We start from the raw sequence: 57671 nt of genomic DNA, 5'->3' as shown, positions 1-57671 counted from the left end.
TTCTGCTGTGACGACTCCATCACCTCCATGATCTTGGCGTAGCGTGAATCGACAGCACGCTTGTCCGCCCGGACCGTCAGGGCGGAGTCGCCATTGATTGCACCCGAGAGCACCTGCGAGCCAGGTGTTTTGGACATCATGTACGGTTCGCCGGTCAAGTAGGACTCGTCCATGGTGCCGTGCCCGGTCACCACGGTTGCATCCACCGGGCAAACCTTGTGCGGCAGAACCAAAATGGTGTCGCCAATGGCGATTTCGTCCAGTGGGATTTCTTCGGTCGAATCTCCCACTTGGCGAAGGGCGATCGCTGGCATGCGATTGGCTAAAGCACGCAACACCGAGGACGCACTTCGAACTGCGTAGGCTTCCAGGGCTTCGCCACCAGAAAGCATCAGAACAACAATGGTGGCTGCCAAGTATTCTCCCAGCAGCACGCCGGTCACAATCGAGATGCCGGCCAACAGGTCCGATCCAAATTCGGCCCGAAACAGTTTGACCAACAGGTTCCAGACCAGCGGAATGCCCCCGAGTACGAGTGCCACCACCAGCGGCCAGTCATGCATCGCGATACCAGCTAGGTCGACATCGACCGTCATCCCGAAACGCATCCACAAGTGCACCGCGATCGCGACCACGGCAAGCCCGGCGATTCCCAGTTGCAAACGATTGTTCATGATTTCCGCCTTGCGGTTGTTGTGCGTCGTCCAACGCCGGGGAATTTTCGCGATCGAAGCAGCGATTCTCGCAGCCATACGCTGACCAAGATGACTGATCGTAGGGGCGAACCCAAAGGGGGCTCAATTTGACGCCGCGGCGAGGGGCAGGTCTCTCGGTCAAGCCTCGGGGCCAGCGATTCAGCTCAATCCAGCGTCTGATCCGCATTCTTCATCAACGTTCTTCAACGACACGGCCCAACCGAAACACGGCTTCGACCGACAGCGTAAGTGAAAAGCAGGGAAGCACGGAACAACCTATCGTTCGACAAGAACGCAAATGGACCGAGCGGGAACATTCATGGTGGGGGACGCGACGCATTGGCTGGATGGGGTCTCCGCGAGTTCCGCCAGTGAGGTGCGCGAGGTGTCGATGGCGACACGCCACTTGTCCACCGCCCATTCTTGGATTCCAAATTCGACCGTTTCTGTTCCAGCGTTGATCATGACATAGAGATCCGTGTCCTGTTGTGATTCGCCATGCAGGCCATAGGCGAGTTGCCGCGATTCGGGGGACATGTCGACCACGTGACGGGTCCCGTACCAGCGCACGTCGCCACGCCAGAACCGCGAGCGGCTGATCGAAGGATGTGACTTTCGAAAGGCGATCAATTCACGGACAAAGTCGAAGATGTCCGCATGCTCATCGCGTCGATCCCAGTCCAGCCAGCTTGTTTCGTTGTCTTGGTTGTATGGGTTGTTGTTCCCACGCTGAGTTTGAAGGAATTCGTCACCCATTCGAAACATCGGTGTTCCATTGGACAGCATCAACAAACAGAAGAAGTTGCGGACCTGTTGTTTGCGAAGCTGCAGAATCTCGGGTGGTACCCCCTCGTCACCTTCCCAGCCGCAATCCCAACTGTATTCCGTGGCTCCGTCGGTGTTGTTGTTTCCGTTGGCCCAATTGCGTTTTTCGTTGTACGCCGTCAAGTCGTACAGCGTGCTGCCGTCATGAGATGTCATGTAGTTGACGCTCAGCAAAGGCTGCAAAGCGTGGGCAAGGTCATCCGGAAACAAATCACAGCTGCCATACAGTCGCGTCATCAAATCCGGCACCATGCCACGGTCGCCGCGAACGAAACCCTGCATCGTGTCGCGGTAGTGGGCGTTCCACTGCATCCAACGTTGCCCTGGGAATTTTTGTCCGAGCTGAAACTGCCCGTCAGCATCCCAAGGTTCAGCGATCAACCGATCGTCGCTGAGGTCTGCGTCGGTGCCAATTTCACTGACGATCGGGGGATCGTCCAGGTTGATCGAACCGTCGCTGTTTCGAGTGAAGACGGATGCAAGGTCGAAACGAAATCCGTCCACGTGCATGTGAGTGTCCCAGAACCGCAGGCTGTCGACAATCATTCGACGAACTGCCCGATTTGCCGTGTGCAACGTGTTTCCTGTGCCGCTGTGGTTGGCATACGGAGACTCTGGGTTGCCTGTCATCATGTAGGCGGTGCTGCTGTCGATGCCTTTGAAAGAATAGATGGGCCCGCGGTGATCACCTTCACAAGTGTGGTTGTAGACGACGTCCAAGAGAACCTCGATTCCCACGGCGTGGAGGGCCTTCACCATCGTGCAGAACTCCTCTCTTTGGTTGCACGCGGATGGATCGGTGGCGTAGGCGTGATGCGGCGAGAAAAAGTTCAGGGGCATGTAGCCCCAGTAGTCGCCGTCGTCTGGATCAAATTGGAAGACTGGCATCAATTGCACTGCCGTCACGCCCAATTCGACCAGGTAGGGGATTTTGTCAACAACACCCAGGAACGTTCCTCGGTGCGCCTCGGCCACACCTGAGTTTGGGTTTCGGGTGAAGCCACGCACATGCATCTCGTAAATCACGAGGTCGCTGCCATGGCGAGTCAATCGTTCGCCTTGCCAATCGAATTCGCAAATTTGGTGGGGCAGAATCCCCAGCGGGGCTTGGCCCGCGTTCGATCCGGGACGCCGGGCCGCGTCGCGCGAAAACGTTTCAGGGAAGAAGACGCCTTTGGCAAACGGGTCCAACAGGATCTTTTCAAAGTCGAAGTCGTGAAAGTCGTAGCCTCCTTGCGGCGCCGGCCCGTCGACGCGGTAGGCGTAGTACGACCAATCCTCTGAGGGTTCGCGGTGGACGCGGCAATGCCAAACCGGGCCCGACTTGTTGCACAAGTAGTTGAGCTCCACCTCCCGCGCAGGATGAACCAAATCGTCTCGTCGGTACAGCAACAGATGCACGGCGGTGGCATGTCGCGAATAGAGCGAGAAATTGAACGAGGATTCTTTCGCGATCCAAGTGGCGCCGAGAGGAAAAGGCGAACCTTCAATTTGTTCCCAGGCGTTCATTGAGATGTCGTTCATCGAGGGGGGAAGCGAGGGGGCGTGTTCCTTGGCGGCGTTCACCGAGCCGGTGTGGGGAATCCAATTGGTTCAGTCTTCCACCAACCATTCACGAGCTTCGTCGATTTCGCTTTCGTCATAGTAGCGAACCGACGCGGTGGTGAATGGTTTGCAGAACACTGCCATTGCACGTTCCCATTTGCGTTCACCAACAATCGCGATGCGTTCGAAGTCTTGGAAATGCTTGGCGTCAAACTTGATGTCTTCCCACAACGCGCCCGCGTCCCAACCGTGAAAGTCATGCATGGCAAAGAGCACTCGAATCTTTCCGTATTTCTCGATTTGTTCCTCGGCACCCGGGACAAGGCGTTGATACGTTTCCCGGTCGAGTTGTCCGGAAACGTGGACTTCCAAGAATTTGCCTTGGGCGACTTCGTTGAGTTCGATGGACATGGTTGGGTTCCTGTTCAGTGGATGGTGAAAGCAATGCAATGTTGCAAACGCAAACCTGGGACCAAATTCCCGGACAGATCATTTGCAACGGAATGTCCATCGGCCAGGCTGTCATCTTTGTCACACCCTGTGTGCGATCGCGCAGGCCCTGTCCGCATCTGCTCATGCCCTGGTCCAGTCACGTGGGCAAGTCGATGTCGAAACGACTCTCTGAAGGATGTCGACATTTAGGGTAGGGATTGGCTCGCACTTTGCACGCTCAGCGGTTGTTTGAATTTCACACGCGAGGCATCCAATGAACGATCCATTTGTCCAATCGGAATGGCAGTCCCTGTGCGAACGTGTTCAGGGGTGTGCTCGGACGCTTGCCAATGACAAATCCGAAGAGAAGATCTTCGAATCCCAAGCCCACGCCTTCGCATCCGGCGAGCCACCTCATCGATACTCTGAATTGCTCGCCAAGGTAGCGGACGCGGCTCACTTAGCCGTGAAGTGGCAATCGGATGTGACGCACGATCATGAAGATCATTGGATTGACGAGGCAAGCGACGAAAGTTTTCCCGCCAGTGACCCGCCGGCATTCACTTCCACGCACGCATGAGATTCGGATCGACACGATCTCAGACGTGTTCACCGCAGGACTGTCTGTGCATTGAGTTGAACGGCTGAGAGTCTCGGAATCATGGTGTCCCGATTCGCCGTTGGGGTCACAGTTTGAGAGGCGATGTCTCCTCACCGGAATTTCCCGTGGCAGAGGCCAAGTCCTCTGCTTCGATGTCATGGAATTGTTCTCGCAAAGTCGCGTATTCACGTCGGAAGCCATCGGCGTCGCCAAAGTCACAGAACAGGCACTGACGACTGTGACAACCCTTGCCGAGTTTGGCGTGTTTGATTGGGCACCAGTACTGCTCGGTGCGAGAGGAGATTTCGCTCGCGTAAGCCAGAACACCGTTTCCGTACCCGCAGTAAACGCAGTTGAGTTTTTCAATCACATTCAAATAGTTCAGCAGGTGTCGATCGATCACCACGTATTCTGCACGACGAACGCGGGGGATGTGGTACACCGGAAAACAGATCCACTGGTAAACGCTCACGAAGAGATCCAGCAACGCCAGCGGGATGATCAAGGAATAGATCACAGGCGCGGTTAGAATCATCAGGAACGGTGACTCCCAGACCGTTTGCCAGACTCGGCGAGCCTGAGCGCGATGGCGTTTTTTGACTTCAGCTGAAAAGACAGCGCGGCCTCGATCGAAGTCGAACGTCAGCTTGGACTGTGTTTGTTGGAGTTTCTCGGAGACCAGTTTTTCCAGGTCGCGGATCTCGGCAAGCAGATTGTCCAGGGGAGGTTTCATGATGAGCCAGCGACTTGAGACGGGTGGTGAGTGGAGATCGATCTGAGACTGGGTGGGACGCAGTTGGCGTGCCGTGACGCTCGATCTGGCACGTTGCTTGCTTTGCCCGGCCATCACGCGTTGTCATTGCGCTCGTGTTGACGAGGGATCGATGCGTGTTGCCGGGTACACTTCACTTGAGAGAAACAACATGACACATGCTTTTGTGACCGGGGCCAGCGGTTTCATTGGCGGCCACCTGGTTCGTCAACTTCGTGATGCAGGGGACGAGGTGACTTGCTTGGTTCGTCCAACATCGGACACCAGTCAACTCGACGAGATGAAGCCGCGATATGTGATGGGCGATATCACGGCCCCCGAATCGTTTTCAAGGTATCTGGCCGATGTCGATGTGGTTTACCACTTGGCGGGAGCAACGAAGAGTCTACGAAAACGCGATTTGGACCGGATCAATGTGGAAGGCGCGCGAATGGTCGCGCACGCTTGCGCACATCAGCGCAGTCCGCCCACGTTGGTGCACGTGTCTTCGTTGGCGGCGGTTGGCCCGACAACCTGCAGTTGCCCCCGCATTGAATCCGACGAGCCGCAACCGGTTTCGAACTATGGACGCAGCAAATTGGCTGGCGAAGTCGAGGTGGCGGAGTTTGCGGGCGATGTTCCGATCACCATCATTCGACCGCCGATCGTTTTGGGCGAAGCCGATCGCGACGGTTTGACCATGTTCGACAGCATCGCACGGTGGAACTTGCACCTCGTACCCGGATTTTCAGAGGAGCGGTTTTCGGTTGTCCATGGCGATGATCTGGCTGCCGCATTGATTTTGGCGTCCAGACAAGGTCGTCGCCTTGACCCCAAACATCCCAGTGTCGGTCGGTACTTTGTGGCGGCGGATGAATCGCCCACGTACGCGGAATTGGGGCAAATGGTCGGGCAAGCTTTGGGACGCGATCATGTGCGCGTGCTGCACAATCCCAAGTCTGCGGTGTGGGCAATCGCCGCGATCAATGAGTTTGCCAGCCAGGTGCGTCGACGCGCTCACATCCTGGGGCTGGACAAGGCCCGCGAGGCGACCGCAGGTTCCTGGATTTGCAGTGGTCGCTCTTTTGAACAGGACACGGGGTTTCGTCCTGGATGCGACTTGCAAGCTCGACTGGATCAAACCGCTCGCTGGTACATCGAGCAGGGGTGGTTGCCGGAACCAAGGTTCGCCCCATGCCAGGCTTCTTGACCATATTCGGCTGATAACAAGGTGCGGCTGATAACAAGGTGGCCAGCAATGGGATCGTTCGATTCGATCGCTGGCAAATCCAAAGACAGCCTTGGCGGGATTCACTCGGATGCCTGCTTGTCGGACCGCAGGTGGTCCAACTCATCTTGCTTGGCTTCCGCAAAGAACAGTGGCAAGTACGGCGTGTTGATCAGCACGGCCAGGAAGAACAATCCGGAGGCGATGATGCCCACGTATTGCCATTCAAAGAAGGCTGCTGCGATGATGAATGCGGCGGCGGCGAGCACACCCAGCACCTTCAACATCAGAATCACCCCAGCGGTTTCGACATCCGCATCAATTTCTTCCTTGGTGAGGCGATTTGGCCCGCGTTCCCGCAGTTCAGTCGCTCGGGATCGCACTTCCAAGTAGTTCACGAACGCCAAAACGGCATACAGGAACGGGATTGGAATCGCGGCCAAGTAGGCGACCTCGGAAAAGAAAAATAGGGACACACATGTTCCGATCAAACTCGCCGCCAAGAGAATCCGAACCCCCGTTCGGAAATGGCGAGAAAGAGCGTGGGCGTCAGGTTCTGCGGGCAGTCGGTGGGTGGTTGTTGGAGTGCTCATTGGAATTGCCGAGGGAGTGAATGGCCAAGTCAAAGGTGACGGCCGTCGGATAGCAACCATTCCCAAGCGATTCTTGTGCCCACACGTTCTCTCGATGTTTGGAACCCCGGTGATGGTCCATCCCGCACAGCGACTGTGCGTCGGATGACATCCTGTCACAGGGACGAGGGCAGTCGGGAAATTTTTGGCGAGGGATATGGCGTGGTTCGATTGGCAAGACGTGTTCTCCCGGGCTGTGGTACAGCAATTGCCAATCAATCGATCCGCATTCCATCCAACCGAGAAGGCCGACGCGATGATTGAAACACTTGAATCAACCCAAGTTGCTCCGGAGACCCTGCGAAAGATCGACGCCTATTGGCGGGCTGCGAACTATTTGTCGGTCGGGCAGATCTACCTTTATGACAACCCCTTGCTGAAACGTCCGCTGAAGATTGAGGACGTCAAGCACATGTTATTGGGGCACTGGGGAACCACGCCCGGCCAGAACTTCATCTATGCCCATTTGAACCGGATCATCAAGCAATACGATCTCGACATGATTTACGTGTCGGGGCCAGGTCACGGCGGTCCGGCCGTCGTCGGGAACACGTACCTGGAAGGCACTTACAGCGAAATCTACCCGCACATCAGCCAAGACGAAGAGGGGATGCGAAAGCTGTTCATTCAATTCTCTTTTCCCGGAGGAATTCCCAGCCACGCGTCGCCCGAATGCCCCGGTTCGATCCACGAAGGCGGCGAACTGGGATATTCGCTGAGCCATTCGTTCGGTGCTGTGTTCGACAACCCCGATTTGATGGTCGCTTGCGTGGTGGGCGATGGAGAAGCGGAAACCGGACCATTGGCAACTGCTTGGCATTCGAACAAGTTCTTGAATCCGGCGACCGATGGTGCGGTCCTCCCAATCTTGCATTTGAACGGTTACAAGATCGCCAACCCCACCATCCTCGCTCGCATCGATCACGAGGAACTGGATCAATTGATGCGAGGCTATGGCTGGACTCCCATCTTTGTGGAGGGCGATGACCCGATGCGAATGCATGCAGCGATGGCGGAAGCCCTGGATATCGCGGTGGAACAGATTCAATCGATCCAGCGGAAGGCTCGCGAAAGTGGCGACACGACTCGTCCTCGTTGGCCCATGATTGTGTTGAGGTCGCCCAAGGGATGGACGGGGCCGAAGTTTGTGGACGGCGTTCCAATCGAAGGCACGTTTCACTCCCACCAAGTCCCGCTATCTGATCCCGCCACCCGGCCCGACCACCTGCAACAGCTCGAAGAATGGCTCCGCAGCTATCGCCCAGAAGAACTCTTTGATGAAGGCGGACGCCTAAGATCAGAAATTGCGGATCTGGCGCCCACGGGCGATCGTCGGATGGGCGCGAATCCACACGCCAACGGCGGACGTTTGCTGCGGCAATTGAAGATGCCTGACTTTCGGGAGTACGCCGTTGAAATCACGGAACGTGGCTGCCGAGGCATTGGTGACACGCACGTCACGGGCAAATTCATTCGCGACGTCATTCAACTGAACGACGACCACAAGAATTTTCGTGTCTTTGGTCCCGACGAAACGCTCTCCAATGGATTGGAAGCTGTGTTTGATGTCACTCAGCGGCAGTGGAACGCAGCGACGGTCGACACCGACGAATTGCTCGCGCCCACCGGCCGCGTCCTGGAAATGCTCAGCGAACATCAATGCGAAGGCTGGTTGGAGGGGTACCTGTTGACCGGACGGCACGGACTGTTCAATTGTTACGAAGCATTTGTCCACATCGTTGATTCGATGTTCAACCAACATGCAAAGTGGTTGAAGGTAACGTCGGAGTTGCCGTGGCGTCACAAGATCGCGTCGCTGAATTACTTGCTGGCCTCGCACGTGTGGCGACAGGACCACAACGGGTTCACGCACCAAGACCCCGGTTTCATTGATGTGGTGGTCAACAAGAAAGCGGAAATTGTTCGCGTTTATCTGCCGCCAGACGCCAACTGCTTGCTCTCGGTGATGGATCACTGCTTGCGAAGTCGGCATTACGTCAATGTCGTCGTGGCGGGCAAGCATCCCTCGCCACAGTGGCTGACAATGGATGAAGCCGTGGAACACTGTGCCAAAGGAATTGGGGTTTGGGACTGGGCTGGCAATGAGTCCTCGGACGACCCCGATGTCGTGATGGCTTGTTGTGGCGATGTCCCCACCTTGGAAACGTTGGCCGCGGTTTCCATTCTGCGTGAGCATTTGCCAGAACTGAAAATTCGCGTTGTCAACGTGGTCGATCTGATGCGGTTGCAACCCAAGTCGGAACACCCACACGGTCTCAGCGATCCCGACTTTGATGAATTGTTCACCCAGGATAAACATGTGATCTTTGCCTTTCACGCTTACCCCTGGTTGGTTCACCGGCTGACCTATCGTCGGACCAATCACGCCAACATTCATGTGCGTGGGTACAAGGAAGAAGGCACGATCACGACGCCGTTTGACATGACGGTGCTGAACGATCTCGACCGATTCCATTTGGTGATGGACGTGATTGATCGCTTGCCCGAAACCGGAGGGCAAGGCCAAGCTCTGAAAGCTCGGATGCAAGAGAAATTGGTCGAGCATCGACGCTACATCAACAGGAACGGTCAAGACATGCCTGAAGTGCGGAACTGGCAATGGAGTCCAACGCGATGAACGAGCGACTCCCGCTGGTCTATCTCGCTCGGCATGGTGAGACGCCTTGGACGATCACGGCTCAGCACACCGGATCGACTGATTTGCCACTGACCCCTAAAGGCGAGCGAAACGCCTCGCAGCTTCGCGGGCGGTTGGCAGGGGTGGCGTTCGAAGAGGTTTGGACCAGCCCATTGCAACGAGCGAAGCGAACGTGCGAGTTGGCGGGCTTTGGCTCGGAGGCCACCGTCGTGGAAGATTTGACGGAGTGGAATTGCGGTGACTACGAAGGGCTGACACGGGAGGAGATTGAGGCAATAAATCCCGGTTGGAATCTCTTTCGCGATGGATGTCCCAACGGAGAGACGCTGGCCGATGTGACCTCACGCGTCCAGCGCGTCATCGAGCGGATTCGTCAGCAAAGGGGTGACCGCTTGCTCTTCGCCCACAAACACTTCTTGCAGGTCTTCGCGGCTTGCTGGCTTGGGTTGCCACCGGAAACCGGGCACCAATTCTTTCTCGGCACGGCCGCGTTGAGCATCGTGGGGTATCACCACGGCAAAACGGATTCCGTCATTCGTCTTTGGAATGATCGAAGTCATCTCACGGACTGAACCGAACGGCAGCGACTCGCCATTTCGGCATCCAAGCAATCCCTTCACGATGAACAAGTCCGATGGAAATCAAACTCGACCAGAAAAAGGGTGATTCGACTGACAAGTCAGCCAATGAACCTCCGTACCCTCAGTGGCAGTCGGCGCTGTGGTATTTCTCGGTGCTGCTGTTGGTCCTGTGGCTTTGGCAGGACTTCTCTCGAATCGCGGAAGTGCAGCGAATTCCTTACAGCGAATTCAAGGCCCACGTGGTGGCGGGCGAAGTCACCGAGTGCGAACTTTCCGAGGACACGATCGAGGGCGTGTATGTTCCTGACGCGACACCCGCGACGGAGTCAGAATCCAAAGCTGAACCAACCAGCGACGAAACGGCATCGGATCCCCAACCGATCACGTTCGTCACCAACCGCGTGGAAGATCCTGAATTGGTGGATCAGTTGACCGCGGCCAATGTGAAGTTCACTGGCAGTCGGCCGCCTAGCGTGATGCAAAATCTGTTGTTGTGGTGGGTGTTGCCGTTGGTTGCCTTCCTTTTCCTCAGTCGGTTTCTGGCCAACCGAATTGGCAACACGGGGCAAGCCATGATGGGGTTCGGACGCAGCAAGGCGAAGTTGGTCGCGGACGAGGACACAGGGGTTCGGTTCACCGACGTGGCGGGTTGCGTTGAGGCCAAATTCGAATTGGAAGAAGTCGTTGATTTTCTGAAGAACCCCGAACGGTACGTGGACCTGGGTGCCAAAATCCCCAAAGGAGTGCTGTTGGTCGGCCCTCCCGGGACGGGCAAGACCTTGCTCGCCCGCGCCGTTGCTGGGGAGGCTGGCGTGCCGTTCTTTTCGATCAGCGGCAGTGAGTTTGTCGAGATGTTTGTGGGCGTGGGAGCAGCACGTGTTCGGGATCTTTTCGAACAAGGCAAGAAACACGCGCCGTGCATCATCTTCATTGACGAACTCGATGCGATTGGTCGTGAACGCGGGGTTCATGTGGCCACGGTGAACGATGAACGGGAGCAAACGCTGAATCAATTGTTGGTTGAGCTCGATGGCTTTGCTGCCAACACCGGGGTGATCATCCTCTCGGCAACCAACCGTCCCGAGGTGCTGGACCGCGCGTTGTTGCGTCCCGGGCGATTCGATCGGCAAGTGCTGGTGGATGCGCCCGACTTCGAAGGCCGGTTGGGGATCCTCAGTGTTCATGCTCGCAACAAACCGCTGGATGAAAGCGTTGACCTGCGTGACATTGCACGCTCGACGCCGGGATTGTCGGGGGCTGATCTTGCGAATGTGATGAACGAAGCGGCACTGCTGGCGGCTCGACGTAAATCGAAGTCGATCGCGAGATGTGATTTGGAAGAAGCGGTGGAAAAGGTGGTCGCCGGACCGGAACGAAAGAGCCGCCGCTTGGGCGAAGAAGAACGCCGCCGGGTTGCCTTTCATGAAGTCGGACATGCGTTGGTGGCAACGTTCAGCGAACACGCCGAACCGGTGCGGAAGATCAGCATCATCCCGCGAGGACAGGCGGCGTTGGGGTACACGTTGCAATTGCCGACGGAGGACCAGTATCTGATGACACGCAGCGAGTTGGACGACCGTTTGAGCGGGTTGTTGGGTGGGCGTGCTGCCGAGCAGATTGTGTTTGGCGAAGTCAGCTCTGGGGCCGAGAACGATTTGCAGAAAGCCACCACGATCGCTCGCCAGATGGTTTGCATGTTCGGGATGAGCGATTCGGTGGGGCTGACCCACTGTGCGCAGCAGCCCAATGCATTCACCGCCACTTCTGGCGTTCTGCAACGTGATTGCAGTGAACACACGGCCAGCAGCATCGACGATGAGGTCAAGAGTTTGTTGGCGATCGCCTACGCCCAGGCGCAGTCCATCCTGACGGAACATCGAGAGGCGTTGAACCGCGTCGCCACTGAATTGCTGGAACACGAAACACTCGACGCCTCCGAGTTTCAGGCCTTGCTGCCAGGTCCCGTCCAAGCGGCGTGAAATCTCCCGTGGCACAGCGAATGCATGCCACTCGGTGTGTCGTGAAGGCACAACCATTGAGATGAACAACTGAACGAAACCTTCCTCAACTTCCCCGGGTGTCTTATCCGATGCCGGAATGATACAGATGGAAATCGAAACCTCTTCGCTGAATGATTCCAATCGCGGGCATGTCGTCGCTGTTCGTGGCAGTGTGATCGACGTTTGCTTTCCCGATGAACTTCCGGAAATGAATTGGGAATTGCGGATTGGCGAGCACGGGGAAGTCGTGGCGGAAGTCGCCAGCCAACTCGACCCGCATACCGTTCGTGCCATCGCGATCACATCGCCCCGCGGATTGTCACGGGGGGCTCCCGTGCGAAGTTTCGGGCGACCCATGCAGGTACCGGTCGGCAACCCTCTGCTCGGTAGGGTGCTCGATGTGTTTGGGAACACGCTCGACGATGGCGAAAGTTTGGATTCGGTTGAGCACCGCAGCATTCATCAGACGCCGCCCACGATCAACCGCCGCATCGCGCAGTCGGAAGTGTTCACGACCGGCATCAAGGCCATCGATCTGCTGTCGCCGCTCGAACGAGGCGGCAAAGCAGGGCTGTTTGGTGGTGCTGGTGTTGGCAAAACCGTTTTGATCACCGAGTTGATCCACAACATCGTTGGCGGGCACGATGGCATCAGCCTGTTCTGCGGGATCGGTGAACGATGTCGAGAAGCAGAGGAACTGTACCGTGAAATGGGGACTGCCGGTGTTCGGGACAACACGGTGATGGTCTTTGGGCAAATGAACGAACCGCCAGGAGCCCGATTTCGCGTCGGCCACGCGGCGTTGACGATGGCGGAATCCTTTCGTGACGACGCCAAGCAAGATGTGTTGCTGTTGATTGACAACATCTTTCGGTTTGTGCAGGCCGGGATGGAAGTCTCCGGTTTGCTCGGGCAATTGCCATCCCGCGTGGGCTATCAGCCTTCGCTTGCGAGTGACCTGGCGGAACTCGAGGAGCGCATTTGCACCACGTCGGACGCAGCAATCACATCGGTGCAAGCTGTTTATGTTCCCGCCGACGACTTCACGGATCCGTCCGCCGTGCACACCTTTGCTCACCTGTCGGCAACCGTGGTGCTGTCACGCAAACGAGCCAGCGAGGGATTGTATCCTGCGATCGATCCATTGAAGTCGACCTCGGAAATGATGTTGCCGGGGGTGGTCGGCGAGCGGCACTACAAAACGGCCAGCAATGTCCGTCAAACGTTGGCCGGATACGAAGAACTGAAAGACATCATCGCAATGCTGGGCATGGAAGAACTTTCTCGCCAGGATCGTTTGACGGTGAATCGGGCCAGACGTTTGGAGCGATTCTTGACGCAACCGTTCTTCACGACGCAGCAATTCACCGGCCACGAGGGACACATGGTGAGCATTGAAGACACCTTGGATGGCTGCGAACGGATTCTGAATGACGAGTTTCAAGATCGGCCCGAGCGAGACTTGTACATGGTGGGCAAACTTCCGAGTTCCAAATCATGAACCTGACATTGAACACCCCCAACGAGATCGTGTTGGATCTGACTGTCAACAAGGTGATTGCCGAGGGCACCCACGGGAGTTTTTGTTTGCTGCCGCGACATGTCGACTTCCTGGCCGCTTTGGTGCCTGGTTTGCTGAGCTGGGAAGATGAGACAGGAAAGGAATCGTTCGCGGCCGTCGGGACCGGGATCCTGGTCAAACGAGCCAGTGATGTTTACGTCTCTGCCGAAGCGGCTTCGCACGGGGCGGAACTGGAAGAACTGCAACGCCTGGTTCGCGAGGAGTTTTCGCAGATGGACGAACAGCAGCGTGCTGCTCACACCGCGGTCGCGAAGCTGGAAGCGGATTTCCTCCGCCGAACGATGGCACTCGCCGACGACCATGTGGTTTAAGGGACGAAACAAGCGATGAACAAGCGTCAAACGCTTCAAGACAACGTCGATGCGAAGCAATCTCGCAAGCTCGACGCACGTCAGCAGGGCGAGCATTCCGCGTGGTTTGGTTTGGGAATGTTCGGGTTGGTGGGGTGGTCGATTGCGATTCCAACACTGCTCGGGATCGCAGTGGGAATTTGGATTGATGAACGCTGGCCGAGTCGGTTCTCTTGGACGTTGATGCTGTTGATTGGTGGTGTGGGGATGGGGTGTTTGAATGCGTGGTGGTGGGTCAATCGGGAGAATGAAGATGAATGAATGGATTGGATTGACGGGCGGATTCCTTGCGGGTGCCGCAGCAGCTGCGTTCTTTGTCGCCTCATTGTGGTGGACCACGGTTCGCTTGCCCGCGTCTCGGCAACCGTGGCTGTTGCTCGGCGGCAGTGCGTTGCTGCGGATGGCCGTGGTGTTGGGGGTTTTGGGAGTGCTGGCACGCAGCGGGGATTGGCGAATCCTGGTGGCAGCGGCCATGGGGTTCGCGCTCATTCGCACAGTTGGCGTGTGCACTATCGCTCAGCGTGACTCCAGCTTTCAACTTGCGTCGGCACAAACTTTGCCAGCGGAAAAATTGCGTCCCAGGAGCAAACCATGAGTGGCGTGCAAATCACATCGGACGAATGGATCCTGTGGCAATCGGAGGCTTGGCCGGTCGTGAAGATCAACGCCACGCTTGCGTTCACTTGGTTGGTGATGGCGTTGTTGGTCGTTGGTTCGTGGTGGATCACCCGGCGATTGACCAGCGACACCGAGATCCCGCGTTGGCAAAACCTTTTGGAAGTGCTGGTCACCGGCATTCGAGATCAAATTCGAGATGTCAGTCGTCACGACCCGGGGCCGTACCTGCCGTTTGTGGGAACGTTGTTCCTGTTCATTGCAGTGGCCAACTTGTTGAGCATCGTGCCCGGCTACGTCCCGCCCACCGGTTCACTGTCGACGACAGCGGCCTTGGCGACTTGCGTGTTTGTGGCGGTCCCCGTGTTTGGAATCGCTTCGCATGGGGTTGGCAACTACTTGAAGCGTTACCTGCAACCGACACCGTTGATGCTTCCATTCAACTTGATTGGCGAACTTTCACGGACTTTGGCACTGGCTGTGCGTTTGTACGGGAACATGATGAGCGGTGCAGTGATCGCCGCGATTCTGATCAGCTTCGTCCCGCTCTTCATTCCGATTGTGATGCAAGTGATGGGGCTGCTGACCGGAATGATTCAAGCCTACATCTTTGCCGTCTTGGCGATGGTCTACATCGCGTCGGCAACCAAAGTCGCCAAGTGACCGAGTCGGAAAGCCCAGTTCGTCTTTTGTCTTGTTCGTTCATTGCACACTGAGTCCACCGAACATTGAGTTCATCGTCCAACCAACAAGGAATACATCATGGATAGCACCACGACGATCGCCGTCGCCAGCATCATCATGGCGGGTTTGACCACCGCCATCGGATCGATCGGGCCCGCGTTTGCCGAAGGGCGTGCCGTGGCCCAGGCTCTCAGTTCCATTGCACAGCAACCGGATTCGTCCAACACGATCACCCGCACCCTGTTTGTGGGTTTGGCCATGATCGAGTCCACGGCTATCTACTGCTTTGTTGTGTCGATGATTCTGCTGTTTGCCAATCCCTTCTGGAACCACCTGACGCAATAGCAAGGGATACGAAACGATGAGCATTGATTGGTTCACCTTCACCGCCCAAGTCATCAACTTCCTGGTTCTGGTTGGGTTGTTGCGATATTTCCTTTACGGTCCCATCGTCCGCGCGATGCAGACACGTGAGCAGAAGGTGACGCAGCGTTTAAGCGATGCGGAAACCGCCAAGGCCGAAGCGAACCAGCAACGTGCGGCGTTGGAAAAGCAGACGCAGTTGTTGGAAGAACAGCGAGAAGAAATGCTTGCCAAGGCAAAAGCCGATGCAGACAGCGAACGGCAGAGACTGATTCAAGAGGCGCGGAAAGAGGCGGATACCCGGCGCGAACACTGGACGTCCACCTTTGAACGAGATCAAAAGGACTTGGCTGATCAGACCCGTCGCGACATTCAACGCATGGGGTTTCAGGCCGCGCGGGAAACAATCCAACAACTGGCCGACGAAGATCTGCAGAAGCGGGTTTGTCAAACGTTTGTGAAGCAGTTGCGGATGCTCGACGAAACACAACGTGCCGCCATCGCCACCCAATTAACCGATTCGGGAAACCCCGTCTTGGTTCGATCTGCGGACGACCTGGATGACGACGACCGAACTCAAATCCGTGACGCGATTCATCAGGTGTTCCAAGGTGACGCGGAAGTTCGCTTTGAGTCGGATTCGGCGTTGATCGCGGGAATGGAAATGGACGCGGGTGGTTACAGCCTGCCATGGAATGCGGAACGTGCTCTCAAAAAGATGGAGGCCAACGTGGCGTGAGCAACGGCGTGGAAGCTGGACGAGGTGATTGGTTCTTTGACAGGTGCCTTTCGCTTTCTCCAGGACTCGCCGCTGTGAAAGCACGATCGACCATGACCATCTACTCAGAAACACTGGAAGCTGCCGCACACCAGTTTGATCAGGCAGTGAAAGCCCAACCCGCCCAATTGTCGGTCACCGAAATTGGCACGGTCGAAGAGGTTCAACGCGGGATCGCTCGGGTCCACGGTTTGCCCCACGTGCAAGTCGACGAAGTGCTCCGGTTTGCCGGCGGACACCTTGGATACGCTTTCAACTTGGATCCTGAGCAAGTCGGTTGCGTGTTGCTGGATTCCAGTGAACAGATCACCGCCGGATCGCGGGTGGAGCGAATGCACACGGTGCTGGACACTCCCGTCGGCGATCAGCTTCTTGGACGTGTGGTGGACCCGGTTGGCCGGCCTCTGGATGGTGGGCGGTCCCTCGATGATTTACCGCGTGAACCTTGCGAGCGCGATGCACCCCCGATCATGCAACGTGCTCCGGTGACTGTGCCATTGCAATCCGGGCTGAAAGTTGTTGACGCGATGATTCCGATCGGTCGTGGTCAACGTCAGTTGCTGCTCGGGGATCGTCAAACGGGCAAGACAGCGATCGCGGTTGACACGATCATCAATCAACGCGGCCGCGACGTGATTTGCATCTATTGCAGCATTGGCCAACGCAGCACGGGCGTGGCCCGCGTGATTGAAAACTTGCGTCGTCACGATGCTTTGGATCACACCATTGTGGTGATCGGTGCCGATGATGCCCCGCCGGGATTGCAGTTCTTGGCACCCTACGCGGCAACGACGATGGGAGAGCACTTCATGCGAGAGGGACGCGACGTGTTGATCGTCTACGACGATTTGACGTCGCATGCGAGAGCTTACCGGCACCTGTCATTGTTGTTGCGGCGACCGCCAGGCCGAGAGGCGTTTCCAGGGGACATCTTCTATGTTCACTCGCGTTTGCTGGAACGTTCCACGCACTTGATCCAAAGTGCCGGCGGAGGTTCCTTGACGGCTCTGCCAATCATCGAAACGGAAGCCCAGAACGTGTCGGCGTACATTCCGACGAATTTGATTTCGATCACGGACGGTCAGATCTACCTGTCACCCACCTTGTTTCGAAAGGGCGTGTTGCCGGCGATTGATGTTGGCCGCAGCGTTTCGAGAGTCGGTGGGAAAACCCAACTGCCCGCTTACCGTGTCGTCGCGGGGGATTTGCGATTGACGTATTCGCAATTTGAAGAGCTGGAACGCTTCGCACGCTTCAGCAGTCAGCTCGATGAAGACACCCGTGCAACGCTCAATCGTGGGCGATTGATTCGAGAAATTCTCAAGCAAACTCAATTTCAACCGCTCACGCTGCCGCAACAGATCGCATCGTTGATTGCGGTGACCAATGGCGTGTTGGATGGTCGCCCCGTGGAACAACTTCCCAAGCTGGAGCGTGCTATCCAGGATGCGGTGACGTCGCAAGCGGCTGAGTTGTGTGCCCAGATGCAGGCAGGGGAAAAACTGGACAAGGAACAGGTGGAACAGATCGCCAACATTGCTGCCGGAGCGGTTCATGCCCACGCTTGAACTCTTGCGGCGTAAGATCGAAACCGCGTCGGACTTGCAGTCGGTTGTGACCACGATGAAGACGTTGGCCGCCGTACGGATTCACCAATACCAACGGGCAGCGGACGCGTTGATGGATTACAACCGAACCATTGAACTAGGACTGCAAGTGATCCTGCGGGAACAGAGACTCCGTCATCTGCCGGCCAGCGAATGGGGCGGTGAAAATCCAAAAGTGGGTGGGTCCGAAGAGAATTCACACCATGGCGTGATTGTCATCGGCAGCGACCAAGGCATGTGCGGTCAATTCAATGAACAGATCGCGGCACATGCCTTGGAACATCATGCCAAGCACTGCCAGCGGCCTCCCGAAGCTTTGTGGATTGTGGGGGCTCGCGTCGCGTTTTTGTTGACGGACAGTGGTTGGTCCATTGACGAGGCGTTTCGGATTCCAACCTCCGTGCCCGAAATTGCGGACTGTGTCAGTGACTTGCTGACTGCAGTGGAAGCGGTCCGGGAGCAACGTCATTTGACGACGCTGAGGATCTACGCGAACATGCGATCTTCCGCGGGGGCGTACCAGCCCAACACGACCCAACTGTTGCCGATCGACTTGGCCTGGCTGCAAAGGCTTTCCGTCAAATCATGGGAATCGCCCTGTTTGCCAACCTTTGGTGGTGAGCGTGAAGAATTGTTTTCCCTGCTGGTGCGGCAAAGCCTGTACGTTTCGTTGTACCAAGCTTGTGCGGAATCTTTGGCCAGCGAAAATGCCAGCCGGATCGCAGCGATGCAAGCCGCTGAGAAGAACATCGAGGAAACGCTCGATGAACTGAACACGGCTTTCAAGACTCAACGGCAAACGGCGATCACGGAAGAGTTGCTGGACGTCGTGGTTGGCTTCGAGGCGTTGACGTCAGGCTCGTAAGCTGGTCGGCAGGAAGGATGGGGGTGAATCCCATCAGTTGTTTGGGCGTTCGCCTGGGCGGCAAAATGCTTTGGGGCGTGGTGGCTATTCCGTTGCGAATGGTTTTGTCCCGGTAGCGATGTCAGACGGTCGCCGGATTCGCCAGAATCCGGACCGCACCACTTCACAACCCGAACGCGTCACGGCTAGTGGTTGGTCACGACTGATCTTTAGGGGAGTGGACGAGGCCACGAGTCCTGAACTGGCGTCAAATCCAAGGTCTCGTGGCTTCGTCCACTACGATCACCACTAACCTTTAGCTGTGACGCACCACTCGTCGATTTAGTCATCAACGACGTATCAAGGCATGTCGGATGGGCACTCTTGCCCGTCAGAGTGGTGGATGTCGGCCAAGAGTGGCCAACCTATAGCAAAATCGACAAGCCGGTCAGCGAGGGACCACATCTGAATCGTGGCGAATCCAGCTAAGCAGGTACGCAGGTGTCATCGGGTATGTGAGCCGCTGGCGTTCGCCACGGTTTTCACGCACAACCGGGGCTAACGCCAAACGGCTCACATGGTTGTGCTTGATCACTCCTGCCGACCTGCTTACCACCATTTCACACGACAAGAGATTGCAGATCCAGTCTTCTCAGGACGTTGACTGCACTTCCGTGCGGGAGGTGCTTTCATGAGCTTCGCCCGAAACCATCAATTGCCAGCGTGTCACCACGGGGCCGACCAGTTCAAACACGAACGTCGTGCCGACAATGGTCGTCAGCACTTTCTCGCCCATCTCCGGGTACCGCTGCGACACCATCAACGCCAATCCCAACGCAACGCCAGCTTGCGGTAGCAGGCAGAATCCGACGTGACGGCGGACGACGGGCGGTGCACCCGCTGCTTTTGCCCCCAGGTAGGCGCCAATGAATTTGCCGATCACGCGAGCGACGATGTATCCCAATCCGATCCAACCCACATTCACCAATTGGTGCAGTTGGAATTGGAACCCGGCGAGGACAAAGAACACAATCAAGAAGGGTTGTTCGACCTCTTCGATGGCGTGGAACGGACGGTGGTGATGATGAGCGACGTTGGACACGGTCGCGCCCATTGCCATGCAAGCCATCACGTAAGAAAGCTCAAAGTAGATCGCCAATCCGCTGCACAACAGCACGAACCCGAGCGTTTCAACAATGGTCAGTTCACCTGATTTGATGCGGCCAGTCAGCATCGCCATGGGCAGCCCAACGGCGATTCCCAGAAGCAATCCCCCGACAATTTCCCAGAGCCCATGTCCGAGGACGACCCAGGACGCCACGTTTGCCGATGCCTCTGGTGAGACCATGGAACTGGCAATCACGGTCAGCAGACTGAACAACATCACTCCCCAGGCATCGTCGATTGCCACGACTCCTAGCAACGTGTCTGTGAGCGGGCCTTTCGAGCCTATTCCGCTGGCAACATCCATCGTCGCAGCCGGGTCGGTGGCTGGGGCCACGGCGGCAAGCAACAACGCCAATGGAATGGGGACGCCAAAGGCCCAAAGCAATAGAAACACGCCCGCTGCGGACCCGGCGACCTCGGCCAGCGACACAAACGCGACCGGTTTGCCCGTGGTCCGCAAACGCTTGCCGAGAAATCTCTCACCCAGGTGAAAGCCGATGATGCTGAGCGCGAGCAGCGTCGCAAATGAAAACCACTGAGTGATTTCATCGGGCACCAAGTGCCACCCCGACGGTCCTGCCAAAAATCCCAGCAACAGCAGCAACGTGACTCTCGGGACGTGCATCCGACGGCCCAGCACATCGGCCGCAAAACCAGCCAGCAGGAATCCGCCCAGAATCATCAATGAAACCGCGTCGGCCACGTCGTTCAAATCCACTCTCCTCTTTCATTGTCCGGCAGGGAACCGAACCGTTGGAATGTCCAAACGCCCGTCTAACCGACCACCAAAGCAGTTGCAAATGTTGGACCGACGAAGGTTGGTCGACTCGTTCGTTCCCCCGACGCACTTCCGTCGCTCACTGTGATGTGCTGGTGGGCACAATTCCGAGCGAATGGGCTCAGTGACCGCATCGTTGTGACCGCATCGTTCTGGCGTGTCTTGTTGGGCCGTCCGTCATCCTTGATGATGGATCATCCTTGTTTTCATGGCAGGGAGATTCGTTTGATCCTGTCGTTGCCCCTTTTCTCCACCGTCTATCTTCTCCACCGTCCATCGATTGGCTGTTGCACATGACTTTTCCACGAACGTTCTCCCACATTGGAATCTCAGTCACGGACCTGGACCAAGCCGTGGAGTTCTACACACAGACGCTTGGTTGGTACGTCATCATGCCACCAACCGAAATTGTTGCCGACGAATCGGCAATCGGAGTGATGTGCAACGACGTCTTCGGTGAAGGCTGGGGACGTTTTCGCATCGCTCACCTGGCAACCGGCGACCGCGTCGGTGTGGAGTTGTTCGAGTTTGACAACGCCGAGCGGCGAGAGAACAACTTTGAGTATTGGAAGTCAGGCGTGTTCCATTTCTGCGTGCAAGATCCCGATGTCGAAGGGCTCGCCAAAAAGATTGTCGAGAATGGTGGCAAGCAGCGGATGCCGATCCGCGAATATTATCCTGGCGAGAAGCCTTACCGCATGGTGTACTGCGAAGATCCGTTTGGGAATCTGATTGAAATCTATTCGCACAGCTATGAGCTGACCTATTCCGCAGGTGCCTACCAAGGCGACGCCAAAGAGTGAGCAACGCACGATGAGTCCGGGGCGTGTGTGAGTCGATGTGTGCTCGAAGTCGTGAATTCGATTTTGCGCTCTGCAGATAGGGCTCGCAAACCTCATCCGTCAGGCCACCAATCACGAACGCGTTGCGAAGCCGCCGCCCAGCTCCGTGCCAGCATCCGGGAACGTGTGTCTGCGCAAACGAGAGGAGGTTGTCACTCGACACTCAGAACAAACTGCCGTCGATGCATGCGTGCGTGCCCCAGCCCCGCGACTTTGCAGGCCGTGCAGTTCTTAAGTCTTGTATTGCCAGCCGTTCATCATCACCCTCCCCTTGGGAGGAGGTTGTGCAGTTTTGAAGTGCTGTGCCAGTACCTCCTTGAGACCCCCGCCCGCGCAGGAGGTCGTGCAGTTGTCAAATGCTGTGCGCGTTGCGTCTTGCGAACCCCGCCCGCGCAGCGGGAGGGGTCGGAAAGCGAGCGTTCAGCGAGATTTTCGGGGGAGGGCAACACGCGCCGTTTCCCATGCACGGCCCCCTCCCTCGCGTACGCCTGAACGGCGTCGCTCGACCTCCCCCCCAAACTTCGTTTCGGGAGAGGTGCTCAAATGCTGAAACCCGCTAAAACGCGGCCTCGCTCAACTGCAGGACCTCCCGCGCGGGCGGGGTTCTCAAGACACTGCTGGCACAACATCCAAAAGCTGCACGGCCTCGCGGCGGAAGAAGCACACACTCATGGGAGGGAGATCCCTGCACGTCTTCTTCAGGACTCCAGATCCGCCTCAAAATTATCTTGGCTGCCGCACGGTCCCGAGGCAGCTTGGTTTGCCCCCGCAAATCCTTGGCTTTCCACTCAGCGGCCGTTGGTTGCCCGCTCGATCCATCCTCGATTCACTCGCGTGTTTTTGCGAATTGGGCTGGACCTTGAATATCTGCCGGGGCGAATATAACTAGCGTATTCGCCAAGGCGAATTCAGCGAATGGGGCTCACCCTTCCGCTGCTGCCCCCCATTTTGACCGGGGCATTCCGTTTCGATCACGCGAAGGATTTCCAATGAAACGCATGAACTTGCACGTCCGTGGTATCGCAGCTTTGGCATTGGCTGCAATCTGTTTAGCTCCCGTGACGGCTCGAGCTGAAAGCCCCCTCCCCACGCATTCTGTTTCGGGGCCAGCCGGCGCGGCGATGCAAAAAGCGTCCCAGGAAGGGAAGTACTTGTTCGTCTACTTTTGGAAACAGAACGACGAGCAGACTCAATTGATGCAGGGCGTGTTTCAACAAGCAACGACCAAGATGTCGGATGTGGCTGACGCGATCAGCGTGCAGATCACCGATCCAAACAACGCCGGCGTCGTGAAACAATTTGGTGTCAGCAGGGCGCCAATGCCGCTGGCTTTGGCAATCGCTCCCAACGGTGCCGTGACCGGTGGTCTGCCGGTAACGTTCCAAGAACAACAGTTGCGAGACGCAATCGTCAGCCCAGCGACTGCGACTTGTTTGAAGGCGATGCAGGATCGCAAGTTGGTGCTGCTGTGCGTGAAGCGTGATACCAACGCGGTCGCTTTCCAAGGTGCTCATGCGTTGACCCAAGACGAACGTTTCGCGGCCTCGACCCAGATCGTCAACGTCGATCCCACAGACGCATCCGAGCAGAGCTTCCTGCAATCGTTGAAGGTCGATGTGTCGGCTGGCAAGGGAGTGATGGTCGTTCTAACGCCTCCTGGTCAACCGGTCGCGACGTTCGCAGAGAACGCCACCAAGGATGAGATCGTCGAGCGTTTGACTGCCGCGAGTTCGGCATGTTGCCCCGACGGCCAATGTGCACCGGGCCAGCAATGTTGCCCTGGCGGCAATTGTGCTCCCGCCGCCAAGTGAGCCTGGACTCCAAGATCAACAACATTGGAAGGAGACAACGTTATGAACCTGAACAAACTTGTCTGGCGAGAACTCTTTGAACGAAAAAGCCAGATGATCACGATCTTCGTGGGGATCCTGCTGGGGATCACCACGGTCATCGCGATCAAGAACATCACCTACTATTCCGAGATGGCGGTGGCCAGAGAAATGGACAGCCTGGGCGCCAACGTGTTAGTGTTGCCCAAGTCCGTGACGCTGCAAGACTACTACTCGGCGGACATCCACAACGCAACCATCCCCGAGGAATATGCCTTGCGTTTGACGATGTCCAACCTCGCCGGCGTCGACAACTTGTCACCCAAGTTGTGTGTGCCGGTGGAACTGGACGGCCGCTCATTCACCTTGACCGGCATCCTGCCCAAGAGTGAGTTCCAGGCCAAGGCGGCTTGGGGCGGAGCCGGGATCTTCTCACGCCCTATCGGCTGCGGAGCGATCGACGTCGGCACTCCCGAACCGGAAGACAAGAAAATGCTGGTTCGCAACCGTGTCATCGACGACTTGGCGACCAATGAAACGCTGGTTGGTTCTGACACCGCCGCGTCCTTGGGGATCGAAGAAGGCCAAACATTGGAACTGATGGGCAAGCAGTTTTCGGTCGTTGCCGTGCTGCCAGAAACAGGAACGGTTGACGATTCACGCATCTTCGCTCACCTGCACACCGTGCAAGAGATGTCAGGCAAGGATGCGGTGGTCAGTTGCATTGAGATTGTCGGTTGCTGCAAAGAGATCTCGGCCGGCTTGGTCGACAACGTCAACAACCTGTTGCCCGAAGCCAAAGTCGTGACCGTCACTCAAGTTGTTGCCACGCAGCAAAAGGTCAACGGCATGATGGAAAAGCTGTCGATGATTTTCGTTGCAATCATCGTCGTGATCGGTGGAGCAGGCATTGCGAATTTCATGTTCGCGAATGTTTATGAACGCCGCCGTGAAATCGGCACGTTGATGTCGCTCGGCGCAGAATCGAAATTGATCCTGCGAATCTTCTTGCTCAAAGCGTTGTTGTTAGGAGTCGCCGGTGGAGTCGGAGGCTTTCTGATCGGCACCACACTGGCAGTCACGCTCGGCCCTCGCCTGGCCAACGTGCCTGTGTTGCCGATGCCGATGCTGGCGGTTTGGGCGATTGGAATCTCGGTTGGGACAACACTGCTGGCCAGCTACTTCCCCGCTCGCAATGCCGCCCGTCTCGATCCCGTCACGTCATTCAAGGAGGTTTGAACCATGTTGTCCATGCAGAATGTTACGAAGGTCTATGAAATGCACCGCCAACAGGTTGTGGCTCTCGATGACGCAACCTTGGAGATCCCCGAAGGGGACTTTGTGTCGTTGATCGGGCCCAGCGGCAGCGGCAAGAGTTCGCTGTTGGTGATGTTGGGCGGAATGTTGTCACCAACATCCGGACAAGTGTTGCTCAACGGCCAGTCGATGTACGACTTGGATGCCGACGGGCGGGCTCGGATGCGAAAGGCGAACATTGGTTTCGTATTTCAAACATTCAATTTGATTCCGTACCTGTCGGCGCAAGAGAATGTGCAGATTCCGTTGTACTTGTCTGGAACTGCGGAATCGGATCAACGCGATCGGGCAGCCGAGTTGTTGGAACGTGTTGGCTTGGGGGACCGCTTGGATCACAAGCCCAACGAACTGAGCGTTGGTCAACAGCAACGAGTCGCGTTGGCACGGATGCTGGCCAATGATCCGGCCGTGATCTTGGCCGACGAGCCCACCGGAAACTTGGATCCCGAGACCAGTGACCAAGTGATTGGCTACTTCGAAGAGTTCAATCGGGAAGGGCGCACGATCGTGATGGTGACGCACAACCCAGAGGCGGCCGAGCGAGCGAAACGCGTCTTGAAACTGCGAAGCGGCAAGATCGTCGACGACCGAGCGGCCTTGCACTCCGCCGAAGCCGCCTAGTGGTCCGTCAAAGTTACAAGTGAGGGTTGATCGTAGTGGACGAGGCCACGAGTCCTTGGATTCGACGCCAGTTCAGGACTCGTGGCCTCGTCCACTACCCTAAAAACAAGTCCTGACAGACCACTAGTGAACTCGGCACCGCCCAGGACAACGATTGGCTGAGGCAACGGGTCGTTTCGCGTCGTTGAGCGAAACGACTCGTGACCTCGGCCACCACGTTCCCCCCTGATTCATCGATGGGACTCTCCATTCGAATACGTCGCTTGATGCGTGCGTATCCGCCCAGCTACACTGCTGGGAGAAAAGGCAACCTCGTGATCGGGGATCCTCACCGCCCGATCATTCTTCATAAGGCCCCCGAACATGAGCACGACGACCGACTCAGCTTTGCAAGGCGACCTGTCGAACGTTCCGTTGGCTGAGATTGGCGAGGAGATCAACACGGTCTTTCGGGCGTTTGCGGACAGCACTCGATTGCGAATCTTGCATTTGCTGGCGGTCGACGAGATCTGCGTGGGTGACCTCGTGAAGATCTTGCAGCTCCCTCAACCGACCGTTTCTCGACACCTTGCCTATCTACGCAAAGCTTCGCTGGTCGATGTTCGCAAGGTCGGGCTGTGGTCGCATTACTCGCTCGCTCCAGCTCACTCGTGCTTCCAACAAAAATTGTACGAGTGTCTCAACAGTTGTTTCAGTGACGTTCCGGAGTTGAAAGAGGACGCAAGCAGAGCGAAACAACTCAAAGAAAGCGGTGGTTGCTGCGACTAGGTTTCCGTTTGCGGTCAGCAATGGGACGGTTGTGATCCCAGAAGAGTTTTCAGTGCCGGTTTCTGAGCCGGTGTCGAGAGGTGGAAAATCGCGCGTAACGGATGGAGCCAGAGTTCTTTAGGATCGTTCCAGCACCCAACCTGGCAGACTTCCTTGTCGGGGGTGTCGCAGTGAGAAGTCACATTCCTTGCTCTGCCAAGCAGCTCGAACATCCATCGGATGAAGGCTGAGCCGATCCTCCTCCACGGAACAGCCCAGCCCACGTCTGTTGAAAGTCGAAGCTGATTCAGAGCAGATGCTTTTGAATGGATGGTCCGTTGGTCCAGTCTCTCCGATTTCCAGTTCCCGTCTGCCGGATCCGACGGTCTCAAATGGGTTGGTTTTGCATTCTGTTTGGGATGCTCTTGTTCGCCGGCTGTGCACCGTCGGTTTCGAAAAAGTCGTCGGTGGAAGACGCGTCCGGCAATGATTCATCGGGTGAGGTGCCGCCCATTGCGAAGGAGGGCGACGCGAGGGGGCCATTGAGCGTTGCCACCACGGCATTCGAGTGTGGGGAGTGCGATCGAGCTGCTGAGTTGCTGACGCCTTTGATGATCGAGCATCCCGATGACCAGGAGCTGTTGTTGTTGGCAGCAAGGGTCGAGGCGAAGCGGGGCAAATGGGCCAAATCGCTGGCGATGGCAGAGAGCATTGCCGAGGGCAACTCAAAGCTGCGAAGCCCCGCGATTGCCGTTTGTGTGAATGCGGCATCGAAGCTGAACGATCCCCGCCGATACGAAAAGATGCTGCGTCGATGGGTGGAAGCCAACCCGAATCAGGTGGAGCCGTTCCATCGATTGTGGCGGCACTACACGAGGCATGGGAGAACGTTCGAAGCTGCCCGCGTTGCCGATCGGTTGGTCTTCCAGGGCCAAGCCAACCTGCAACAGCTTCAGTCGCTGGTCTTTCGCGGCCAATCGGTGTTCCGTCTAGCAAACGCTTCAGGCGACAAGGAACAGCCCTTGATCGAACAACACCTGAAACCGGGGCAAGGGCGAGCGAGACATTATTATTCCATTGGCGAATTCCAACAGGCGCGAACCGAATTGGAATCTGCGTTGGCAGAGGGCTCTCCGACGAGGCCGGTCAACATCGCCTCCGCAAGTGCTCTGCTGGGTCGGGTGCTTGCCGAACTCCAAGCCGAAGCTGCGTTTTTGGAGTGGTACGCCTCTCGTGATTCCTCGTGGGAAACCTACGATGACTATTGGTTCGCGATCGGGAGTTACCATTTCGATCAGGGGCAATATGAATCTGCGATCCATGCTCTCTTGGAAGCTCTTCGCCGAAACTCTGCCGACTTGGTCACTTATCAGCGGATTCAGCAATCGCTCAAAGCACTCCAGCGAAATGAGCAGAGCGACGCGTTTGAAGCCAAAGCGGCCATCATCCATGAGGCTCGCGAACTGGCGAAGCAGTTGGATGCGGAGGCCCCTGACAGTCAAAGATTGAGCGAGATCGGCAATCACCTGCTGGATGTGGGGCGGCCACTGGAATCGCTCCGGTGGACGGAACTGAGTTTGCCGGCGACTGCTTCGGTTCAGCTGGCACAGATCAACCAACAACGTCGAAGACTACAGAGTGTTCCCGAGTTGAGGCAGATGATGTTGGAGGACGCGATGGTCAGCCTGTCGCCTTCCCAATTCGAGTTGCAACCCATCGCAACCGCCACTCCCGTTCGCGACGAACGTTTCACTTGGTCGGCGGCTCCAACCCCGAATGGGAAGCTGATGGTTCAGGACGTCGCAGCGGAACGAGGGTTGAGCTTCCAGTGGTATCAGGCCGAACAAGCTGACTTGTCATCCATCGCCCTGTATGAATCGCTGGGTGGGGGAGTTGGCGTGATCGATTTCGACGCAGATGGACGCCCCGACCTTTACTTTGCACAGGGTTCCGGTGACCCGCCGGAGCTGCATGGCACTCGATCAAATCAACTCTTTCGCAACCTTGGCGAACGTTTTGTTTCGGTCCAGCAACAAAGTGAGTGTGAAGACCATCGCTACTCGCAGGGCATCAGCGTGGGCGACGTCAATCAAGACGGATGGCCTGATTTGCTCATCGGAAACATTGGGCTGAATCAACTGTTTCTCAACAACGGCGACGGGACGTTTCAAGACGGCTCGGATCGGATGCACGGGCAGGGCAATCGTTTTACCTCCTCGATGGCCATTGCTGACCTCAGTGGGGATGCAGTGCCGGATTTGTACGAGGTCAATTACATTGAATTGGAAGAAGCCTTCGATCCACCTGAGTACGATTCGCACGGACGAGAGTTGCTTCAGGGGCCACTCAGTCAGCCGCCCAAAGCTGATCATTGGTACCGCTGTGACGGGCGAGGCCATTGCTTCGGCAGTGAAATTCCACCGTCTGTTGCGAAGACCGGCACTGGTCTGGGAATTGTGATCACGGACATGGATGGGCAGGAAGGGAACGAGATTTTTGTCGGCAATGACGCGCGTCGCAATCACTTTTTAGCAACCAAGAATCGTCCTTGGAAAGACACCGCCAGCATTCAGGGTGTCGCCAGCGGCAGGTTTGGTCTCTCGACCGCCTGCATGGGCATCGCGACCGGAGACTTCAATCGGGACGGGCGTTTCGACATGCATGTCAGCAACTTCTTCGGCGAATACGACAATCTGTTTTTACAAACGGATAGCGGCACCTTTCGCGATGCCGCACCGAGCTATCAGTTGCCGGCACTCAGTTTGTCCAACGTCGGTTTTGGATCCAAAAGCCTGGATGTCGATCGGGACGGTTGGTTGGATTTGATGACCACCAACGGCCACATCTTTGATCAGAGCCACTTGGGCGAGCCCTTTCGCCAACCGCCGCTGCTGATGCACAACCGGATGGATCGTTTTGAAGCGGTGATGGCGCCGGACCCTTCGAGTTACTTGGCGGGCTCGTACCTGGGCCGCGGTTTGGCAAAGTTGGATTGGAATCAAGACGGGCAAATGGACTTGGTCGCTACTCACCTTGATCATCCAGCTTCGCTCCTGGAGCTCAGCAGTGAGTCGCTCGGTCACGCATTGCAACTCGAGCTGGTCGGTGTGCGAAGTGAACGAGATGCGATTGGCGCTCGTGTCACGATCCAAGCCCAACACGGCGTTCAAGTTGACTGGATCACCGCGGGCGACGGCTACCTTTGCACAGACGAAGCCGTGCTCGAGTTCGGCTTGGCAGACTGTGATGTCGCCGAACAAATCCTGGTCGAGTGGCCCAGCGGGAACGTTCAGACATTCGAAAACGCCCCTGCCGATCAACGGTACCTCGTGATCGAAAACTCCGCACGGTTGCACACTCGTTGAAGTAGCCTCAGCCACCTTCCTCGTCAACCAAGTCGTGCAGTTTTCAAGTGTTGCGTCAGCAGCGCCTTGAGAACCCCGCCCGCGCAGCGGGAGGGGTCGGAAAGCGAGCTTTCCGGGGGAGGGCAACACGCGCCGTTCCCCATACTCGGCCCCCCCATCACAACCCGACGCGTCAGCAAGGGACTCCCCCAAAATCCCACAACGCCCCCATCCGAGGCGAAAACCGGACGCCAGCTACTATCCACTTTTCAAACGTCCCGAACGGCCACAAGTGGATCCGAATTCACTGTCAACTGTCGTCGCTCCGCGACTTGGACGCGCGTTTGGTGTCGAAGAGACCTTGGGTTAAAACCCAAGGCTATGCAAATGCCGTCGCTCCGCGACTGAAGCCCAAGGGTCGCACACCCTCCCCCCAAACTTCGTTTCGGGAGAGGTTCTCAAATGCCGAAACCCACCAAAACGCAGCACCAAAAACCGGGATGGGTTCCAGCATGAAGCGACTGCGAACCTGCCCGGGCTCTCGTCCGTTCTCTGGTAACAGCGTGCATGAGATTTTGGACGGTCTCGGTGCAAGCGGCACAGCACGTGCAAAGTTCACGGGTATCACTTCAACCTGCTTCAAGGAGCACACCCATGTCCAAGTCAGACGTAATCAACAAAGATGAAGCCATGCACCATGACCACCGTCAATGGGAAAGCGATGTCGCCATGTGGCGGGATGACATCGATATCTGGCAACAAGGCCATCAAAACGCTTTGAAAGAGCTCAACCGAATCGCGGAACGGCTGACCGAACACACTTCGGCATTGGAGGCTCACGTGGACCAGATCGACTCGCACGAAGCCACGACATTGCAGCACGAACACGTCGTGGCCGCTGACTTCCGCAATGAAACGGAGCCCACGGCGCACTCCACGGCGGAGCACGTGAAAGAAGCCACGCGTCATCAGCATCTGCGGGACGCTCATGAACGCTTGAAAAAGCATCACCACACCGTGATGGCCCACATCGCGATGCTCAAGGCCACTCTCGACGCGGCAGTTTGAGACGTCGCGTTGGAGTGTCGTCTGAAAGAAAGAACTTGACCGATGGAACTGATTGAAGTCCCGCAACTGATCCGCAACGCCGATCGTTTTCGCGAGGTCGTCACCATCCTCGCCCGGCACGGGTTGGCAGATTGGATTTCGGGAGTTCCGTCGGTCTGGCGGGAGCGACTGCGAGTGGGACGTGAGGATGAATCACTCACCACCGCAGAACGCATTCGCGTCGCGATGACCGATTTGGGAACCACGTTCATCAAGCTTGGACAGGTTCTCAGCACTCGCGAAGACCTTGTCGGCACCGAACTGGCGTGCGAGTTGGCACAACTGCGGGCCAATACGCCCAGCGACCCGCCGGAAGCGGTCATTGCGATGATCGAATCCGAACTGGGAGCGGGAGTCGACGAACTTTTTTCTTGGTTCGATCCGGTCGCCATGGCCTCTGCATCCATCGGACAGGTCCATCGTGCAACCACTCATGAAGGATTGCACGTCGTCGTGAAGGTGCAGCATCCCGGCATCGAACGGCGGATCGTCAATGATCTGCAGATCATGCAAAAGCTGGCCGAAATTGCCGAGCAGCAATCCGACCGGCTTCGGCAGTATCGGCCCGTGGAAACCATTCGTGAGTTCCAACGATCACTGATTCGCGAATTGGATTTTCATCGCGAACTGCAAAATATGAATCGGTTCCGCAAGAACTTCGCTGACGAACCAAACGTTCATTTCGCGACCCCTTACCCCAAGCTGAGTTCGCGACGTGTCCTGACGATGGAACGCCTTGATGGCGTTAGCGTTTCGGACAAAGAAGCCCTGGAATCATCGGGAGCCGACCTGACCGCGATCGCGCTTTGTGGCGCGACGGTGTTTCTTGACATGATTTTTCGGGACGGCTTTTATCATGCCGATCCGCACCCGGGCAACCTGATGATTCTTCCCGGGGTTCGCGAGCAGGATCAGGAAACGACTCCGCCTCGAGTGGGGATCCTCGATTGTGGAATGGTCGGTCGCATTGACAGTGGTCTGCGCGACGATTTGGAAGCTGCCTTGATCGCGTCCGTCACAAGCGACGCTGCCAGTATCACCGAGATTGTGGTGCGGCTTGGCGAAGTGCCACTGGACTTTGATGAACCCGCCTTGGTGTGTGAGATTCAAGAGTTGCTGGATGACTACGCCGATCAAAGTCTTCGTGACTTCGACGTCTCCGGTTGCTTGCGAGATGTCATTCGAATCATTCGTGAACATCGGATTTACTTGCCCGCCAAGGTCGCCATGCTTTTGAAAGTCTTGGCGATGCTGGAAGGCACCGCTCATCAACTCAACCCCGATTTCAGCCTTGCGGAACTGTTGCAGCCTTACGGGCAGCAGGCGATGCGTCGACGGTTGTCTCCGCGGCGTGTTTTCGAACGCATGAAAACTCGAGTGAATGAATGGGATCACTTGTTGAGCATTCTGCCCAAGGATCTCGCTGATGTGCTTCACAGTCTGAAGCAGGGCAACTTTGACGTCCATCTGCAGCATCGGCGCTTGGAACCCGTCGTCAATCGATTGGTGATGGGCATTCTCACTGCGGCGTTGTTTGTCGGTTCTGCTTCACTGTGGAGCAGTGGTGTTTCGCCTCAGTTGTTTGGGGTTTCGGTTCCCGGTTTTTTGGGGTGCCTGTTGGCGTTGTTCATGGGGCTTCGACTCACCTGGCAAATTTCAAGGGTGAGATAAGACGGTCATGGGAAAGCTCATTCTGTTGCGTCATGGTCAAAGCGTCTGGAACCGTCAAAACCGTTTCACGGGATGGACCGATGTTGGATTGACGGAACAAGGTCACCAGGAAGCTCACCAGGCGGGTCGAACACTGCTTCATGATGGGGTGAAAATTGACATCGCGTTCACGTCCGTTTTAAAACGAGCGATCAAGACCTTGTGGCTGGTCCTTGAAACGATGGACCAAATGTGGGTGCCGGTGGAACGCTCGTGGCGACTGAATGAACGGCACTACGGCGCTCTGCAAGGTCTGAACAAGGCCGAGACAGCCATGCGTGTGGGGGAAACTCAGGTTCTGAAATGGAGGCGCAGTTTCGACGTTCGGCCACCGCTTCTGGAGACCACCGACGAACGCTACCCAGGACTCGACCGTCGTTACGCGTTGCTGTCCGAATCTGAATTGCCACGAGGGGAGAGTTTGCAGGATACGATAGCGCGTTGCCTGCCTCACTGGGAAGCGACGATTTCCCCGGCATTGGCGATCGGAAAGACCGTGTTGGTCGTCGCGCACGGCAACACGATCCGGGCGCTTCGAAAGCATCTCGACGAGATCTCAGACGCGGACATCGTGGGCATGGAAATTCCAACCGGCAGTCCAATCGTTTACGACACGCAATCGATCCGCCAGAAGATCGCGAGGGTCTGAGCCGGACCCTGGCATTGCCGCCGCACCAACTTGGAATGGAATCTTCGGTTCCAAGGCGGAATTGCAGCTTCTCAACGTCGCAGAATCAAGACGGGACAATGTGCCGCTCGAACAACGTGTTCCGCAACTGATCCCAGCAGCAATCGCTTCACGCCGCTGCGGCCGTGTGATGGCAACACGATCAAATCGATTTTGTGATCGGAAGCAAACCGCGTGATGCCTTCCGTCGGACTGTCAACGGCAGTGAAGAATTGAACGTCTCGGAATTCATCGCCGCCAAACATGTCCTTCATTTGGTTCATGGCCGTCACTTCGTGATTCGCATCGATTTTCGCGGCACCTTCCCAATTGAATGTCCCGGCGGCCATGCCTCCGCCTAGTTCATACCCGCCGTTGTCATCCAATCCGTACAGCTGGGCTGGATCAACCACATGCAGCACCAAAACATTTTCATTCTTGCCTGCGATTTTAACTCCTGTTTCCACTGCCTCCTTCGATTGATCGGAGAAGTCGATTGGAACCAGGATCTTGCTGTTTTCAAAGTAGTTCATGCTGTGGCGTCTTGTTTGAGGCGAGGCTGGCATTCAGTGCCATTCCTCCTGGGGAAACAAGAGTCAGGATTGCAGCTTCAGTACCAATTCAAAAACTCATCATATCATCACGACGGTGTGTGCACCCGGCGCACAGAACGTCCATGGACGCACACATGGATCGTCGCGACGCGGGCTGGCAACGGAACATTGTTGGTGGCATGACGTTTGCCAAACCTGGTTGGCACCGTTTGGTCCCATCTCAATTCACATCAGGAGTTCAAGCATGTCGATTGCAAAACAAATGTTCCGTTTCGGTCTCATCGCAGCCGCCGTCATCGCCGCAACGGCTGGTCCGTCAGCTAGCGCCGAGGAAAACACAACCGTGGACGGGAGCGGTCAAAAGGTCGTGGTGCATCTGTCTCACTTCACCGACGATCTGCACCGCTGCTTCATGGCGGTGAAAGTTGCCAACTTGATGCAAGAATATGGCGCCGACGTGACGCTGTTTGTGGATCTCGAAGGAGTTCGCATTGCAGAACGCAAGCAAGAGCTGAAATTCAATTGGGGACCGGACTCGCCATCGCTCGCAGAACTCTACGAGAAGTTTGCTGCTGGCGGCGGCAAGGTCCTCGTGTGCCCGCACTGTGCCAAGTCAGCTCATATCACCGATCCAGGGCTCAAACGCAACGCTGATATTGCAACGCTTCCAATGCTTGGGAAATTGCTGATCGAAGCCGACAAAGTGATGGATTACTGAGCCGCGAATGGCCGGATGAGCCTGCTGGCTCTTGTTCGTTGAGATGCAATTCGGAATGGTCATCGCGGTCGCTGGTGGTTCATTCCAGTTGCTCGAGATGTGTTCCAACGCGGGTCAGGGAGTTGGGTCCCGGCTTGCATTTTGGGAGTCGCTGGGCAACGTTCTGGGGGGACGCCTTGTCAGAGCGATCTTTCGACGCTTCGAGGAGTGGCGAGCAGCGTTCCGCAATCTTGCCCAGCCCGCGTCGGTCGCGACGAAAACGATGTGGCACTCCCCAGTGACATTTGAATGAATTCCAACGATCCCCCAGCGTCAAAACCGATTCGCCGTTCTCGAAAAGCTCGCAGCAAGGTGTTGATGTTTCTGCGGCGAGTCCATCTCTACATCGGACTGTTTCTTTTGCCCTGGGTGTTTTTGTACGGCGCCACGGGAGCCCTGCTCAATCATGTGGGTTTGTTCCCGGAAGCGGCCATGCAGCAGGTTGACGCGAGTGAGCTGGCGGATTCTGCCTGGGCGGAGTTTCCGGATCAGAATGAGCTGGCCGAACAGGTTGTTGACGCGATGCGCGTCGCAGCTCCCGAGTCATCGATCGAGCTGAATCCCGACCATCCACCCGAATTCACAAACGAAATCGCGTTTCAGATCGAGGACGCGGGGACGCGGCATGCTGTTCACCTGAACCCTGTCGACAAATCCGCTTGGGTTGCCACGTTCCCGGAAAATCGAGAGCCCATGGAACCTGTTCTGCAGGAGATCCAACGCGTCGAAATTGATCCCAACCCAATGGGAATTGCCGAGCAGACAATCCCGTCTGTTTTGAGTGCTGCGGGGATTGAGACAACCAAAACGTCGGAACCACTGGGATGGAGCAAGCTGAATTTCCTGGCGAACGTCGATGGCGAACCAGTTCGCGTCACCTATGTGCTTCGCGACGGGCACTTGGATGTGACCCGGTACACGGGGGAAGACGGGTATTCGCCCCGCGCGTTCTTCGTGCGACTGCACACTTCCCACGGCCAGCCTCCTCACTGGAATGGACGCAGGTTTTGGTCGCTGTTCATTGATGCGATGGCAATCGCGATGGTCACCTGGGGCGCGACCGGACTGTTGATGTGGTGGCAAATCAAACGCACCCGCTGGATCGGCGGGATCGTGATCGCGATCAGTGTCGTCACCGCTTTGGTCATGTTCTTCAGCATGATGAGCTTCTACGCGACGACCAAACTCTGATGAACTCTCAAATTCTGCTTGCGACAGGCCAGCGGGACTTGCCTGTCGCCAATTGTTCGTTTACTGTTGAGACCAATTCTCAGTTGCAGTAACCAAGCCAGCTTGGGGGGTCGCCTCGCCGACTTTCTCCTCCGCCAGCCAGGAATGTGACAACACACTGTTGATCTCTTTCTTTCGCGGAAGGACCCTCATGGGGTTTTCGAAACCAAATCGATCCAATCGGCGCACATTCACGTTGGTGGAGCTGCTGGTCGTGATCGCCATCATTGGCGTCTTGGTTGGGCTGCTGTTGCCGGCGGTTCAGGCGGCTCGAGAAGCAGCGCGGCGTCTGCAATGCAGCAACAATGTGCGTCAAATTGGGTTGGCCTGCCACAATTACCATAGTGCCCTGAGGAGACTGCCGCCCGGAAGGTTGGTCTATGACGGGGTGGGATCCACCGGCAGTCCGACCAAGGTCGTGACGGGATTTCTGGCGATGATCTTGCCGTACATGGAAGGCTCCAATCTTCACGACACCTACAATCAACATTACGGTTTTGATGACGTCGCCAACCAACCCGCAGTGAATCGACTGGTTCCGACCTTCACTTGTGCGTCCGCGCCGGGTGAGCGGACGATGCCGATCTACGCCGGTTGGAACGTTGGTTGGACCACCGACGTCAACGCGCTTCCTGATATCACTGGCTCGTCATCCGACTACCAGGGCGTTCGAGGCCTGCACCATTTGGAAGAGACACCCACCGGGGACAAGGTCCATGTTTGGGACTCCGATTGTGGCATCCTGAATGAACGGGGAAGCCGGTTCGCCGATATCTTGGACGGGACCAGCAACACGATCTTGCTGTTCGAAATGTCCGGGAAACCAGACCACTGGAAGATGGGCAAACCACAGCCGCCACCGTCCAACGCGCAGTTCTACAGTTACGGGCCTTGGGCAGGCAACAATGGGGTCGGCATCTACAATTGGTCCCAGGACGGACTCTTGAAAGGCTGCGACACGTGCGACAATTTTATCAATGTCGACAACGAAGCCTCCCCGTACAGCTTCCACTCCGGGCTGGTGACAATTGTTTTGGCGGATGGTTCCACTCGAACGTTGACCGACTCGGTCGCCTCTGAAATTTTCGTCAACCTCTGTGACATAGCCGACCGCAACGTGATTGGCGAATACTGAGAAACAGTCCGGGGAAGCGGAACTGCTCCGGATGAATGTTGGAGGGACATGCGATCACGCCCATTGACATCCAATGCGAGTTTTCGGCTCCTGCAAGCAGCGAAAAGGCGAATATGTATCGATTTCCTCGGTGGCGTGGCACCTTTTTGATCGCGGTGTGGTGCCAGGTTGCGCTGGGCGTTTTGGTTGCCAACGCAGACGAATATGAAATCGGCTTTTCGACGTTTCTCGGAGGTGGCGATTGGGAACACGCTCGGGATGTTTGTGTCGATGAATCTGGCAACGTTTTCGTTGTTGGTGGGACCCAGTCCACCGATTTCCCAACAACCAAACTTGCCTTCCAACGTCAGCACGATCGTTCGGGGGAACAAGTCGGCAGCGGTGGTCATTGCGACGCGTTCGTCAGCAAGTTTGATCCACAAGGACGGCTCGTTTGGTCCACGTTGCTCGGTGGACCCAACTACGACCGCGCCTACGCGGTGGAAGTCGACTCGAAAGGCTGCGTCTATGTCAGCGGACGCGCGGGGCCCGGTTTCCCAGTGACGGAAGATGCCTTTCAAGCTGAGTTCCAAGGAACTGACAACGGCATCTATGGGATGCAAAACGGCTTCGTCGCGAAACTCAAACCAGATTGCTCGGAGATCGACTGGGCCGCCTATGTGGGTGTCGGCCAATTGTGCCGTGATCTTTCTTTGGATGACGAGAGCAATGTTTACCTCGCGTTGCACTACACCGCGCAGGGGCCCTTGCCACCCGAGTCTTGGTTTGCCAACGCGTACCAACCGAGCCCGGCGGGTGACGTTGAAATCGGCGCCGTGAAGATCGCCAGCGACGGGAGTCGAGTTCACTGGGCAACGTGGTTGGGCGGTTCCGGCGCCGAGGTACCGAACTGTGGGATTCGCACCGATTCGGAAAAGAACGTGTACTTGAACTTCACCACACGTTCTGACGATGTTCCAACGACGGACCAAGCCCACGACCGGACCTACAGCGGGCAAGGCGACGCGTTCATCGCCAAGCTCAGTCCCGACGGTTCTCAACTGTTGTTTGGAACATACTTTGGCGGGAGCGGAATCGAAGAGGGCAACAGCACCCACAACATGACTTTGGATTCAAAGGGCAACGCGTACCTGGCGACTTGGACGACCAGCGATGATCTGCCTGTCACCCAAGGAGCGTTTCAAACCGAATTGGCGGGCGGAGCCAACGACGTCGCGATCGCAAAGTTCTCCACTGAAACGGGAGCTCTCATGGCCTGCACGTTGGTGGGTGGCAGCGGGGACGAGGAACCCGATGGCATCGAAGTTCATTCCAACGGGGATGTCTTGTTTGCAGGAAAGACTTCTTCCGATGATTACCCACTCACCGAGACGGCCATCCAATCCGAACGATCCGGTCAGCACGATGCGACCCTCACCGTGTTGTCAGCAGATTTCTCTCGTCTGAAGTTCAGCAGCTATTTTGGCGGCCCAAGCTACGACTACGGACGTGCGTGTTACCTCGATCAACACGGCAATCTCTATCTCACAGGCTCAACGAACGGTCCAGGCTGGCCGCTTCGGCAAGCTGCTCAGCCCCGTTTCGGGGGCGGCGGAGGCGGCAAGGAACTTTGCTACGAAGGCGGCTGTTTCGCGGGGGACGTGATCCTGTTGAAACTGCAGAGACGCCCCGAGTAGCAGCGGATTGGTGTGCAGGTTGTCATTGCAATCCAGACAGGTTGGACGCCTATCCCACCTTCTATTGAGGCAACGCCAAGCAGGTCGACTGGAATGACCGGGCACAACCATGGGAGCCATCTGGGAGTTGGCCTGGACGGCGAAATGGTTCGTGTTGACGCATCGATAGCGGATGCAATGATTCTTCCCGCCTCGATCTTTCTTCATCCCGGTGGGATGTCGATTGTTGAAGGGTAGCATTTGGTAGTGGACGAGGCCACGAGTCCCTTGCGTGGGGAAGGACTCGTCGCCTCATCCACTACGGTTCAGGTCCTGGGCGAAGGACGCCTCGAAGAACGTCAGTAATAGAATCGACGTCCCGGTGGGATGTCGATTGTTGAAGGGCAGCATTTGGTAGTGGACGAGGCCACGAGTCCCTTGCGTGGGGAAGGACTCGTCGCCTCGTCCACTACGGTTCAGGTCCTGGGCGATGGACGCCTCGAAGAACGTCAGTAATGAAGTCGACGTCCCGGTGGGATGTCAGACGGTAGCCAGTGGTCGCCCCAACGCAGCGCACCACCGGAAAATGAGCACACCCCCAAACACTCCGCATCCCGCGTTGGCCCCGGTGGTACGTGGGGGCAACAACGGCTACCAAAACAGTCCAATGCCGAAAGACACCTGCCGACCTGCTTCGTTCTCATCCGTTAAGTCGAGATGAAGGCAATCCAACGACCACAGACAGGACAAACAGTCGATTGGCCATGCGAAGCTGGTATTGTGTGACGCGTCGAGTGCTGTTGCCAGACGTTGGAAGGTGGCCTGAAACAAGCGGACTGATTGGCAGCAGCGGCGGACTTGCAACGGAACTGCCACATTCTCCTTTTCATCCACGTTTTGCACGCTTGGTTATGCAACGACATTTGATTTCGGCAATCTTCGCGATTGCCGCGCCGGCGTTCTTTCCCGTTCAGAGTTTCGCAGAACAGCGGCCGAACGTGCTGTTCATCGCCGTCGATGACTTGCGACCTTCGATGGGATGCTATGGAGATCCTCACGCGATCACTCCACACATGGATCGCTTGGCAGCGCAGGGAGTGCAGTTCAACCGAGCGTACTGCCAAGTCGCGGTCTGCAATCCATCTCGGGCCAGTTTGATGACGGGTTTGCGTCCGGACAACCTGGGCGTGTGGACGCTGCCGATTCACTTTCGAGAATCCATGCCGGACGCGGTGACACTGCCGCAGTGGTTTCGGAAATTCGGATACACCGCGGTCAGTCACGGAAAGATCTACCACAACCCGACTCCGGATCCACAATCGTGGAGCGAACCGATTCGGGATCTTCCTCGGCTGCCGGCTTTCTACCCCGAAGGCACCCAAGCGAAGATTCAGAAGGCTCAGGAAGCGTTGCCAGATCGCGATTGGCGGAAGAACAATCTGCGTGGCCCCAGCACGGCGTCTCCCGATTTGCCGGACGACCAAGTTTTGGATGGGGCTCGAACGAACCTGGCAATCGAAGATCTACGCCGACTTGGCAAGTCTGATGAGCCGTTCTTTTTAGCGATGGGCTACATCCGTCCGCACCTTGCTTGGATCGCCCCCAAAAAGTACTGGGACATGCACGACCCGGCGAAGTTGCCGGTGCTCACGGACCAAGAATTGCCGAAGAACTCGCCCGCTTATGCGATACACAACAACAGCGAACTGACGCACTATGTCGATTTGATGCAACTGCCGAAGCCCTGGGATGACCGCGTCGTTGAACCAGAAAACGCTCGGCATCTGATGCACGCTTACTACGCCTGTGTCAGCTACATCGACGCGCAGATCGGACGCTTGTTGTCCACGCTCGAAGAAGAAGGCTTGGCCGACAACACGATCGTGGTGCTATGGAGCGACCATGGTTGGAAACTCGGCGAACACCGAGGTTGGGGCAAAATGACCAACTATGAAATCGACGCTCGCGTGCCCTTGTTGATCGCTGGTCCAGGCGTGGAATGTGCCGGTCAACAAACCGACCAATTGGCTGAGTTGCTCGATGTGTTCCCGACGCTGTGCGAGATGGCAGGGATTGAGGTGCCTGAGTTCGTGGATGGCTCGAGTTTGGTTCCGATCCTGAAAGATGTCGAGGCAACGGTTCACCAAGGTGCCGTGAACCAATACTACCGCCGACATGAAGGCAAACAGTACATGGGGTATTCGGTTCGGACACGTGATTATCGGTTGGTCGAATGGCGAGATTTCAGCACCGGAGAAGTCACCGCCCAAGAACTCTACGATCACCGCACGGATGATTCTGAAACGGAAAGCATCATCGATTCCGCCGATCCAGCTCTCGTCGACGAGTTAACCGCGTTGTTGCTGGAAACTCACCCTCGCAAGGGATTGGTGATGACACCAGCGATTCATGCTCAGTGGGCGTCAGACGATTCGAAAGGCAAGCTCACTTTTGAGAACGCAACCGACACGCTGGTCCGGGTGCATCCCATCCTGCCCGCCGGACGACGTGGCAAAGCCAAACGCATCCAACCTGGCGGGAAGATCACGCTCAACGCACGGATCGGTTCGGTCTATGTCTTGGAGAGCCACGACGGGACAATTCAAAAGATTCAGTCGCTGTCAAAGCCAACCGAAACAGTCGTCATCCAACGAGACGCTAAGCAAGTCGACAGGAATGATCGGGCATAACCATGTGAGCCGTTTGGGCGTTCGCCCCGGTTGTATGTAGAAACAACCACGCTTGCCACGATATTTCAAATGCCGAAAGACTCCTGCCGACCTGCTTAGCGGTCTGTCACAGCTAAAAGTTCAGGTTGATCGTAGTGGACGAGGCGACGAGTCCTTGGATTTGTCGCCAGTTCAGGATTCGTCGCCTCGTCCACTACCCTGAGAATAAGTCGCGACAGACCACCATCCAGTGAAACCGGCTCGGATGCTGTTCATTCTGGTTCGCTGATCGCAACCAAACGTTTCGTGGTGCGAATGAACAACACTCCATCCGCGACGGCCGGTGTTGCGAAGCAGGGTTCACCCATTGGGTTTTCTGCCAACACTTCGAACTCCGGTCCTGTCTTCAAAACGTAGACCGTGCCATTTTCCGAAGCGCAAATCACGTTGCCGTTCACCGCCAACAAGGATGCGATCACTCCGGCGTCTTTGCCCAGTCTTTTCTGGAAAACCTTTTCACCGGTCTTGGCGTGAAAGCATCTCACCACACCGTTGGAGTTACCCAGGTACAAGTAGTCGCCCGAGACGACCGGGGTCGACATGTAAGACCCACCCCGTTCAACACTCCACACGAGCGAATCGGAATCCTCCTCTGAATCGAGCTTGATGGTTCCGCGTGCGTCGGGACGGACCACATAGATCGGTGCCTTTCCACCGTGTGCGTTCGTGATGTAGATCCAACCATTGGACACAAACGGAGTCGGAATCGGGTTGTCACCTCCACCTTCGAGTCGCCACAGTTCTTCTCCGGTCGCGAAGTCATAGGACACGATCCAGGGAAAACCGTTGACAATCATTTGAGTGACGCCGTCGACTTCGTGGATCAATGGGGATCCCCAACTGCGTTCGCAAACTTCTGACCGATCCGACCTCCAAACTTCTTCGCCGTCGGTCAACTGCAACACTGTCACGAAGGGATGGTCGGGATCGTCACCAATCACGGCGACCTTGCCATCGTGAATCGCAGGTGAACTCGCGTAGCCCCAACCGATGTCGTACTTGCTGACATCGATCACGCCGAGGTCACGCTCCCAAATCAGCTTTCCGTCCAGGTCGTAGCAGTACAGGCCTTCCGAACCGAAGCAGGCCACCACTCGATCGCCATCGACACAAACGCTGGTGTTTGCATGAGTCGCCTTGCTGTGCCGAGTCGCTTTGGGCTCGCCATGATGAGCTGTCTGCCGCCAAAGTTCCTTGCCCGTATCAGCGTCGTAGCAAAGCACCATCCACTTGTAGGCGCCGCTGTCTTTTGCCGCGTCGATGTTTCCTCCTGCCGCGATGTTCAGTTCCGTTTCCCCTTCATCGGGAACCGCGGTGAGCAAGAAGATTCGATCACCTACAACCACAGGGCTGGAGTGTCCCAACCCGGGAACCTTGGTTTCCCAGAGCATCCCGTCATTGGTTTCGCTTTCCGGATCCGCGTTCCAGGTGGTTGGAATCGTTGATCCTTCAGCAACCCCGCGAGCCCCCGGTCCTCGGAAGGACGGCCAATCGGTCGTGGTTTCGGATCGCAACTTCTCCGCGGGAGCCATTGCGATGAGCAGCAAGGTCAACAGACTCGTCAATGGTTTTGGCATGGCTGGAATCATGGTCTGTTCACGCGGTTGAGAAAAATGCGGTTCAGGTCATCTGAGTTTGCAACGACAATGTCTGCGTCGCCGTCGCCGTCCAGGTCACCGACATCCAGGCCATACGTTGCGGACGCATCGCCGAATGGGACTTCGTGGAAGTGCAAATCTTTGTCGCTGCGAAGAAACACAGCGTTGGGTTGATTCAAATTGCCGACGACGATGTCCAGGATATCGTCTTGGTTCATGTCGGAGATTGCCAACGCATAAGATTGGCTGTCATGAGATCCGAAATCCATGGTGCTGAGGATGCCACCGGAACCGTCACCCAAGAAGATTTGATTCTTTCGCCCAATGTTGGCGACCACCCAGTCCAAATTGCCGTCCGCGTTCAGATCCGCGACCGCAACGGACCGTGAGTGATCGTCGCCGGATCCAAACGGCACGCTCCGGGTGAATTGCAGCTCAGCGTTGCCCAGCAGCACTTCGTTCGGTTGCTGATCGCGGTTGGCCAGGACCAAGTCGAGATGCCCATCGTCGTTGACATCTCCCGCGGCGACGTCAATCGTCGAGTCGGTCTTTTTCCCAAACGTGGGCCCAGAAGCAAAGTTGGCCTGGCCGTCATTGAGATAGATTCGATTGGGACGTCCGCGGCAGGTTGCGATCAGGTCGATGTCACCGTCAAGATCCAAGTCGACCGCCAGCAGACTGCGGAGGCTGCTGACGTCGCCATATTCACAGTGAAAGGTGAAGCGGCCATCGCCGTCGTTCAGATAGATTTCGCCAGGGGCCATGTCATTGCCGGTCGCGATGTCCAAGTCACCGTCGCCGTCGAAGTCAGCGAACTCGCATGCGTACGTGGTACGTTGATCCGCGCCGAGTGGACGAAGGATCGAGAACTTGGCTCGCCCTTGATTGACGAGCAATTGGTTCTGTTGAGGCCAATGACGCCCGTTGGCGACGACGATGTCCAGGTCGCCATCGCGATCGATGTCACCGACGCGAACGGAAGCCGATCGAAGACGCTCCGTTCCCAGCGTCAGCCGGTCGCTGGTCACAAACTCGCGTTGCTGAGCCAGGGCCGAGTGGGCGGGGAACAGCATGCACGCGAAGCCAAACATCCAGCCTGCACGTCGTCCGGCGTCATTCATGTGGTCCATTGCGTTCCATCATCGCCAAAAAGATTTTGGAGGTTGTGTGGACCACTCTGATCGATCGTGCACCGCGAAACAACTGTTCGAACCGAAATTGATGGAGCGAAACGAGCGGAGCCTTTCGGTGGGTCACCGGAAGGCTCCTTCGGCTTCGCTAGCGTTGAATTGGCCAACGTTGTCTGATATCGAACTCAGGGGAGATTCGCGACAACCGTGGCGACATCCGCCCGGTCACCGTGCGAGACAACCGTCTTTCCAAAGACAATCTTTTGGTCTTGGCCCACCACGAACGTCGATGGGTAGGCGGTTTCGCGTGGAGCGTCCCAGCGAAGTCCCCAAGCGTTGGTGAACTTGAAGTCAGGGTCCAGCACAAAGTGATAGTTCGACGGGAACGACTTGTTGCCTTGGAATTCTTTCGCGTGCTCACCGAGCATCTCAGCAGGTCCAGGATAGATCAGCACCACTTGAGCACCCGACAGAGCGGACTGCTTGCTCAAGAACTCACCCACTTGGCGATTGCACAACGGGCATTGCTTGCCGGTCCAACCACGCAAAACCAGCATCACAACGGGTGACTTGGCTGTCAGCGACTTCAGCGAAATGGCCTCGCCATCCTGGTTCATCAACTCAAAGTCAGGGGCGACTTCACCAACCTTGGGTGGGTGAGGTGGCTCTTTTCCTGGTTTGGCTTGCCGGCGACCTTGAGCTTGGGCGGTGGAAGACAATGCGACGAACGCGAGAGTCAGCACCAGACCGATGATTGAGCGACGATTTTGCATGGGGTGTCCTTTTGGGCGACGAGACGAAAGAGATTCAGATTGGGGATGTTCGTCGCTCAGTCCAGCCCGCCAGAGGAGCACCGGAACCGAGCGGCCGTTGCACCGAGCCATCGCGGGGGCACTTGTCGCCTCGCATTCTACGCGAAAGTGTGCTGCCGAATGTGTTTTCCCACAGGCACCCCCTCGCGGCGGGCGGAAGTTTCCATCTTTTCAGAACGCGACTATCCTTGGGCTCTCGGTTCACTTTGCTTCCTGGGACCCCTTTCATGATTTCTGTTTTTGATTTTGGACGCCGTGTTGGCATTCAAACGCTGGCGCTGACTGTCGCCGTTCTCGTTGGCGGTGACAGCCTCCATTCGCAAGACATCACGCGGCGGGGGCTCGAACACAGTGACTACGACGTCTGGAACACCCTCTCAGGGACGAGCATTTCCAACGATGGAGAGTGGATCGTGTACACCGTGCAAAGCGGTGAAATCGACGGCGAAGGCACGTTGCACATTCAACATGCCAAGACGGGCCAAGAGTATGTCGTCGAGCGAGGCACGGGAGCACGCTTCACTCGAGACGACCGCTTCGTGATTTACCGCATCACGCCACCGAATAAGAAGGTGAAGGAACTGCGGAAGCAAAAGAAGCCACCTGAAGAGATGCCGCAGGCGGTCCTGCAAATCCTCGAACTGAACTCCGGTGAACTGAGAACACTCACAGGCGTCCGCTCGTTTGGATTGCCGGAAGAGAACAGCGACTGGCTGGCTTGCTTGATGGAAAAGGCATCCACACCCGATGAGCTCAAGAAGAAGAGCGGTGAACGCGAAGTCTACGAAGTCACACCGGAAGGTCTGCAGCGTCCAGCAAAGAAGTTGAAACTGAAGAGCCGGGAAGAGGTGGCTCGCCAACGAGGACGCATTGAGTCCGTGATCAAAGCGAGTGAATCGAAACCGGACGAAAAGAGCTCCCAATCCAAAGAAGAACCGGACGAGGAAAAAGACACCAACGACAAAAAGGACAAACCGCTCGGAACGGACTTGAAGTTGATCCACCTCGACTCGGAAGTCCTGCGGACGTTTCCGTTGGTGCGTTCGTTTCGGTTCTCGAAAGACGGCAAGCGTTTGGCATTCGTGACATCGGTCGACACGCCGGAGTCGGGCAAGTCGCCTGATTCGAAAAAGGAAGATGACACCCAAGAGAAAGAACACAAGGCAAAGGGCCACAAGAGCGACGGCCGCCCCATCGATGGTGTGCATGTGATCGAGTTGGAATCGTTGAAACAGCGGACGATCGCCAGCGGTGTCGGCGAATACAAGAATCTGGCATTCAATGAAGACGGTTCACGACTGGCATTCCTGAGCAATCAAGAAGACTATGACGCCAAGTCGCCGTCTTGGGCTGTTTACCAATGGACGGCGGATTCCAAGAAGGCAAAGCGTTTGGTTGCCGAAGGCGACGCCGGGCTTCCTGTTGGATGGTGGGTGGCGTCGCAGTCCAGTCTGAGTTTTTCGGAGGACGACCGACGATTGTATTTCTCGACCACTCCGGTTCCCGAAGCGGTTGAGAAGCAACGCATCGCAGAAGCAGAAGGAAGAGACGTCGAGGAAGACTCCGACGAGAAAGCCAAACTGGATGTCTGGCACTGGCAGGACCCAAAGCTGCAACCGCAACAACTGCTTGAGGCAGAGCGGGAACGCAATCGTCGCTACCGCGCGGCGTACGTGCTGAAGACAGACCGTGTCGTTCAACTGGAGGACAGTGAACTCCCGTCCGTTCGAGTTGACCTGCGATCGCCTTCCAACATCGCGGTGGCAAACACCAACGTTCGCTATCAGAAGACTCTTTCATGGGAGGTCCCCGGTTTTCAGGACGTCTACCTGGTCCATCTGAACTCGGGACGTCGTGATCGGATTTTGGAAAAGGTCCGATGGGATGCCGCAATCTCACCTCAAGGAAAATTCATCGTTTGGTTCGACGCCGAAAATGGCAAGTGGTTCGCGAAAGCGACCAAGGGGAAGGACGCCAAACCGATTGAAATCAGCAAGGGGATCAAACACCCTCTTTACAACGAACTGGACGATCGGCCCACGTTGCCGTCGTCGTACGGAACCGCTGGGTGGTTGGACAACGATCAAGCGTTCCTGATTTATGACTCGCACGACATTTGGCAACTGGATCCAACCGGCAAAACAAAACCTGTCTGCATCACGTCGGGCGAGGGTCGGAAAAGCGATCTTCGGCTGCGTTATCTCCGACTCGATCCCAAGCAACGTGCGATCGATCCTTCCCAAACGATGCTACTCAGTGCCTTTCGTCTCGATACCAAAGCAAGCGGCTTCTACAGGCTGGATCTGCCTGGCAAGAATCAAGATGCGAAGGAAGACGCTCTGCGTCCATTGATCATGTTGGACGAGAATTTGTCGGGGCTGAGGAAGGCCAAGGACAGTGATCAGGTTGTATTCACCCGCAGCACGTTTCGCCAATTCCCCGATCTTTGGACCAGCACGCTCAGATTTGAAAAGATCGAGCGAGTCAGCGACGCCAACCCACAGCAAGACGAGTACTCCTGGGGCACCGCTGAACTGACGCACTGGAAAGCCCAGGATGGTCAACAGCTCGACGGGATTCTGATGAAGCCCGACGATTTCGATCCGTCCAAGAAGTACCCGATGCTGGTCTACTTTTATGAACGCAAATCAGACAGTCTGCACAGCTATTCCCAACCGGCACCGAGTCGCTCGATCATCTGTTTCAGCTTCTATGTCAGTCGCGGCTACCTCGTCTTCATTCCGGACATTCCCTACAAGACAGGCGAGCCCGGGCAGAGTGCTGTCAATTCGATTCTTCCGGGTGTCGATCACGTGGTCGCGAAAGGCTTCGTGGACGAAGACCGAATCGGAATGCAGGGACACAGTTGGGGAGGCTACCAAACAGCGTACTTGGTCACCCAAACCGATCGTTTTGCCTGTGCCGAGTCGGGGGCTCCGGTCAGCAACATGACCAGTGCCTACGGCGGAATTCGCTGGAGCAGCGGCATGAGTCGGATGTTCCAGTACGAGCGGACTCAAAGCCGGATCGGCGAAGACCTGTGGTCAGCACGTGAGAAGTACATCGCGAACTCGCCGATCTTCTTTGCCGACAAAATCAACACCCCGTTGTTGATTCTGCACAACGACGAGGACGGTGCGGTCCCTTGGTACCAGGGAATCGAACTGTTTGTTGCACTGCGACGTTTGGAAAAACCAGCCTGGATGCTGAATTACAACGGCGACCCACACTGGGTGATGGGCGAACACAACCGTCGTGACTTCGCGATTCGGATGCAGCAGTTCTTTGACCACTATCTCAAAGATGCCCCCGAACCTGAATGGATGGCGGTCGGTGTGCCCGCCGTCGACAAGGGCAAACGATTTGGACTGGATCTGCTGGAACCGATCGAGGAGTGAGGTCAACGTCGGATCGCAGAAGTGGTCACAATGACCGTGACAAAACTCGGATGCTGTGCGACTTCGCTCAGTTTTCGCTCGCTTGGTGCAGATTCCAGCGTTGGTACATCCTTTGCCTAGGGATGGATCAACGCTTGAATCAATCTGTCACCAGGAGACTTCGATGTCCGCTATCGCATCTGCCGTTGATCTTGTCCGTTGGTTTGACCAAATCGGGATCGAGGATGTTCCGAGCGTGGGTGGCAAGAACGCTTCGCTGGGAGAGATGTTTCGAGAACTGACGCCGCATGGTGTTCAGATTCCGAATGGGTTTGCAACCACGGCGGCGGCTTATCGAAATTTTCTGCATGTGTCCGGTTTGGACGAGAAAATCTCCCAGGTTCTGGCGGATTTGGATTCCGGTGACATTGGAAACCTTCGGCAACGTGGGCATCAAGTCCGCGAGCTGATCTTGAGCACCGAGTTCCCCAACGACTTCAAGACTGCGATTTGCGAAGCCTATCGTCAGCTCAGCGCTGAACGGGGCGTACCGCTGGATGTTGCGGTTCGAAGCAGTGCCACGGCGGAAGACTTGCCAGACGCCAGTTTCGCCGGACAGCAAGAAACCTACTTGAATGTCCGAGGTGAAACGGCGCTCCTGGACGCTTGTCGGCGATGCTTTGCGTCGCTGTTCACTGATCGTGCGATCTCTTATCGAGTCGACAAAGGTTTCGACCATCACCAAATCGCTTTGTCGGTGGGTGTGCAGGTCATGGTTCGCTCTGACATTGGAACGTCCGGCGTGATGTTTTCGCTTGATACCGAGAGCGGTTTTCGCGACGCAGTGCTGATCAATGCCGCCTACGGGCTGGGGGAAAACGTGGTGCAGGGCGCTGTCAACCCAGACGAATATTACGTTTTCAAACCGACGCTGCGAACGGGAAGTCGGCCCATTTTGAAGAAGGCGGTTGGCTCCAAAGAAATCAAGATGGTCTATGACATCGGCGGCAGCAAGCTCACCAAGAACGTCCCGGTTTCCCTCGAAGATCGCACGCGATTCGCCGTCAGCGACGACGATATCCTGACGTTGGCACGCTGGGCCTGCCAAATCGAAGACCACTACAGCGAGAAGAAGGGACAGCCGTGTCCAATGGACATGGAATGGGCCAAGGACGGAAACACAGGCCAATTGTTCATCGTCCAGGCGAGACCTGAAACCGTCCAGTCGCAACGGTCGAAGTTGACGTTGGAAACCTACCGGTTGCGTGGCATGGGAACTGCGATCGTCAGCGGCGGTGCGGTGGGATCACGCATCGGCCAGGGCAAGGTTCGAGTGATTGCGGATGCCAGCGGCCTGGCTGAGTTTCAAGACGGCGAGGTGCTGGTGACCGAAAAGACGGACCCCGATTGGGAGCCGATCATGAAGAAGGCGGCGGGGATCGTGACCAATCGTGGTGGCCGGACCTGCCATGCTGCGATCGTCAGTCGGGAACTTGGCTTGCCCGCCATTGTTGGGACCCTTCGCGGCACCGAATTGCTGCACGATGGGCAGGAGGTCACGGTGTCGTGTGCGGAAGGAGACACAGGCGTTGTTTACGACGGCTTGGTTCCGTTCGATTTGGAAGAGACTCAGCTGGATCAACGCAAACGCCCCCAAACCAAGGTCATGATGATCTTGGCAAATCCCGACGAGGCGTTCTCTCTCTCCTTCATTCCAAACGATGGAGTTGGCTTGGCACGGATGGAATTCATCATCAACAATCACATCAAGGTGCACCCGCTGGCACTGCTGAAATTTGACCAACTCGATGACACCGCGGCTCGCACCGAAATCGAACGCCTGACAGCTGCCTATGTCGACAAACCTCAATTCTTTGTCGATCGGCTCGCCGAAGGTGTGGGGATGATCGCCGCGGCATTCTATCCCAAAGACGTGATCGTTCGAATGAGCGATTTCAAAACCAACGAGTACGCCAATCTCGTTGGTGGGCGACAGTTTGAACCGATCGAAGAAAACCCGATGCTTGGTTTCCGTGGTGCATCGCGTTACTACAACGAACGGTACCGTGACGCATTCACCCTGGAGTGCCGAGCGATGACAAAGGTCCGCGATGAAATGGGGCTGACGAACGTCAAACTGATGATTCCGTTTTGCCGCACCGTGGAGGAAGGCAAACGCGTTCAGGAAGTGATGGCTGAGCAGGGACTTGAACGTGGCAAAAACGGGTTGGAGATCTACGTGATGTGTGAAATTCCAAGCAACGTGATTCAGGCCGAGGCCTTCGCAGAAATCTTTGATGGCTTCTCCATCGGATCGAATGACCTGACTCAATTGACACTGGGGGTCGATCGCGATTCCGAAATCGTGGCTCACATCTTCAATGAACGCGACCCTGCCGTGATGGCGACCATTCAATCGGCGATTGAAACCGCGAAGCGAATGGGACGCAAAATTGGCATTTGCGGGCAAGGTCCCAGTGACTACCCCGAGTTTGCCGAGTTCCTGGTCGAGCAAGGCATCGACAGCATCTCGCTGAACCCCGACGCCGTGTTGAAAACGACGGTCAGAATCGCAGAAATGGAAGACCGACTTTCGAACTGAGAACGCAGTCACGGTCCGTGTGCGATGAGCAGTGTTCCCTGAACAACGCTCTCGAGGATCACATGTCTTCGCTCATCGCACACAGGTGTTTTTGGTTGGTCTTTGCGGGGGGCTGTCAGGCGACCTTTGCGGGCGGTGTGGAATCCGACGCGATGGTTGTTGCGTTCTTGTGCTTGCCATTTTTGCTGACTTCGTCCCGCCGCGAAGTGGCGTGGGAGACAGCCATTGGCCGCCCACGCATGCGGCGAAGCGGCTGATATACTAGGCCCTTCCTGCCTCGATAGTTCCACGTTCTGGTTTGAATCGTGTTGAACGCACTCCCTCCTGAAGCACTCTCCATGCCCGCCTTGATTTGTCGTTCGATGCTAGCGTTGTTCGTTGCGCTAGCGGTTCCCTTGTTCGCCCAGTCGCCTGATGCAACCTCGCCTAAGGCGATATCGTCTGAAAACGCATCGCCCGGCGTTCTAAAACAGGACAACTTGGTGGCGTGGTGCATCGTCCCCTTCGACGCGGCGAAGCGAAGTCCCGCGGAACGCGCTCAGATGCTGGTCGATCTGGGCATCCGTCGCTGCGCCTACGATTGGCGAGCGGAACATGTGGCGAGCTTCGAGCAGGAGATTCTGGAGTACCGCAAACACGGCATCGAATTCTTTGCCTTTTGGGGCGGGCATCCCGAAGCCTATCGGTTGTTTGAGAAGCACGATCTGCATCCGCAGATCTGGATGATGCCGCCCAATCCACGCGAAGGCACGCAGGAGGAAAAGATCCAACAAGCTGCCGAGCAAATGGTGTCGGCGGCTCAGGAAACCCAGCGTCTGGGATGCAAGTTGTCGCTCTACAATCACGGCGGCTGGCCCGGCGAGCCTGAGAATCTGGTCGGCATCTGTCGTGCACTGCGGGATCGGGGATTTGAGCACGTCGGCATCACGTACAACTGGCACCACGGCCACGAACACATTGATGATTGGTCGAAATTATTTGCGTTGATGCGGCCGTACCTGCATTGCTTGAATTTGAACGGGATGAATGACGGCGCGAATCCAAAGATTCTGGGCATCAGCAAAGGCAAGCATGAACAGGACATGATTCGCGTCGTGGCGGAGAGCGGATACCAGGGACCAATCGGCATCCTCGATCATCGCCCGGAACTGGATGCCAAGGAATCTCTGCTGGAGAACATTGAGGGGCTGCGATGGATTCGTGATGAAATGAAGCAACCGGGCAGCGGCGGTGCAAAGCCGAAGACACCGGTACCGCCCGCGTCCGTCCGTGCTGAGTCGGCTCAACCTATCACGCCGGGCACCAGCGGTTTGTTTCCGGGCTCGCCAAACTATCGCCAACCGCCAGTCACGGTGGAATGTCGGGCGACATTGAAGTCCGCGGATGGCTACAACATCCTGGTCAGCAGTGATGCCAAGCGGTCGGCCAATCACTGGGAACTGTTCAGCATGGCAAACAGCGGCACGCTGACGGCTTACCTGCCGGGCCGGCAACCGGACCATGTTCGCAGTGAAGCGGTGGTCACCGATGGCAAACCTCACACGTTTTCGATGATCTATGAGCCTGCTCGGGTGCGTCTGTTTGTCGATGGCAAACAGGTGGCAGATCAACGCATTTCCCCCCCGCGCGGCCGAGGCATCGATGGCGGGCTCGGGATTGGTCGTTTGGTCCAGCGATCTTTCCAGTTCAACGGCGTGATCGATTGGGTACGTGTCTCCCGCGGCGTTCGTCCGATCCCGTCGTCTGACGTTGAGAAGGTTTCGGTGGAGGATGACACGCTCGGATTGTGGAAGGTCGAAGGGGAGAGCGGCAAAATTCGTTTTGTTGGCAAATCAACGCGAGCCGACCAGCCTGCTGCCGAAGCGGATTCCGAGGCCAGCACGCCTCCGACGGCAGTGCTTCCCTATGATCCCAGGCTTGTGGAGGCATTGGTCAGCGAAGCGATGCAGCAGGGCGATGCGGTGCGGGGAGCACGTGTGTTTGCCAGTGCGCAAACCGCGTGTCTGTCGTGTCACGAGGTCGGTTCCCATGGCGGAACGGTCGGGCCCAGACTGTCCGCGATGGAGAAGCCACGCGAACTGTCACACTTGGTTGAATCCGTGTTGTGGCCCGATCGCGAGATCGCTCCGGAGTATGTGAACTGGAAGGTTTTGACAGAAGAAGGTCAGGTTCTCACGGGGTACCGAGCGCAGTCGGACGAGGAGTCCGTGACACTACGAGATCCAGCCTCGGGCAAGGAAACGGTGATCGACGCAGATAACATCGTCGATGAGATCGCAAGCGGCACACCGATGCCCGCGGGTTTGGCCGCGGCAATGACGCGTGAACAACAACGGGATCTGATTCGCTTTTTGGCGGAAGTCACCAACGACAAGCGACCACTGCCCAGCGAACTGACGCACGTTTTGGCTCAATCGCAATCTCATGGTCCGGTGTCATTCCCGTATACCCTCGAACCAGTCAGCCCAGAACGTTGGCAACATGCAAAACACCAGGTGAACCGTGACCGCATCTACGACTTTTACACCAAGCAAGCGGAGCATTTTCGGAAACAGGATTCCTTGCCGATGTTGCTGTCGCCTTATCCAGGGCTCGATGGTGGGCAACACGGTCACTGGGGAAACCAAACGGAGGAAACCTGGGCCAGCGACGGGTGGCAGCAGACGGTCCAAGGATCGGTGTTGGCGGGCGTGTTTCGTGGCGATGGAAAGACCGTTCCGCGAGGTGTTTGTGTGCAGTTGGACGGCCCCGGTGAACACTCGGTTTGCTTCGACCCTGACACGTTGAGTTATGCAGCGGCCTGGAAAGGCGAATTCGTGACAACCTCGTCCGTCCGCCATGGATTTGTCAGCGGACTGAAGATGCAAGGCAAACCGATTCCGGTTCCATCGACAGAGACGCCGAAAGAGCCTTTTGAGTACCACGGGTTCTATCGACATGGCAATCGTGTGGTGTTCTCGTACCGCATTGGCGAGACCGAATACCTGGACTCACCGCGGATGAAAAATGGGCAGTTGGTTATCGACCGAATGCCCGCCAGCGAACATCCGTTGCGCGACGCGTTGGCAGGCGGCCCAGCACAGTGGCCACAAACAATCGGGACGCAGATCGTTCCGGGCTCGGGCCAGCCCTTTGCGCTCGACACGATTGAGTTGCCTCATGACAACCCGTGGAAGGCGTTGCTGTTTTGTAGCGGTCATGATTTTTTGCCCGACGGCAGTGCGCTGGTTTGCACGATGCAGGGTGACGTGTGGAAAGTCAGCGGACTGCAAGCCCCGGGGGATCAACCGGCCGTGGCAACTTGGCGACGTTTTGCATCCGGATTGCATCAACCGTTGGGGCTGGTGGTTGCCAACGATGGGATCTATGTGCAGTGTCGCGACCAGTTGACACGTTTGACGGACCTCAATGGGGACGGCGAAGCGGATTTCTATGAGTGTTTTAGCAACGCCTTTCAAACCTCTCCCGCCGGGCACGATTTCATTTGTGGGTTGCAACGCGATGACCAGGGGAATTTCTACACGGCCTCCGGCAACCAAGGGCTGCTGCGGATTTCGCCGGATGGCGACCAAGCAGATGTCATTGCCACTGGCTTTCGCAATCCCGATGGGCTGGGCATTTTTTCAGATGGAACCGTCACGGTCCCCTGCAGTGAAGGTGGTTGGACGCCCGCGTCGATGATCTGTGCCGTGCCCAGTTCCTACGATGACTCCGCAGGCAATCCTCCACCGCACTATGGTTACCGCGGTCCGCAAGGCAACCAGCCGCCGTCGCTGCCGCTGGCGTATTTGCCTCGCGGGTTGGACAACTCCAGTGGCGGCCAAGCTGTCGTGCCACCGGGCGTGTGGGGGCCTTTGCAAGAACAGTTGTTGCACCTTTCGTTTGGAACGGGGACCTGGTTCACCGTGTTGCAGGACGAAGTGGACGGGCAAATGCAGGGTGCCGTGGTTCCCATGGCCGGTGATTTTCTCTCGGGAGCTCACCGCGGTCGGTTCTCACCCGCCGACCAACAACTGTATGTGTCCGGATCGCAAGGATGGGGAGCCTATGTGCCGGAGGAGGGCAGTTTTCAACGAGTCCGCTGGACCGGGCAGACTTTTCAAGTTCCAACCGGTTTTCACGTTCACGAAAATGGCGTGCGAATCACATTCGCGGAACCGGTTGACCCAAGCATTGCCGCCAACGTGCAAAGCCATTTCGCACAGTGTTGGAACTACCGTTACAGCGGAGCGTATGGATCGCCGGAGTACTCTCCCATGCACCCCGGCGTTGCCGGGCATGATCCGGTGGCGATCACGTCAGCGCACGTCTTGTCCGATTCCCGGACCGTGTTCTTGGAGATCCCCGACCTGCAACCCGTCAATCAATTGCATCTGCGTTTGCACGTCAACGAGGATGACCAGCACTTGACGGGCGGACCGACCGGAACCGGCCACGACTTGTTTGTCACCGTTCATTCCCTGGACGCTGCGTTTCAAGACTTCCCCGGCTACCGATCGGTGGAAAAGACCATTGCCGCGCATCCTATCCTGAGCGATTTGGCGTTGAATGCGATTCGTGTACCCAACCCGTGGAGAAAACCGATTCCGAATGCCAGAGCCATCGAACTGAAGACGGGAACGAACCTGACCTACCAAACCAAAATCATTCGAGTGAAAGCCGGCGAGCCGTTGGCGTTCACCTTGGTGAATCCAGATGTCGTGCCGCACAACTGGGCGTTGGTGCGTCCAGGGGCGCTGCAAGAGGTTGGTGAGCTGGCCAACCAATTGATCGCCGATCCCGAGGCCTTCGCTCGCCACTACATCCCCGACACGGAAGACGTTCTGGTTGCCACCGACGTGGTTGGCCCAGACGAGTCCCAAACTGTCCACTTCCGAGCCCCCTCGCAACCGGGCCGCTATCCCTTCCTCTGCACATTCCCAGGCCACTGGATGGTGATGAACGGAGAAATGATTGTGGAGTGACTGTCCTCCGCCTCACGAGAAACTGAATCGTCAGCGAGGCACAAATCAATTGGGGTGCTTCCTCGCTCACGCGTCGGTATTCCACTGCTAAGCAGGTACGCAGGTGTCATCGGGTATGTGAGCCGCTGGCGTTAGCCACGGTTTTCAGGCACAACCGGGGCTAACGCCCAAACGGCTCACATGGTTGTGCTTGATCACTCCTGCCGACCTGCTTAGCCGAAACCACAGTGCAATCTTCTTCGCAGCCCCCCAGCTTCCATCTCCGCCCTCATCAAAATCACGATCCATCTGGCGGAATGGAAATCTCTTCACCTGATTGACTCGTATCAATGTGCTTGACGTCAAACGCGGGCAAGGTGGGCGGTGCATCGCGAACGTGTTGATTCCAATCGACCAATTTGGCTTGGTCTCTCGGGTTGCCTCGAAGCTGGATCCTTTGACGTCGCACTTCATCATCACACGTCAGGTACCAAATGGTTGGCGCGACATCCAAGCGATCGCGAAGCTGTTCCGGCCAATCAACATTCCTCAGCTCTCGCGTGAACGGACCAACAATCACCACGCTCACGTGCGAGAGGTTTTCCGCTGCGGTATCGAACAGGCATTCGTACACCGCGTCACGAAACAACCGCTTGTACTCAGGACTGTCCCGGTCAGTGTGATCCATCCCCGCCGCTTTCAATCCCGCGCGTACAACGGGCTCCGTCACCGTGTCGCTGTCCAGCAAACAGGCCGCCAACTTAGTTGCCAACGCTTTTCCAAACGTGCTTTTGCCAACGCCGGCCGCACCCGTGACGATGTGAAGTGAATGCGTCGACATAAAAAGAGGATCAGTCCAGGCAAGGGCGAAGTAGGAAAGTCAGTCCCGCGATCAATCAACCAGGGTTGCTTGAAAGAGTTTGAAACATGAAGCGTCGGTGAGGCAGGGGTGGAGTGCATCGGTTCCTCGCTCACCGGATCGTTGATTCGATTTCATAACCCGACGCGTGAACGAGGGACCCACCGGCGCGTTGCAATGGCATGCAGTCCCTCGCTCACGCTTCGGGTTAGGATTCAATCAACAGGCCCGTGACGCGTCGGGTTTCCATGAAGGCACCCGCCCAAAGACGATTGCAAAGCGCAAATTGTACAATGCAAATCGCATAGTGCTTTGTGGCCTCGCGTTGGAGGTGAGATCAGCAAGAATCAATTTGCAATGTGCATAACCAGTCGCGGAGCGACGGAAGCCGATAGCCTTGGGTTTTCAACCCAAGGACATACGCCGATGACACACGTGTCACCAAGTCGCGGAGCGACGACAGTTGTCTGCAGCCATCTGGTTCACGCCTCCGTGCGATTGGCTTCCAAGCTCGTCGAAATCCCCCCAATCCCTGCGATTTGAAGTTGCGTTTTTCAGCAGACAGGCAACCAGACCGACAACCCCAAACACACCTCCAGAACGCGTGAGCAAAGGGCGAGTCATGGTCATCGGGGCCCCGCTCAGACGCAGGGCTCAATTCCTTCTTGCGGCACGAGTTGATTCCAACCAATAGACGCGTGTCGTCGTGTGTGTCAACATTTCTTGTCGAACCGGCACCTTCCTAACGTTCGCAGCCAACACTTCGATCGATGAATTGCCTTGTCAATTCCAAGTGAAATGATGCCAATCGTCTGGAATACAATCCGTGTGCGACCGAATGCCTCTCCTCGGCATGTTCCCCTCCCAAAAACGCTCCCCGCCTCTGACCATCATGAACCTCACAAAACTTCATCCATTCTTATTACTCGGTTCGTTTTGCCTGGCTTCGCTCGCGACTTGCGACACGGCGAAAGCCAACGATGTGGTTGGGCCGCTCGTCGGAGCTGTCGAAAGCTCTTCTGCGAATTTTCTGTTTCGCGTGGGTGAGTCCGAGCAACCGTTGCGATTGTCGGTTTTGTTGGATGGCGATGTGGTTCAAGCAGTGAATTCGGTCGGTCGCCAGGAAGATGACTTTGTGGCCAAGTTTTCAATCTCCAACCTAAGACAAGACACTCGGTACCACTACCAAATCACGAACACGAAAACGGGAGAGACATTGGTCGAGGCAGACGATCAACACTCCTTTCGAACTGCCAATCCGGCTCGCCACGGGAATCGCGTTTCCGTCGGATTTGTTTCCTGCGTTGACATTGAACCCAATGGCATTTGGAAAGAAATGCAGGGGCTGGATCTCGACACCGTGTGCTTGATGGGTGACACACCCTACAT

At 56.6% G+C, this 57671-nt stretch carries 44 protein-coding genes (2 of these 44 cut by a window edge); 33 read left to right on the top strand and 11 right to left on the bottom strand.

Features of this window, described 5'->3' with window-relative positions; all coding sequences use genetic code 11:
- The 3 genes from UH5x_RS05960 to UH5x_RS05950 form a co-directional block, all read right to left on the bottom strand.
- Positions 1 to 674, bottom strand: partial view of a heavy metal translocating P-type ATPase gene (locus UH5x_RS05960; protein ID WP_482635077.1) — the 5' portion only. The gene continues 1198 nt to the left of window position 1, outside the view; only the first 674 of its 1872 coding nucleotides appear in the window; its start codon is at positions 672 to 674; its stop codon lies beyond the left edge, outside the window.
- A 297-nt stretch (positions 675 to 971) separates the two neighbouring features.
- Positions 972 to 3044 (bottom strand): glycogen debranching protein, encoded by a 2073-nt coding sequence (locus UH5x_RS05955; RefSeq protein ID WP_482635076.1) that lies wholly within the window; start codon positions 3042 to 3044, stop codon positions 972 to 974.
- A 69-nt stretch (positions 3045 to 3113) separates the two neighbouring features.
- Positions 3114 to 3476, bottom strand: a complete 363-nt coding sequence (locus UH5x_RS05950) for a SpoIIAA family protein (RefSeq protein WP_482635075.1) — start codon at positions 3474 to 3476, stop codon at positions 3114 to 3116.
- 295 nt (positions 3477 to 3771) lie between these two features.
- On the opposite strand from UH5x_RS05950, the gene UH5x_RS05945 reads away from it, so the two are divergent.
- Positions 3772 to 4077 carry a hypothetical protein gene (locus UH5x_RS05945; protein ID WP_047813927.1) on the top strand — a complete coding sequence of 102 codons (306 nt, stop codon included), beginning with the start codon at positions 3772 to 3774 and terminating at the stop codon, positions 4075 to 4077.
- Between the two features lie 106 nt (positions 4078 to 4183).
- Here UH5x_RS05945 and UH5x_RS05940 read toward each other — a convergent pair whose 3' ends face one another.
- The gene (locus UH5x_RS05940) at positions 4184 to 4831 is read right to left on the bottom strand and encodes a hypothetical protein (protein ID WP_047814165.1); all 648 of its coding nucleotides are present in this window, start codon (positions 4829 to 4831) and stop codon (positions 4184 to 4186) included.
- A 190-nt stretch (positions 4832 to 5021) separates the two neighbouring features.
- On the opposite strand from UH5x_RS05940, the gene UH5x_RS05935 reads away from it, so the two are divergent.
- Positions 5022 to 6059 (top strand): NAD-dependent epimerase/dehydratase family protein, encoded by a 1038-nt coding sequence (locus UH5x_RS05935; RefSeq protein WP_482635074.1) that lies wholly within the window; start codon positions 5022 to 5024, stop codon positions 6057 to 6059.
- 101 nt (positions 6060 to 6160) lie between these two features.
- On the opposite strand, the gene UH5x_RS05930 is transcribed toward UH5x_RS05935, so the two are convergent.
- The gene (locus tag UH5x_RS05930) at positions 6161 to 6553 is read right to left on the bottom strand and encodes a hypothetical protein (protein WP_482635073.1); all 393 of its coding nucleotides are present in this window, start codon (positions 6551 to 6553) and stop codon (positions 6161 to 6163) included.
- Positions 6554 to 6965: 412 nt separating this feature from the next.
- On the opposite strand from UH5x_RS05930, the gene UH5x_RS05925 reads away from it, so the two are divergent.
- From UH5x_RS05925 to UH5x_RS05870, 12 genes are all read left to right on the top strand, one after another.
- Positions 6966 to 9347 carry a phosphoketolase family protein gene (locus UH5x_RS05925; RefSeq protein ID WP_482635072.1) on the top strand — a complete coding sequence of 794 codons (2382 nt, stop codon included), beginning with the start codon at positions 6966 to 6968 and terminating at the stop codon, positions 9345 to 9347.
- Complete coding sequence (locus tag UH5x_RS05920) at positions 9344 to 9940, top strand: histidine phosphatase family protein (RefSeq protein ID WP_482635071.1); 597 nt, start codon at positions 9344 to 9346, stop codon at positions 9938 to 9940. The genes UH5x_RS05925 and UH5x_RS05920 overlap by 4 nt, the downstream gene beginning before the upstream one ends.
- Positions 9941 to 10002: 62 nt before the next feature.
- Positions 10003 to 11928: an ATP-dependent zinc metalloprotease FtsH gene (ftsH, locus tag UH5x_RS05915; RefSeq protein WP_482635070.1), complete on the top strand. Its 1926-nt coding sequence runs from the start codon at positions 10003 to 10005 to the stop codon at positions 11926 to 11928.
- Between the two features lie 118 nt (positions 11929 to 12046).
- Positions 12047 to 13450, top strand: a complete 1404-nt coding sequence (atpD, locus tag UH5x_RS05910) for a F0F1 ATP synthase subunit beta (protein ID WP_482635069.1) — start codon at positions 12047 to 12049, stop codon at positions 13448 to 13450.
- Positions 13447 to 13842: a F0F1 ATP synthase subunit epsilon gene (locus UH5x_RS05905; protein ID WP_047813929.1), complete on the top strand. Its 396-nt coding sequence runs from the start codon at positions 13447 to 13449 to the stop codon at positions 13840 to 13842. The genes atpD and UH5x_RS05905 overlap by 4 nt, the downstream gene beginning before the upstream one ends.
- A 15-nt stretch (positions 13843 to 13857) precedes the next feature.
- Complete coding sequence (locus tag UH5x_RS05900; RefSeq protein ID WP_047813930.1) at positions 13858 to 14142, top strand: AtpZ/AtpI family protein; 285 nt, start codon at positions 13858 to 13860, stop codon at positions 14140 to 14142.
- Positions 14135 to 14476, top strand: a complete 342-nt coding sequence (locus UH5x_RS05895) for an N-ATPase subunit AtpR (RefSeq protein WP_047814170.1) — start codon at positions 14135 to 14137, stop codon at positions 14474 to 14476. The genes UH5x_RS05900 and UH5x_RS05895 overlap by 8 nt, the downstream gene beginning before the upstream one ends.
- Positions 14473 to 15159, top strand: a complete 687-nt coding sequence (locus UH5x_RS05890) for a F0F1 ATP synthase subunit A (RefSeq protein ID WP_482635068.1) — start codon at positions 14473 to 14475, stop codon at positions 15157 to 15159. The genes UH5x_RS05895 and UH5x_RS05890 overlap by 4 nt, the downstream gene beginning before the upstream one ends.
- A gap of 99 nt (positions 15160 to 15258) precedes the next feature.
- Complete coding sequence (locus UH5x_RS05885; protein WP_047813932.1) at positions 15259 to 15525, top strand: F0F1 ATP synthase subunit C; 267 nt, start codon at positions 15259 to 15261, stop codon at positions 15523 to 15525.
- Positions 15526 to 15541: 16 nt separating this feature from the next.
- Positions 15542 to 16282: a F0F1 ATP synthase subunit B family protein gene (locus UH5x_RS05880; protein ID WP_482635067.1), complete on the top strand. Its 741-nt coding sequence runs from the start codon at positions 15542 to 15544 to the stop codon at positions 16280 to 16282.
- A gap of 92 nt (positions 16283 to 16374) precedes the next feature.
- Positions 16375 to 17889 carry an alternate F1F0 ATPase, F1 subunit alpha gene (locus UH5x_RS05875; RefSeq protein WP_482635066.1) on the top strand — a complete coding sequence of 505 codons (1515 nt, stop codon included), beginning with the start codon at positions 16375 to 16377 and terminating at the stop codon, positions 17887 to 17889.
- Complete coding sequence (locus UH5x_RS05870) at positions 17876 to 18793, top strand: F0F1 ATP synthase subunit gamma (protein WP_047813934.1); 918 nt, start codon at positions 17876 to 17878, stop codon at positions 18791 to 18793. Before UH5x_RS05875 ends, UH5x_RS05870 begins: the two co-directional genes overlap by 14 nt.
- Positions 18794 to 19424: 631 nt before the next feature.
- Here the strand turns inward: UH5x_RS05870 and UH5x_RS05865 are convergent.
- A complete protein-coding gene (locus tag UH5x_RS05865) occupies positions 19425 to 20657 on the bottom strand; it encodes a cation:proton antiporter (protein ID WP_053061101.1) in 1233 nt (410 codons plus the stop codon).
- 353 nt (positions 20658 to 21010) lie between these two features.
- On the opposite strand from UH5x_RS05865, the gene UH5x_RS05860 reads away from it, so the two are divergent.
- The 9 genes from UH5x_RS05860 to gpmA all read left to right on the top strand — a co-directional run bounded on the left by UH5x_RS05860 (position 21011) and on the right by gpmA (position 32883).
- The gene (locus tag UH5x_RS05860) at positions 21011 to 21520 is read left to right on the top strand and encodes a lactoylglutathione lyase family protein (RefSeq protein WP_482635065.1); all 510 of its coding nucleotides are present in this window, start codon (positions 21011 to 21013) and stop codon (positions 21518 to 21520) included.
- A 1037-nt stretch (positions 21521 to 22557) separates the two neighbouring features.
- Entirely contained in the window at positions 22558 to 23370 is an 813-nt protein-coding gene (locus UH5x_RS05855) for a hypothetical protein (protein WP_160311417.1), read from the top strand.
- A 42-nt stretch (positions 23371 to 23412) separates the two neighbouring features.
- Positions 23413 to 24627, top strand: a complete 1215-nt coding sequence (locus tag UH5x_RS05850; protein WP_482635064.1) for an ABC transporter permease — start codon at positions 23413 to 23415, stop codon at positions 24625 to 24627.
- 3 nt (positions 24628 to 24630) lie between these two features.
- On the top strand, positions 24631 to 25326 hold the full coding sequence (locus UH5x_RS05845) for an ABC transporter ATP-binding protein (protein ID WP_047813940.1): 696 nt from the start codon (positions 24631 to 24633) through the stop codon (positions 25324 to 25326).
- Between the two features lie 363 nt (positions 25327 to 25689).
- Positions 25690 to 26094 (top strand): ArsR/SmtB family transcription factor, encoded by a 405-nt coding sequence (locus UH5x_RS05840; protein WP_083434859.1) that lies wholly within the window; start codon positions 25690 to 25692, stop codon positions 26092 to 26094.
- Between the two features lie 398 nt (positions 26095 to 26492).
- On the top strand, positions 26493 to 29438 hold the full coding sequence (locus tag UH5x_RS05835; protein ID WP_482635063.1) for a CRTAC1 family protein: 2946 nt from the start codon (positions 26493 to 26495) through the stop codon (positions 29436 to 29438).
- A gap of 633 nt (positions 29439 to 30071) precedes the next feature.
- Positions 30072 to 30485, top strand: a complete 414-nt coding sequence (locus tag UH5x_RS05830) for a hypothetical protein (RefSeq protein ID WP_047813942.1) — start codon at positions 30072 to 30074, stop codon at positions 30483 to 30485.
- 42 nt (positions 30486 to 30527) lie between these two features.
- The gene (locus tag UH5x_RS05825; RefSeq protein WP_047813943.1) at positions 30528 to 32195 is read left to right on the top strand and encodes an ABC1 kinase family protein; all 1668 of its coding nucleotides are present in this window, start codon (positions 30528 to 30530) and stop codon (positions 32193 to 32195) included.
- Between the two features lie 7 nt (positions 32196 to 32202).
- Positions 32203 to 32883: a 2,3-diphosphoglycerate-dependent phosphoglycerate mutase gene (gene gpmA / locus UH5x_RS05820; protein WP_482635062.1), complete on the top strand. Its 681-nt coding sequence runs from the start codon at positions 32203 to 32205 to the stop codon at positions 32881 to 32883.
- A 71-nt stretch (positions 32884 to 32954) separates the two neighbouring features.
- On the opposite strand, the gene UH5x_RS05815 is transcribed toward gpmA, so the two are convergent.
- Positions 32955 to 33467 carry a universal stress protein gene (locus UH5x_RS05815; protein ID WP_482635061.1) on the bottom strand — a complete coding sequence of 171 codons (513 nt, stop codon included), beginning with the start codon at positions 33465 to 33467 and terminating at the stop codon, positions 32955 to 32957.
- 232 nt (positions 33468 to 33699) lie between these two features.
- On the opposite strand from UH5x_RS05815, the gene UH5x_RS05810 reads away from it, so the two are divergent.
- From UH5x_RS05810 to UH5x_RS05790, 5 genes are all read left to right on the top strand, one after another.
- Positions 33700 to 34173 carry a DsrE family protein gene (locus tag UH5x_RS05810; protein ID WP_047813945.1) on the top strand — a complete coding sequence of 158 codons (474 nt, stop codon included), beginning with the start codon at positions 33700 to 33702 and terminating at the stop codon, positions 34171 to 34173.
- Between the two features lie 288 nt (positions 34174 to 34461).
- Positions 34462 to 35403 carry a PepSY domain-containing protein gene (locus tag UH5x_RS05805; protein WP_482635060.1) on the top strand — a complete coding sequence of 314 codons (942 nt, stop codon included), beginning with the start codon at positions 34462 to 34464 and terminating at the stop codon, positions 35401 to 35403.
- Between the two features lie 190 nt (positions 35404 to 35593).
- Complete coding sequence (locus UH5x_RS05800) at positions 35594 to 36577, top strand: DUF1559 family PulG-like putative transporter (RefSeq protein ID WP_482635059.1); 984 nt, start codon at positions 35594 to 35596, stop codon at positions 36575 to 36577.
- 113 nt (positions 36578 to 36690) lie between these two features.
- Positions 36691 to 38253, top strand: coding sequence for an SBBP repeat-containing protein (locus tag UH5x_RS05795; protein ID WP_482635058.1), 1563 nt, complete (start codon positions 36691 to 36693; stop codon positions 38251 to 38253).
- Positions 38254 to 39143: 890 nt separating this feature from the next.
- Positions 39144 to 40922, top strand: coding sequence for a sulfatase (locus tag UH5x_RS05790; protein WP_482635057.1), 1779 nt, complete (start codon positions 39144 to 39146; stop codon positions 40920 to 40922).
- A gap of 251 nt (positions 40923 to 41173) precedes the next feature.
- On the opposite strand, the gene UH5x_RS05785 is transcribed toward UH5x_RS05790, so the two are convergent.
- The 3 genes from UH5x_RS05785 to UH5x_RS05775 all read right to left on the bottom strand — a co-directional run bounded on the left by UH5x_RS05785 (position 41174) and on the right by UH5x_RS05775 (position 44462).
- The gene (locus tag UH5x_RS05785) at positions 41174 to 42538 is read right to left on the bottom strand and encodes an outer membrane protein assembly factor BamB family protein (protein ID WP_482635056.1); all 1365 of its coding nucleotides are present in this window, start codon (positions 42536 to 42538) and stop codon (positions 41174 to 41176) included.
- Positions 42539 to 42546: 8 nt separating this feature from the next.
- Positions 42547 to 43689 (bottom strand): FG-GAP repeat domain-containing protein, encoded by a 1143-nt coding sequence (locus UH5x_RS05780; protein WP_482635055.1) that lies wholly within the window; start codon positions 43687 to 43689, stop codon positions 42547 to 42549.
- Between the two features lie 185 nt (positions 43690 to 43874).
- On the bottom strand, positions 43875 to 44462 hold the full coding sequence (locus UH5x_RS05775) for a peroxiredoxin-like family protein (RefSeq protein ID WP_047813953.1): 588 nt from the start codon (positions 44460 to 44462) through the stop codon (positions 43875 to 43877).
- A 266-nt stretch (positions 44463 to 44728) separates the two neighbouring features.
- Here UH5x_RS05775 and UH5x_RS05770 point away from each other — a divergent pair, with 266 nt between their 5' ends.
- From UH5x_RS05770 to UH5x_RS05755, 4 genes are all read left to right on the top strand, one after another.
- Complete coding sequence (locus UH5x_RS05770; RefSeq protein ID WP_482635054.1) at positions 44729 to 47899, top strand: S9 family peptidase; 3171 nt, start codon at positions 44729 to 44731, stop codon at positions 47897 to 47899.
- Positions 47900 to 48062: 163 nt separating this feature from the next.
- Positions 48063 to 50480, top strand: a complete 2418-nt coding sequence (ppsA, locus tag UH5x_RS05765) for a phosphoenolpyruvate synthase (RefSeq protein ID WP_482635053.1) — start codon at positions 48063 to 48065, stop codon at positions 50478 to 50480.
- Between the two features lie 62 nt (positions 50481 to 50542).
- On the top strand, positions 50543 to 50737 hold the full coding sequence (locus tag UH5x_RS05760; RefSeq protein WP_047813956.1) for a hypothetical protein: 195 nt from the start codon (positions 50543 to 50545) through the stop codon (positions 50735 to 50737).
- 81 nt (positions 50738 to 50818) lie between these two features.
- Entirely contained in the window at positions 50819 to 55444 is a 4626-nt protein-coding gene (locus UH5x_RS05755; protein WP_482635052.1) for a DUF6797 domain-containing protein, read from the top strand.
- Between the two features lie 277 nt (positions 55445 to 55721).
- Here the strand turns inward: UH5x_RS05755 and UH5x_RS05750 are convergent, their stop codons facing one another.
- The gene (locus tag UH5x_RS05750) at positions 55722 to 56264 is read right to left on the bottom strand and encodes a P-loop nucleotide/nucleoside kinase family protein (RefSeq protein ID WP_482635051.1); all 543 of its coding nucleotides are present in this window, start codon (positions 56262 to 56264) and stop codon (positions 55722 to 55724) included.
- Between the two features lie 910 nt (positions 56265 to 57174).
- Here UH5x_RS05750 and UH5x_RS05745 point away from each other — a divergent pair.
- A protein-coding gene (locus tag UH5x_RS05745) for an alkaline phosphatase D family protein (protein WP_482635050.1) crosses the window boundary here: on the top strand, positions 57175 to 57671 show its beginning. 1513 nt of this gene lie beyond the right edge of the window; only the first 497 of its 2010 coding nucleotides appear in the window; it begins with the start codon at positions 57175 to 57177; the stop codon falls past the right edge of the window.

Source organism: Rhodopirellula sp. UH5 (assembly GCF_056839225.1).
Note: the sequence above shows the minus strand (reverse complement) of the source record. Positions and strands in the feature narration are given on the sequence as shown.

Coding starts and splice junctions, on each gene's coding strand:
- UH5x_RS05830 (WP_047813942.1), top strand. CDS start 30,072: ATGTCCAAGTCAGACGTAATCAACAAAGATGAAGCCATGCACCATGAC.
- UH5x_RS05835 (WP_482635063.1), top strand. CDS start 26,493: ATGCTCTTGTTCGCCGGCTGTGCACCGTCGGTTTCGAAAAAGTCGTCG.
- UH5x_RS05805 (WP_482635060.1), top strand. CDS start 34,462: ATGAATTCCAACGATCCCCCAGCGTCAAAACCGATTCGCCGTTCTCGA.
- UH5x_RS05950 (WP_482635075.1), bottom strand. CDS start 3,476: ATGTCCATCGAACTCAACGAAGTCGCCCAAGGCAAATTCTTGGAAGTC.
- UH5x_RS05825 (WP_047813943.1), top strand. CDS start 30,528: ATGGAACTGATTGAAGTCCCGCAACTGATCCGCAACGCCGATCGTTTT.
- UH5x_RS05790 (WP_482635057.1), top strand. CDS start 39,144: ATGCAACGACATTTGATTTCGGCAATCTTCGCGATTGCCGCGCCGGCG.
- atpD (WP_482635069.1), top strand. CDS start 12,047: ATGATACAGATGGAAATCGAAACCTCTTCGCTGAATGATTCCAATCGC.
- UH5x_RS05850 (WP_482635064.1), top strand. CDS start 23,413: ATGAACCTGAACAAACTTGTCTGGCGAGAACTCTTTGAACGAAAAAGC.
- UH5x_RS05935 (WP_482635074.1), top strand. CDS start 5,022: ATGACACATGCTTTTGTGACCGGGGCCAGCGGTTTCATTGGCGGCCAC.
- UH5x_RS05925 (WP_482635072.1), top strand. CDS start 6,966: ATGATTGAAACACTTGAATCAACCCAAGTTGCTCCGGAGACCCTGCGA.
- UH5x_RS05860 (WP_482635065.1), top strand. CDS start 21,011: ATGACTTTTCCACGAACGTTCTCCCACATTGGAATCTCAGTCACGGAC.
- UH5x_RS05800 (WP_482635059.1), top strand. CDS start 35,594: ATGGGGTTTTCGAAACCAAATCGATCCAATCGGCGCACATTCACGTTG.
- UH5x_RS05940 (WP_047814165.1), bottom strand. CDS start 4,831: ATGAAACCTCCCCTGGACAATCTGCTTGCCGAGATCCGCGACCTGGAA.
- UH5x_RS05900 (WP_047813930.1), top strand. CDS start 13,858: ATGAACAAGCGTCAAACGCTTCAAGACAACGTCGATGCGAAGCAATCT.
- UH5x_RS05880 (WP_482635067.1), top strand. CDS start 15,542: ATGAGCATTGATTGGTTCACCTTCACCGCCCAAGTCATCAACTTCCTG.
- UH5x_RS05815 (WP_482635061.1), bottom strand. CDS start 33,467: ATGCCAGCCTCGCCTCAAACAAGACGCCACAGCATGAACTACTTTGAA.
- UH5x_RS05920 (WP_482635071.1), top strand. CDS start 9,344: ATGAACGAGCGACTCCCGCTGGTCTATCTCGCTCGGCATGGTGAGACG.
- UH5x_RS05750 (WP_482635051.1), bottom strand. CDS start 56,264: ATGTCGACGCATTCACTTCACATCGTCACGGGTGCGGCCGGCGTTGGC.
- UH5x_RS05870 (WP_047813934.1), top strand. CDS start 17,876: ATGCCCACGCTTGAACTCTTGCGGCGTAAGATCGAAACCGCGTCGGAC.
- UH5x_RS05760 (WP_047813956.1), top strand. CDS start 50,543: ATGTCTTCGCTCATCGCACACAGGTGTTTTTGGTTGGTCTTTGCGGGG.
- UH5x_RS05945 (WP_047813927.1), top strand. CDS start 3,772: ATGAACGATCCATTTGTCCAATCGGAATGGCAGTCCCTGTGCGAACGT.
- UH5x_RS05955 (WP_482635076.1), bottom strand. CDS start 3,044: ATGAACGACATCTCAATGAACGCCTGGGAACAAATTGAAGGTTCGCCT.
- UH5x_RS05840 (WP_083434859.1), top strand. CDS start 25,690: ATGAGCACGACGACCGACTCAGCTTTGCAAGGCGACCTGTCGAACGTT.
- UH5x_RS05785 (WP_482635056.1), bottom strand. CDS start 42,538: ATGCCAAAACCATTGACGAGTCTGTTGACCTTGCTGCTCATCGCAATG.
- UH5x_RS05775 (WP_047813953.1), bottom strand. CDS start 44,462: ATGCAAAATCGTCGCTCAATCATCGGTCTGGTGCTGACTCTCGCGTTC.
- UH5x_RS05905 (WP_047813929.1), top strand. CDS start 13,447: ATGAACCTGACATTGAACACCCCCAACGAGATCGTGTTGGATCTGACT.
- ftsH (WP_482635070.1), top strand. CDS start 10,003: ATGGAAATCAAACTCGACCAGAAAAAGGGTGATTCGACTGACAAGTCA.
- UH5x_RS05855 (WP_160311417.1), top strand. CDS start 22,558: ATGAACTTGCACGTCCGTGGTATCGCAGCTTTGGCATTGGCTGCAATC.
- UH5x_RS05780 (WP_482635055.1), bottom strand. CDS start 43,689: ATGGACCACATGAATGACGCCGGACGACGTGCAGGCTGGATGTTTGGC.
- ppsA (WP_482635053.1), top strand. CDS start 48,063: ATGTCCGCTATCGCATCTGCCGTTGATCTTGTCCGTTGGTTTGACCAA.
- UH5x_RS05795 (WP_482635058.1), top strand. CDS start 36,691: ATGTATCGATTTCCTCGGTGGCGTGGCACCTTTTTGATCGCGGTGTGG.
- UH5x_RS05770 (WP_482635054.1), top strand. CDS start 44,729: ATGATTTCTGTTTTTGATTTTGGACGCCGTGTTGGCATTCAAACGCTG.
- UH5x_RS05890 (WP_482635068.1), top strand. CDS start 14,473: ATGAGTGGCGTGCAAATCACATCGGACGAATGGATCCTGTGGCAATCG.
- UH5x_RS05895 (WP_047814170.1), top strand. CDS start 14,135: ATGAATGAATGGATTGGATTGACGGGCGGATTCCTTGCGGGTGCCGCA.
- UH5x_RS05810 (WP_047813945.1), top strand. CDS start 33,700: ATGTCGATTGCAAAACAAATGTTCCGTTTCGGTCTCATCGCAGCCGCC.
- UH5x_RS05875 (WP_482635066.1), top strand. CDS start 16,375: ATGACCATCTACTCAGAAACACTGGAAGCTGCCGCACACCAGTTTGAT.
- UH5x_RS05755 (WP_482635052.1), top strand. CDS start 50,819: ATGCCCGCCTTGATTTGTCGTTCGATGCTAGCGTTGTTCGTTGCGCTA.
- UH5x_RS05845 (WP_047813940.1), top strand. CDS start 24,631: ATGTTGTCCATGCAGAATGTTACGAAGGTCTATGAAATGCACCGCCAA.
- UH5x_RS05885 (WP_047813932.1), top strand. CDS start 15,259: ATGGATAGCACCACGACGATCGCCGTCGCCAGCATCATCATGGCGGGT.
- gpmA (WP_482635062.1), top strand. CDS start 32,203: ATGGGAAAGCTCATTCTGTTGCGTCATGGTCAAAGCGTCTGGAACCGT.